This window comes from Salinimicrobium marinum, assembly GCF_014651535.1.
Taxonomy (GTDB): Bacteria; Bacteroidota; Bacteroidia; order Flavobacteriales; family Flavobacteriaceae; genus Salinimicrobium; species Salinimicrobium marinum.
This window is the reverse complement of record NZ_BMXB01000012.1, coordinates 1-57455: the sequence shown is the minus strand read 5'-3', so window position 1 is coordinate 57455 and position 57455 is coordinate 1. Positions and strand designations below refer to the sequence as shown.

At 39.0% G+C, this 57455-nt stretch carries 59 protein-coding genes (1 of these 59 running past the window's edge); 39 read left to right on the top strand and 20 right to left on the bottom strand.

Features of this window, described 5'->3' with window-relative positions:
- Positions 1 to 452 carry the 3' portion of a phosphocholine cytidylyltransferase family protein gene (locus tag IE056_RS13490; RefSeq protein ID WP_189605244.1) on the top strand. The gene continues 229 nt to the left of window position 1, outside the view, so 452 of the gene's 681 nt are visible here — the last part of the coding sequence; the start codon falls outside the window, past its left edge; its stop codon occupies positions 450 to 452.
- 3 nt (positions 453 to 455) lie between these two features.
- Complete coding sequence (locus tag IE056_RS13485; protein ID WP_189605243.1) at positions 456 to 1490, top strand: CDP-glycerol glycerophosphotransferase family protein; 1035 nt, start codon at positions 456 to 458, stop codon at positions 1488 to 1490.
- Position 1491: 1 nt separating this feature from the next.
- Here IE056_RS13485 and IE056_RS13480 read toward each other — a convergent pair whose 3' ends face one another.
- Complete coding sequence (locus IE056_RS13480; protein WP_189605242.1) at positions 1492 to 2250, bottom strand: lipopolysaccharide kinase InaA family protein; 759 nt, start codon at positions 2248 to 2250, stop codon at positions 1492 to 1494.
- A gap of 110 nt (positions 2251 to 2360) precedes the next feature.
- On the opposite strand from IE056_RS13480, the gene IE056_RS13475 reads away from it, so the two are divergent.
- Positions 2361 to 3452 (top strand): glycosyltransferase, encoded by a 1092-nt coding sequence (locus IE056_RS13475; RefSeq protein ID WP_189605241.1) that lies wholly within the window; start codon positions 2361 to 2363, stop codon positions 3450 to 3452.
- 15 nt (positions 3453 to 3467) lie between these two features.
- On the opposite strand, the gene IE056_RS13470 is transcribed toward IE056_RS13475, so the two are convergent.
- The gene (locus IE056_RS13470; RefSeq protein WP_189605240.1) at positions 3468 to 4409 is read right to left on the bottom strand and encodes a WaaS/CpsH family glycosyltransferase; all 942 of its coding nucleotides are present in this window, start codon (positions 4407 to 4409) and stop codon (positions 3468 to 3470) included.
- A 158-nt stretch (positions 4410 to 4567) separates the two neighbouring features.
- Here IE056_RS13470 and IE056_RS13465 point away from each other — a divergent pair, with 158 nt between their 5' ends.
- The 7 genes from IE056_RS13465 (at position 4568) to IE056_RS13435 (ending at position 11857) form a co-directional block, all read left to right on the top strand.
- Positions 4568 to 5650, top strand: a complete 1083-nt coding sequence (locus tag IE056_RS13465) for a glycosyltransferase family 4 protein (RefSeq protein ID WP_189605239.1) — start codon at positions 4568 to 4570, stop codon at positions 5648 to 5650.
- Positions 5651 to 5808: 158 nt separating this feature from the next.
- Complete coding sequence (locus IE056_RS13460) at positions 5809 to 6927, top strand: glycosyltransferase family 4 protein (protein ID WP_189605238.1); 1119 nt, start codon at positions 5809 to 5811, stop codon at positions 6925 to 6927.
- Entirely contained in the window at positions 6908 to 7477 is a 570-nt protein-coding gene (locus IE056_RS13455) for an L-threonylcarbamoyladenylate synthase (RefSeq protein ID WP_189605237.1), read from the top strand. Before IE056_RS13460 ends, IE056_RS13455 begins: the two co-directional genes overlap by 20 nt.
- Positions 7478 to 7590: 113 nt before the next feature.
- Complete coding sequence (locus IE056_RS13450) at positions 7591 to 9015, top strand: CCA tRNA nucleotidyltransferase (protein ID WP_189605236.1); 1425 nt, start codon at positions 7591 to 7593, stop codon at positions 9013 to 9015.
- Between the two features lie 39 nt (positions 9016 to 9054).
- Positions 9055 to 10068 carry a COX15/CtaA family protein gene (locus tag IE056_RS13445; RefSeq protein ID WP_189605235.1) on the top strand — a complete coding sequence of 338 codons (1014 nt, stop codon included), beginning with the start codon at positions 9055 to 9057 and terminating at the stop codon, positions 10066 to 10068.
- 51 nt (positions 10069 to 10119) lie between these two features.
- On the top strand, positions 10120 to 10629 hold the full coding sequence (locus IE056_RS13440; RefSeq protein ID WP_189605234.1) for an IS1096 element passenger TnpR family protein: 510 nt from the start codon (positions 10120 to 10122) through the stop codon (positions 10627 to 10629).
- 169 nt (positions 10630 to 10798) lie between these two features.
- Entirely contained in the window at positions 10799 to 11857 is a 1059-nt protein-coding gene (locus tag IE056_RS13435) for a nucleoid-associated protein (RefSeq protein WP_189605233.1), read from the top strand.
- Here the strand turns inward: IE056_RS13435 and IE056_RS13430 are convergent, their stop codons facing one another.
- Positions 11858 to 12919 (bottom strand): hypothetical protein, encoded by a 1062-nt coding sequence (locus tag IE056_RS13430; protein ID WP_189605232.1) that lies wholly within the window; start codon positions 12917 to 12919, stop codon positions 11858 to 11860.
- 96 nt (positions 12920 to 13015) lie between these two features.
- Between IE056_RS13430 and IE056_RS13425 the strand changes: the two genes are divergently transcribed.
- The 5 genes from IE056_RS13425 to IE056_RS18640 all read left to right on the top strand — a co-directional run bounded on the left by IE056_RS13425 (position 13016) and on the right by IE056_RS18640 (position 17722).
- Positions 13016 to 13918: an ABC transporter ATP-binding protein gene (locus IE056_RS13425; RefSeq protein WP_189605231.1), complete on the top strand. Its 903-nt coding sequence runs from the start codon at positions 13016 to 13018 to the stop codon at positions 13916 to 13918.
- Entirely contained in the window at positions 13918 to 14754 is an 837-nt protein-coding gene (locus IE056_RS13420; RefSeq protein ID WP_189605230.1) for an ABC transporter permease, read from the top strand. The genes IE056_RS13425 and IE056_RS13420 overlap by 1 nt, the downstream gene beginning before the upstream one ends.
- Before the next feature lie 119 nt (positions 14755 to 14873).
- Complete coding sequence (uvrB, locus tag IE056_RS13415) at positions 14874 to 16877, top strand: excinuclease ABC subunit UvrB (RefSeq protein WP_189605229.1); 2004 nt, start codon at positions 14874 to 14876, stop codon at positions 16875 to 16877.
- 458 nt (positions 16878 to 17335) lie between these two features.
- A complete protein-coding gene (locus IE056_RS13410) occupies positions 17336 to 17533 on the top strand; it encodes a hypothetical protein (RefSeq protein ID WP_189605228.1) in 198 nt (65 codons plus the stop codon).
- Between the two features lie 63 nt (positions 17534 to 17596).
- Positions 17597 to 17722: a hypothetical protein gene (locus IE056_RS18640; protein WP_262891466.1), complete on the top strand. Its 126-nt coding sequence runs from the start codon at positions 17597 to 17599 to the stop codon at positions 17720 to 17722.
- A 255-nt stretch (positions 17723 to 17977) separates the two neighbouring features.
- On the opposite strand, the gene IE056_RS13405 is transcribed toward IE056_RS18640, so the two are convergent.
- Positions 17978 to 18421 carry an Hsp20/alpha crystallin family protein gene (locus IE056_RS13405; protein WP_189605227.1) on the bottom strand — a complete coding sequence of 148 codons (444 nt, stop codon included), beginning with the start codon at positions 18419 to 18421 and terminating at the stop codon, positions 17978 to 17980.
- Positions 18422 to 18642: 221 nt separating this feature from the next.
- Here IE056_RS13405 and IE056_RS13400 point away from each other — a divergent pair, with 221 nt between their 5' ends.
- Together IE056_RS13400 and IE056_RS13395 are read left to right on the top strand one after the other, a co-directional pair.
- Complete coding sequence (locus IE056_RS13400) at positions 18643 to 18885, top strand: DUF1456 family protein (protein WP_189605226.1); 243 nt, start codon at positions 18643 to 18645, stop codon at positions 18883 to 18885.
- A gap of 11 nt (positions 18886 to 18896) precedes the next feature.
- A complete protein-coding gene (locus IE056_RS13395) occupies positions 18897 to 19586 on the top strand; it encodes a phosphoadenylyl-sulfate reductase (RefSeq protein WP_189605225.1) in 690 nt (229 codons plus the stop codon).
- Between the two features lie 71 nt (positions 19587 to 19657).
- Here IE056_RS13395 and IE056_RS13390 read toward each other — a convergent pair whose 3' ends face one another.
- The 3 genes from IE056_RS13390 to IE056_RS13380 form a co-directional block, all read right to left on the bottom strand.
- The gene (locus IE056_RS13390) at positions 19658 to 20002 is read right to left on the bottom strand and encodes a hypothetical protein (protein ID WP_189605224.1); all 345 of its coding nucleotides are present in this window, start codon (positions 20000 to 20002) and stop codon (positions 19658 to 19660) included.
- A 161-nt stretch (positions 20003 to 20163) separates the two neighbouring features.
- The gene (gene sucC / locus IE056_RS13385; protein ID WP_189605223.1) at positions 20164 to 21357 is read right to left on the bottom strand and encodes an ADP-forming succinate--CoA ligase subunit beta; all 1194 of its coding nucleotides are present in this window, start codon (positions 21355 to 21357) and stop codon (positions 20164 to 20166) included.
- Between the two features lie 109 nt (positions 21358 to 21466).
- On the bottom strand, positions 21467 to 22117 hold the full coding sequence (locus tag IE056_RS13380) for an LON peptidase substrate-binding domain-containing protein (RefSeq protein ID WP_189605222.1): 651 nt from the start codon (positions 22115 to 22117) through the stop codon (positions 21467 to 21469).
- 127 nt (positions 22118 to 22244) lie between these two features.
- Between IE056_RS13380 and IE056_RS13375 the strand changes: the two genes are divergently transcribed.
- From IE056_RS13375 to IE056_RS13365, 3 genes are all read left to right on the top strand, one after another.
- A complete protein-coding gene (locus IE056_RS13375; protein WP_189605221.1) occupies positions 22245 to 23414 on the top strand; it encodes an MFS transporter in 1170 nt (389 codons plus the stop codon).
- 187 nt (positions 23415 to 23601) lie between these two features.
- Positions 23602 to 24828, top strand: a complete 1227-nt coding sequence (lysA, locus tag IE056_RS13370; RefSeq protein WP_189605220.1) for a diaminopimelate decarboxylase — start codon at positions 23602 to 23604, stop codon at positions 24826 to 24828.
- 269 nt (positions 24829 to 25097) lie between these two features.
- The gene (locus IE056_RS13365; protein ID WP_189605219.1) at positions 25098 to 25574 is read left to right on the top strand and encodes a DUF4168 domain-containing protein; all 477 of its coding nucleotides are present in this window, start codon (positions 25098 to 25100) and stop codon (positions 25572 to 25574) included.
- 255 nt (positions 25575 to 25829) lie between these two features.
- On the opposite strand, the gene IE056_RS13360 is transcribed toward IE056_RS13365, so the two are convergent.
- Positions 25830 to 26810 (bottom strand): ion channel, encoded by a 981-nt coding sequence (locus IE056_RS13360; protein WP_189605218.1) that lies wholly within the window; start codon positions 26808 to 26810, stop codon positions 25830 to 25832.
- A gap of 142 nt (positions 26811 to 26952) precedes the next feature.
- Between IE056_RS13360 and IE056_RS13355 the strand changes: the two genes are divergently transcribed.
- Positions 26953 to 28266 carry an erythromycin esterase family protein gene (locus IE056_RS13355; protein WP_189605217.1) on the top strand — a complete coding sequence of 438 codons (1314 nt, stop codon included), beginning with the start codon at positions 26953 to 26955 and terminating at the stop codon, positions 28264 to 28266.
- Between the two features lie 11 nt (positions 28267 to 28277).
- Complete coding sequence (locus tag IE056_RS13350) at positions 28278 to 28964, top strand: MBL fold metallo-hydrolase (protein WP_189605216.1); 687 nt, start codon at positions 28278 to 28280, stop codon at positions 28962 to 28964.
- A gap of 211 nt (positions 28965 to 29175) precedes the next feature.
- Here the strand turns inward: IE056_RS13350 and IE056_RS13345 are convergent, their stop codons facing one another.
- Together IE056_RS13345 and IE056_RS13340 are read right to left on the bottom strand one after the other, a co-directional pair.
- Positions 29176 to 29895 carry a DUF72 domain-containing protein gene (locus tag IE056_RS13345; protein WP_189605215.1) on the bottom strand — a complete coding sequence of 240 codons (720 nt, stop codon included), beginning with the start codon at positions 29893 to 29895 and terminating at the stop codon, positions 29176 to 29178.
- Positions 29892 to 30677, bottom strand: a complete 786-nt coding sequence (locus tag IE056_RS13340) for an Fpg/Nei family DNA glycosylase (RefSeq protein ID WP_189605214.1) — start codon at positions 30675 to 30677, stop codon at positions 29892 to 29894. The genes IE056_RS13345 and IE056_RS13340 overlap by 4 nt, the downstream gene beginning before the upstream one ends.
- 224 nt (positions 30678 to 30901) lie before the next feature.
- Here IE056_RS13340 and IE056_RS13335 point away from each other — a divergent pair, with 224 nt between their 5' ends.
- Together IE056_RS13335 and IE056_RS13330 are read left to right on the top strand one after the other, a co-directional pair.
- On the top strand, positions 30902 to 31528 hold the full coding sequence (locus tag IE056_RS13335; RefSeq protein WP_189605213.1) for a hypothetical protein: 627 nt from the start codon (positions 30902 to 30904) through the stop codon (positions 31526 to 31528).
- Between the two features lie 253 nt (positions 31529 to 31781).
- Positions 31782 to 32450: a hypothetical protein gene (locus tag IE056_RS13330; RefSeq protein ID WP_229793767.1), complete on the top strand. Its 669-nt coding sequence runs from the start codon at positions 31782 to 31784 to the stop codon at positions 32448 to 32450.
- A 63-nt stretch (positions 32451 to 32513) separates the two neighbouring features.
- Here IE056_RS13330 and IE056_RS13325 read toward each other — a convergent pair whose 3' ends face one another.
- A complete protein-coding gene (locus IE056_RS13325; RefSeq protein WP_189605212.1) occupies positions 32514 to 34043 on the bottom strand; it encodes a GH3 family acyl-acid amido synthetase in 1530 nt (509 codons plus the stop codon).
- A 228-nt stretch (positions 34044 to 34271) separates the two neighbouring features.
- On the opposite strand from IE056_RS13325, the gene IE056_RS13320 reads away from it, so the two are divergent.
- The 6 genes from IE056_RS13320 to yidC all read left to right on the top strand — a co-directional run bounded on the left by IE056_RS13320 (position 34272) and on the right by yidC (position 40168).
- Positions 34272 to 34859 (top strand): carboxymuconolactone decarboxylase family protein, encoded by a 588-nt coding sequence (locus IE056_RS13320; RefSeq protein WP_229793766.1) that lies wholly within the window; start codon positions 34272 to 34274, stop codon positions 34857 to 34859.
- 24 nt (positions 34860 to 34883) lie between these two features.
- Entirely contained in the window at positions 34884 to 35744 is an 861-nt protein-coding gene (locus IE056_RS13315; RefSeq protein ID WP_189605211.1) for a coiled-coil domain-containing protein, read from the top strand.
- Positions 35741 to 36118 (top strand): response regulator, encoded by a 378-nt coding sequence (locus tag IE056_RS13310; RefSeq protein WP_189605210.1) that lies wholly within the window; start codon positions 35741 to 35743, stop codon positions 36116 to 36118. Before IE056_RS13315 ends, IE056_RS13310 begins: the two co-directional genes overlap by 4 nt.
- 135 nt (positions 36119 to 36253) lie before the next feature.
- Positions 36254 to 36487 carry a DUF3820 family protein gene (locus IE056_RS13305; protein WP_189605209.1) on the top strand — a complete coding sequence of 78 codons (234 nt, stop codon included), beginning with the start codon at positions 36254 to 36256 and terminating at the stop codon, positions 36485 to 36487.
- Between the two features lie 118 nt (positions 36488 to 36605).
- Complete coding sequence (pyrG, locus tag IE056_RS13300; RefSeq protein WP_189605208.1) at positions 36606 to 38249, top strand: CTP synthase; 1644 nt, start codon at positions 36606 to 36608, stop codon at positions 38247 to 38249.
- 65 nt (positions 38250 to 38314) lie between these two features.
- Complete coding sequence (yidC, locus tag IE056_RS13295; RefSeq protein ID WP_189605207.1) at positions 38315 to 40168, top strand: membrane protein insertase YidC; 1854 nt, start codon at positions 38315 to 38317, stop codon at positions 40166 to 40168.
- Between the two features lie 80 nt (positions 40169 to 40248).
- Here yidC and IE056_RS13290 read toward each other — a convergent pair whose 3' ends face one another.
- Positions 40249 to 41226: a fasciclin domain-containing protein gene (locus IE056_RS13290; RefSeq protein WP_189605206.1), complete on the bottom strand. Its 978-nt coding sequence runs from the start codon at positions 41224 to 41226 to the stop codon at positions 40249 to 40251.
- 194 nt (positions 41227 to 41420) lie between these two features.
- On the opposite strand from IE056_RS13290, the gene IE056_RS13285 reads away from it, so the two are divergent.
- The 4 genes from IE056_RS13285 (at position 41421) to IE056_RS13270 (ending at position 44888) form a co-directional block, all read left to right on the top strand.
- Positions 41421 to 42095, top strand: a complete 675-nt coding sequence (locus tag IE056_RS13285; protein ID WP_189605205.1) for a toxin-antitoxin system YwqK family antitoxin — start codon at positions 41421 to 41423, stop codon at positions 42093 to 42095.
- A 46-nt stretch (positions 42096 to 42141) separates the two neighbouring features.
- Positions 42142 to 42543 (top strand): lipocalin family protein, encoded by a 402-nt coding sequence (locus IE056_RS13280; protein WP_189605204.1) that lies wholly within the window; start codon positions 42142 to 42144, stop codon positions 42541 to 42543.
- 194 nt (positions 42544 to 42737) lie between these two features.
- Positions 42738 to 43925 carry a tRNA 2-thiouridine(34) synthase MnmA gene (gene mnmA / locus IE056_RS13275; RefSeq protein ID WP_189605203.1) on the top strand — a complete coding sequence of 396 codons (1188 nt, stop codon included), beginning with the start codon at positions 42738 to 42740 and terminating at the stop codon, positions 43923 to 43925.
- 21 nt (positions 43926 to 43946) lie between these two features.
- A complete protein-coding gene (locus IE056_RS13270; RefSeq protein ID WP_189605202.1) occupies positions 43947 to 44888 on the top strand; it encodes an NAD(P)H-dependent flavin oxidoreductase in 942 nt (313 codons plus the stop codon).
- Positions 44889 to 45002: 114 nt separating this feature from the next.
- On the opposite strand, the gene IE056_RS13265 is transcribed toward IE056_RS13270, so the two are convergent.
- The 4 genes from IE056_RS13265 to guaA form a co-directional block, all read right to left on the bottom strand.
- Positions 45003 to 45545 (bottom strand): DUF922 domain-containing protein, encoded by a 543-nt coding sequence (locus IE056_RS13265; RefSeq protein WP_189605201.1) that lies wholly within the window; start codon positions 45543 to 45545, stop codon positions 45003 to 45005.
- A gap of 79 nt (positions 45546 to 45624) precedes the next feature.
- Positions 45625 to 46029: an OsmC family protein gene (locus IE056_RS13260; RefSeq protein WP_189605200.1), complete on the bottom strand. Its 405-nt coding sequence runs from the start codon at positions 46027 to 46029 to the stop codon at positions 45625 to 45627.
- A complete protein-coding gene (locus IE056_RS13255) occupies positions 46029 to 47975 on the bottom strand; it encodes a LysM peptidoglycan-binding domain-containing protein (protein ID WP_189605199.1) in 1947 nt (648 codons plus the stop codon). The genes IE056_RS13260 and IE056_RS13255 overlap by 1 nt, the downstream gene beginning before the upstream one ends.
- 10 nt (positions 47976 to 47985) lie before the next feature.
- Positions 47986 to 49515 (bottom strand): glutamine-hydrolyzing GMP synthase, encoded by a 1530-nt coding sequence (gene guaA / locus IE056_RS13250; RefSeq protein WP_189605303.1) that lies wholly within the window; start codon positions 49513 to 49515, stop codon positions 47986 to 47988.
- Positions 49516 to 49663: 148 nt separating this feature from the next.
- Here guaA and IE056_RS13245 point away from each other — a divergent pair, with 148 nt between their 5' ends.
- Positions 49664 to 51169 (top strand): tyrosine-type recombinase/integrase, encoded by a 1506-nt coding sequence (locus IE056_RS13245; protein WP_189605198.1) that lies wholly within the window; start codon positions 49664 to 49666, stop codon positions 51167 to 51169.
- A 99-nt stretch (positions 51170 to 51268) separates the two neighbouring features.
- Here IE056_RS13245 and IE056_RS13240 read toward each other — a convergent pair whose 3' ends face one another.
- Positions 51269 to 51532 carry a hypothetical protein gene (locus IE056_RS13240; protein ID WP_189605197.1) on the bottom strand — a complete coding sequence of 88 codons (264 nt, stop codon included), beginning with the start codon at positions 51530 to 51532 and terminating at the stop codon, positions 51269 to 51271.
- A 140-nt stretch (positions 51533 to 51672) separates the two neighbouring features.
- Between IE056_RS13240 and IE056_RS13235 the strand changes: the two genes are divergently transcribed.
- From IE056_RS13235 to IE056_RS13225, 3 genes are all read left to right on the top strand, one after another.
- Entirely contained in the window at positions 51673 to 52101 is a 429-nt protein-coding gene (locus IE056_RS13235) for a hypothetical protein (RefSeq protein ID WP_189605196.1), read from the top strand.
- A gap of 89 nt (positions 52102 to 52190) precedes the next feature.
- Complete coding sequence (locus IE056_RS13230; protein ID WP_189605195.1) at positions 52191 to 52862, top strand: hypothetical protein; 672 nt, start codon at positions 52191 to 52193, stop codon at positions 52860 to 52862.
- Positions 52863 to 53023: 161 nt separating this feature from the next.
- On the top strand, positions 53024 to 53497 hold the full coding sequence (locus IE056_RS13225; RefSeq protein ID WP_189605194.1) for a hypothetical protein: 474 nt from the start codon (positions 53024 to 53026) through the stop codon (positions 53495 to 53497).
- A 104-nt stretch (positions 53498 to 53601) separates the two neighbouring features.
- Here IE056_RS13225 and IE056_RS13220 read toward each other — a convergent pair whose 3' ends face one another.
- The 3 genes from IE056_RS13220 to IE056_RS13210 form a co-directional block, all read right to left on the bottom strand.
- Complete coding sequence (locus IE056_RS13220; protein ID WP_189605193.1) at positions 53602 to 54198, bottom strand: recombinase family protein; 597 nt, start codon at positions 54196 to 54198, stop codon at positions 53602 to 53604.
- Positions 54199 to 54237: 39 nt separating this feature from the next.
- Positions 54238 to 54555: a hypothetical protein gene (locus IE056_RS13215; protein WP_189605192.1), complete on the bottom strand. Its 318-nt coding sequence runs from the start codon at positions 54553 to 54555 to the stop codon at positions 54238 to 54240.
- 134 nt (positions 54556 to 54689) lie between these two features.
- The gene (locus tag IE056_RS13210; protein ID WP_229793765.1) at positions 54690 to 55187 is read right to left on the bottom strand and encodes a hypothetical protein; all 498 of its coding nucleotides are present in this window, start codon (positions 55185 to 55187) and stop codon (positions 54690 to 54692) included.
- A gap of 1578 nt (positions 55188 to 56765) precedes the next feature.
- Between IE056_RS13210 and IE056_RS18540 the strand changes: the two genes are divergently transcribed.
- Positions 56766 to 57149 (top strand): hypothetical protein, encoded by a 384-nt coding sequence (locus IE056_RS18540; protein WP_229793764.1) that lies wholly within the window; start codon positions 56766 to 56768, stop codon positions 57147 to 57149.
- Positions 57150 to 57455: the final 306 nt, after the last annotated feature.

The following is a 57455-nucleotide window of genomic DNA, read 5'->3' as shown; positions in this document are numbered from 1 at the left end:
CCAATACTTCCAAAAGCTTATTGAAAGCACTAAAAAAACATAGAAATGAAGATGTTTTATGGCTTAATGGAGATGTCATTTTTGATGATGCACTACTGCCGGTCCTAAAAGAGGAAATTAAACATCAGAATTCTTTTGTTTCTGTAAACCATTCCAGGGTGGCTGAAGAAGAGGTGAAATACACCTTGAAAAATGGCTTTATTTCCGAACTTTCTAAATCAGTAGAAAACGGATTGGGAGAAGCGGTTGGCATAAATTATATTTCGGAAGATGATATGTCAGCCTTTATAGAGCAGCTTGAACTTTGTGATGAAAACGATTATTTCGAAAAGGGAATCGAGCTGGCAATTCAGCATAATGAATTGCGCATCAAAGCTGTAGACATTTCAGAATTTAGATGTATGGAAATAGATTTTAAAGAAGACCTTGAGGAGGCAAATAACTTATTCTAAATCATGAAATTTATCCTTTTTTGCCAGAATCCCTATGCATTTGGAATTTTAGAACCTATTATGCAGGTGCTAAAGGAGAAAAAGCATGAATATCTTTGGTTTATTACTAATAATTTATCTTCTAAATTCCCATACACTGCCGAACCTCATACCTCCAACATTGAAGATTTAAAAACATATCGCAGTGATGCCATTCTTTGCCCCGGAAATGAAGTTCCGTATTATTTACGCGGACTTAAAGTTCAGATCTTCCATGGCCTGGCCGGGGAGAAAAAAGGACATTTCAGGATAAGGCATTATTTTGATTTATATCTTACACAAGGACCTTACTTTACTAAGAAATTCCGTCAACTTCAGCAGAAATATAAAGACTTTGAAGTGATCGAAACAGGTTGGTCAAAATTGGATATTTACGGAAAAAATCTTCGTGAATATGAAAAAGAAAAGGAAGATCTACTTCAAGAGAAAAGCGCATCAAAAATAATATTATACGCTCCTACTTTTTCACCATCTCTTACCTCTGCCCCATTTCTCTTAGAAGAAATAAAGGGTCTTGCTGAAAATAAGGAATTTCTTATCCTGATTAAATTTCATGATTTGATGAATACCAAAGTCGTAGAAACTTATAGAACTCTGGCGAAAAATGTTGAAAATGTTGTAGTTGAAGAAGAGCCAAATATCGTTAAGTTTTTAATTATGGCAGATATTATGATCAGCGATACTTCTTCTGTGGTTTATGAATTCCTTCTGCTGGATAAACCTGTATTAACTTTTAGAAGCAGTTCTCAAACTATTCGATGGGATAATTCCCGGGAATATAAAGACCTTAAACAAAAAGTAGCAGAAAATCTAGAGCACGATCCCTATGCCGAACAACGTAGGGAAATAATTGCAGATTATCACCCATACAACGACGGCAAATCTTCTTTAAGAATGGTCAATGCAATTGAGGATTATATAGAAACGCATGGCGTACCAGAAAAAAGGAAGCTTTCGTTCCTTAGGAGGAGGAAAATAAATCGCTTGTTTAAGGAATAATTTAATTTTTCTTCCAGAACTTTAATTTCTTTTTAAGAATTTTTTTTCGTTGAAACCGGGCCTGAAAATCAGTAGTATAAAACCATAATTTTTCAAATACTTCAGCTTCCGGCTTTTTAAATAATTTCGCGTACTCATTTGCGATAATTACTATCATTTCTTTTTTGGGAGTAAGCCTGGAAAGGTTCTTCATTCGGGTATCAAAATCGAGAGACCTAAAATTCATTCGGTTGAGATCAACCAGGGAAAAAAGATAACCTTCGCCTTTTTTTTTAATTAAGGTATTTCCCGGGGAATGATCCAGAAATTCAACTTCTTTTTCATGAAGCATAAAACTGAATCTTGTAAACGCTCGCAGAATCTTCTCGTGGTCCGGAAAATCCGGCTGGTGGACCAATTCCCGAAATGTGAGATCACAGGTCATATGTTCACTGATATAATAACTTCTTCGGAATATAATCCCGCTCTTTTCTTCTGCGTAAGCAATGGGATAAGGAGTCCCTATACCCTTCAACAGTAAACGATGAGCATATTCGAATGATCGCTCCGCCTTGGATTTCCGAAGAAATCTGTAAACGATCTTATTTACCGCATTTGGAACTTTAAAGGATTTAATATTGATATCTTTTTCTTGTAGAGAAAAGATCCTTATTTGATTTCTTGTTCCTTTTCCGAACAATTGTCCTTGAGGGAAATTTTCTATAAAGGATGAGATTTCTGCTGTTGACGATTTAAATTTTTCCGATACTACTAATTTCATTAAGCAAAGCTACGATAAAGAAAGAATTTCTTCGAAAAGAGTCCTTAAAAAACTATTGCTTCAAACCACAGGATTTGAGAAAATAAATTTATTAAGCTTAATATTGCATTATGAAAATACTACATGTTTCAACTATTATTGAGTGGCGTGGTGGAGATAACCAGATGTTGACTACCTATAACATTCTTAAAAAATATCAGGACCTGCAACAGATAATTTTTTGTGCTAAAGATTCTGTTTTGGAACAAAAGTGCAGGGAACAAAAAATTTCATATTATTCGGCCTCGAGAAAATCAAAATATTCATTGAAGTTTTTGAGGGAACTAATAAATACTCTTAAAAAGGAAAAAATAGATATACTTCATGTACATGATTCAAAAGCCTTTACTCTTAGTTTACTGGCGATTAGGCTCTTTCCCAATCTAAAATTTATTTATTCACGGAAAAGGAATAATAAAGTAACTAAAAATTTTTTCAAAGTAAAGAAATACAATAGCTCCCGAATCGATAAGATTATCTGCGTATCCGAAGCGGTGAAGGATGTCTTAAAGCCTGTGCTGAAAGATCACCATAAAGTGCGGGTTATTTATGATGGGATAGATGTAGATTACCTTTCCGCTTCGAGCAATTCGGGCATATTGCACAGGGATTACAACATTCCGGAAGGAACAAAACTGATTGGCAATATAGCCGGTTTAACAAAACAAAAAGATCTTTTTACCTTTTTAGAAAGTGCCAGGCTTATAGAAGAAAGTTTTTCAGGAAAAATAAAATTCATCCTTGTAGGCCAGGGACCTCTCGAAAAGGAACTTAAACAACATGCAAATAAACTGGGACTGGCTAATGATATAATTTTTACTGGGTTTAGAAATGATGTGGCACAAATCTTACCAGAATTTGACCTTTTCATGATTTCTTCTGAAACAGAAGGCCTGCCCTTATCTGTTCTGGAGGCTTTTGCCTGTAAAGTGCCGGTGGTGGCAACTGCAGCGGGAGGCACAGGAGAAGCGGTGATCCATGAACATACAGGAATGATCTCTCCTGTTAAAGATGCTGCGTCTTTAGCAGAAAATGTGAAAAAGGTACTGGAAAATAATCAATTAAAGGATTTTATGGTCGCAAATGCTTTTGACCTGGTACATGAAAAATTCAGTCTGGAAGTTATGCAGAAGAATTACTACGAGCTTTATAAAAGTATTTAAAGAATTCTAACTGAATCAAATCCCCAGAACTTCCTGGATCCAGGCATCTCTCCTATATTTATCCTTTATTGATTTGGGAACAGGCACATACTCATTTCGTAAAAAACTTTTTATGACGACTGGGTTCTCCCTGTCTACAATTAGAATATTCTCAGGATTATAGAAATCATAATTCCTCACATCCTCATTTGTAGTAATGAGTTTTTTATCAAAACCCAGAGCTTCAAAAACTCTAAAACTAAGTCCTTCCTGATGCTCTTTTTGAACATCAAGAATAACATCAGATCTTTTCATTAATTGTAGAACCTCTTTGCAATCTACATATTCTGTGATTACCTTCAAATATTTAGAATCCAAAGCTTTGCCAGATTTTACGACAAAATTATATGGATACTCGAACTTTTCAAGTTGTCGCGCTACATCTACTATGATTTTTGACCGGGAATCATAGGAAGAAATATGAAATACCCCCTTTTCGTTGGCAAAATTATCGGGTTCATCTACCGGAATAAAATTAGTAATAAATTTTAATCCGAATTTTTTCACATCAGCTTTTTCAAAGCTATATACTTCATCAAAATACGCCAGAAGATTTTGTTTTTCCGGAATATTATTTATGGAGTCATAGTAATAAGAAATTACCTTCTTGGCCCTTGTTCTAAGAAAAGCTAAAACAGGTTCATCCAGCACATCGGGACGAACTACAAGAATAACATCTTGTTCAGGATTCTGTGACAGTCTATTTGAAAGAACCCGCATCCTATGTTCTCTTTTAAGATTTCGGTTCAATAAATTCTTTAAGAGAAAGTTCTTCCCTCTTTGCAGGACAGATGTATATTCGAATTTTATAGTGCTGATATCTATAAACTCTACAGTAACATTGGATCCTTCGGCAATCTTATCAACCAGAACATCAATATATCCGAATGTATATGGTGCTATTACAGTAATTTTCAAATTATCAATTTATATTAATATCGTTTTTACGCCATGATTTTTTGAAAGATAAAATAATCAACCGACTCTTACTATTTTCCAAATGATTTCCCCTTGAAATAAATATCGACAGGCATTGAATTACATTCTATTATATTTGCAGTTATATACCATGTTTTATGCCAGCTGAAAAGAGAATATTCCTAGAATCCCATAATATCAACAATTTATATTCCGGTTTCGGTCAGTTCAATTACTGGCTAATCAAAAACCTAACGGAGCATAACCAAAGTTTTCAATTTACAGCTTACGCGAAAAATAAATCTGTTTTTAAAGATTTTGGCGGAGACCTGAAATTTCAACGATATTATTCATTTAATCGCTACAAAACCTTCAGGTTAAGAAAAAAATATGATTTGTGGCATTCCCTTAATCAGAATTCGAAAATAGAACCTTATAGTAGTTCGATGCCTTACCTTATGACGCTTCATGATGTAATTTTCATGGAAAAAGATCCTATAGAAAAGGTTAGTAAAAAGAAAATTCAGCTATTAAAAGAAAAAATTAATAGATCCCAGACCATCATATTTATTTCTGAACATGCGAAAAGATCTGCCAATCATTTTTTTGAAATTTCGGAGGCAATTCCGCAGCCTGTGATCTATAATGGAAACCCCACAGTAGCACAACCCCCTGTCACCCCTCCCAAAGTAGATTTTGATCTTACAAAACCTTATCTTTTTTGTATCGGCCAATTCCTGGAAATGAAAAATTTTCATTCCTTGATTGGGATGCTTTCGCAATTGAATGATCTTCAACTTATCATTGCCGGTAACAAAGACAAACCTTACGGAGAAGTTGTTAAGCAGGAAATCAAGAAATATAAACTACAGGACCGCGTATTTCTGGCTGGAAAAATATCTGAAAAAGACAAACATTACTATTTTCAGAATTGTGAAGCGTTTGTATTTCCCTCACTTTTTGAAGGATTTGGTATGCCACCCATTGAAGCCATGGCATACGGCAAACCAGTTTTTCTTGCCAACCGAACCTCCCTTCCGGAAATTGGTGGTGAGTATGCGTTCTACTGGGATCAATTTGATGCCGATTATATGGTTGGTGTTTTCGAGGACGGAATGAATAAGTTCCAGAAAGAGAAAGATTTATATACAAACCACCTAAAGAAAAGAGCTGAAAGTTTTAACTGGGATAAGACAGCGAAGGAATATCTTCAGGTTTATGATACTTTGCTCATCAAATAGAACAGGCTATTAATTTTGGGACTCTATGAGACTTGTTCCACTTCAGTGAAATTTATTTTGGGAATTTTCTAACATCTAATGATCTTTCGTCGTAAAAATTTACCTTTACGCAATTATTAGTCAGCTTAAGCAGCCAACAAAAAACATGTTTTACCCCAATGAATATCCTTCACCTTTCTGCTGTTAAAAACTGGGGTGGTGGTGAAAATCACATCGAAAATCTTTGCCACGAGCTGGAGCAACTGTCTCCAACTGTCACAAATAATATTTTGTGCGTTAAAAATGGCCACTTCCAGAAGAAATTAAGCTCCGGAAAAATTGGAGTGGTTCCGGCAAGATTATCATTCAAATTAGACCCCCGCTATTTCCTGAAACTGATAAGGTTCTGTAAAAAAGAAAAGATCGATCTCATACATATTCATGATACCACTGCACTGGCGCTGGGAGTTATAGGAGATTATTTCTATGATCTACCTCCTTTTGTTTTCAGTAAAAAAACTTCTTTCCCCATCAAGAACAGAGAAAGCACATTACATAAATACAATTACTATAAAATAAAAAAAATTCTTTGTGTTTCTGAAGAAACTAAAAAGGTAACCTCTCTGGCCATAAAAGATTCGGCGAAGCTTGCCACTATTTATCATGGGACAAGACTTGAAAATAAATCTAAAAAAACCCCATTTTTACTAAGAGAGAAATTAGGTCTTAAACCGCAGCAAAAGATCATTGGGAATATTGCAAATCATATTCGTGCAAAAAGTCTCGAAAACTTCATTGATATTGCCCATACCATCATTAATGAGAATAAGAGGACAGATTTCACCTTTGTTCAAATAGGAAGTTTCACAAACAGGACAGAGGATCTGCAACGCAAAATTGCAAAACTAAATCTTCAGGACCATGTATTTTTACTCGGATTTCTGCCTGATGCTTCTAATTTTATTTCCCAGTTTGATATTTCTCTTGTTACTTCACAAAGTGAAGGGATCCCGGGATTTATATACGAGTCCTTTTTTCACAAAGTGCCCGTAATTAGTACAAGGGTGGGAGGCATTCCCGAAATTATCACAGATGGAGAAAATGGCTTGCTTGCTAACATGCATGACCACAAAAAATTGAGTGAACATATTCTATTTTTGTATGATAAGCCCCAGGTAATAAATCGATTTACTGATTTATCACATAAACTGCTCATCGAAAATTTCACGACTACAAAGATGGCGGAACAAACTTTACTTGAATATAAAAAAGTGCTGAATGGAAGATCTAAAAAATGAAATTGAAAATGCCCTGGCAGTTCTTAAAAAAGGAGGAGTGATCCTCTACCCTACCGATACGGTATGGGGAATTGGTTGTGACGCCACGAATGCCGAAGCAATAGACAGAGTCTACACCCTAAAGAAAAGAACCGAGGAAAAAGCATTGATCTGCCTTGTTTCGGATACAAGGATGCTGGAGCAGTTTATCGAAGAAGTACCCTCAGCAGCTTACGATATCCTTAACCATTCCAATAAACCCACCACCATAGTTTATGACAGACCAATAAGGGTAGCCGATAACCTGGTGGGTAGTGACGATACTCTTGGAGTAAGGGTTACAAAAGATAAATTCTGCGAAAAACTCATCCGAAAATTAAGGAAACCCCTCGTTTCCACCTCCGCAAATATTAGTGGTGAGGAAACACCACAATCTTTCTCTCAAATAAGTCCGGAAATTTTAAAAGGTGTGGACTATGTAGTAAATTTGCACCAGTCAAAAGTAACCGCAAAACCATCGGCCATTATTAAATTGGGGAACGATGGTACGGTAAAAATAATCCGGAAATAACGGCAGTTTTATATGGCCAATTAAACTCAAATGAGTTTTAAACCACGCAGGTTTTGAAAACCTGTGTGGTTAATGAGAGTCGCAATAGATTTCCGGAAGATAAATTAAATTAAGTGAAGAATTATAAAGAAGCCCTGAAGCATAAAATTTTTGATGTAATCTCCCTGGCCGGAAAGGACCTGGAACTGGAGAGTTATGTAATTGGAGGCTTCGTTAGGGATTTCATCCTCGATCGTGGGGAAGCAAAAGATATTGATGTTGTTGCCGTTGGCAGCGGAATTGAACTCGCCCGGCAGGTTTCAAAGAGATTATCTCATAATCCAAAAGTACAGGTTTTCAAAAATTACGGAACCGCCATGTTGCGGGCTTATGATCTTGAAATTGAATTTGTAGGAGCCCGCAGGGAAAGCTACAGCGAGGACAGTCGGAATCCGGTGGTGGAAAACGGAACTCTGGAAGATGATCAAAACCGCAGGGATTTCACGATAAATGCACTGGCTTTAAGCCTTAACAAAGAAACTTTCGGAGATCTTCTAGATCCGTTCAACGGACTCGAAGATTTACAAAACAAATTGATTCGTACACCTCTTGATCCAGATATCACCTATTCAGATGATCCGCTGCGAATGCTCAGAGCCATACGCTTTGCTTCCCAGCTGAACTTCAGGATCGAAAAGGCTTCCCTGGACGCCATCAGTAAAAATAATCACCGGATCAAGATCATATCCCGGGAGAGAATTGTGGAGGAGCTGAATAAGATCCTGCTTTCTCCAAAACCATCGATTGGTTTCAGCCTACTCCATAAAACCGGACTTTTAAAATTGATCTTACCTGAGTTGACTGCCCTGGAAGGAATTGATGAAATTGAAGGACAGCGGCATAAAGACAATTTTTGGCATACCTTGGAAGTGGTGGACAATATTTCGGAAAATACCGATGATCTATGGCTGCGATGGGCGGCCCTATTACATGATATTGGAAAGGCTCCCACGAAGAAATTCGATAAGAAAATAGGCTGGACCTTTCACGGGCATGAATTTGTAGGTGCAAAAATGGTATACAGACTTTTTAAGCGCCTTAGGATGCCACTCAATGAAAAAATGAAATTTGTTCAGAAAATGGTACTCATGAGTTCGCGGCCCATTGTGCTTTCTCAGGATATTGTAACAGATTCAGCTGTAAGAAGGCTCATTTTTGATGCGGGTGAAGACATTGAGGAGTTGATGACCTTATGTGAAGCAGATATTACCACGAAGAATCCGAGGCGATACAAAAAATACCACAACAACTTTAAGCTGGTACGCCAAAAGATGAAAGAAGTTGAGGAGCGAGACCACGTAAGGAATTTTCAGCCGCCGATTTCAGGAGAAGAGATCATGGAAACTTTTGGAATCAAACCTTCAAGGGAAATCGGGATGATAAAAGATGCCATTAAAGAAGCAATTCTGGAAGGGGAAATTCCGAATGAATATGATGCTGCCCGGGAGTTTATGCTTCAGAAGGGAAAAGAAATCGGATTAAAACCCGTTACTATATAATACAATTTACGCCACAGAAGGCTGACTTATTCTACTTCAATGAAAGACAATAAAAAGGTTGTGTACTGGCTGTTTACCGGCTGTTTCCTAATTTTTGTAATGGTTATTGTGGGCGGGATCACCCGATTAACGCATTCCGGATTATCGATCTCAGATTATAAATTGATCAGCGGAACTATTCCTCCGTTAAATGAAGAGGAATGGATCGCAGAATTTGAACATTACAAGCAATTCCCGGAGTATCAAAAATTACATTTCCATTTTGATCTTGAAGATTTCAAAGATATCTATTTCTGGGAATGGTTGCACAGGTTCATAGGGAGGTTTATTGGAATTGTTTTCATCATTCCGTTTTTGTACTTCCTGGTGACAAAGCAATTAAGCAGGTCAACAATAAAAAAATCTCTAGTGTTGCTCTTTTTAGGTGGTTTTCAGGGATTCCTGGGCTGGTACATGGTAAAAAGTGGACTCGTAGATATGCCCGCGGTTAGTCACTATCGCCTGGCGATGCACCTTACCACCGCATTTCTCACCTTTGCCTATGCTTTTTGGGTAGCCATGGACCTTATTTATCCCAGGCGAAAGGAAATCAATAAAAAATTCCGGAACATTATTGGAGTTGGTCTGGTCATCTTAATTATCCAGATCGTGTGGGGAGCATTTGTTGCCGGCCTTGATGCAGGTTGGATTCACAACACCTGGCCCACAATGAATGAAGAAAAATGGATCCATGAAACGGTTTATATTGAGCAAAATCCGGTGTGGAAGAATTTTGTAGAAGGAAAAAGTGGCGTTCAATTTGTCCACCGCTATATGGCATACATTGTAGTAGGCTTTATTTTCTACATCTGGTACAAATCCAGAAGTATGGCATTAAGGCTTCCCCAGCAAAAAGGGATCAATGCATTACTCATTTTGGTCTTTGTACAATTTATTTTAGGAGTTCTTACACTGATCTATGCCGTACCGGTTTGGCTGGGGGTCGCACACCAGGTAGGAGCATTTTTCCTGCTAACAGCGATGACATATACCTTGCACAGATTTAGCAGATAGTCCATATTTCTCATCTAAATTGGTATCTTTGCAATCCAAATTTTTACAATTATGCTTTACAGATTCAGAGTAATTCTTGATGCAGAGGAAGATGTGTTCCGGGATATAGAAATAATGTCTGATAACACCCTTGAGGATTTTCACAACACGATTTTCCAGTCGTTTGGTTTCGACGGAAATGAAATGGCTTCGTTTTACATCAGCGATGATGAATGGAACCAGGGTGAGGAAATCTCACAATTTGATATGGCCGAAGGCGGCAGCTCCATTCGCCTGATGGATGAAACTACGCTGGATGATGTAGTTTCTGAATCCCAGACCAAATTGCTCTATGTATATGATTTCCTGAGCATGTGGACCTTCATGGTGGAGTTGGCTGAAATTGCAGAGCCAGAACCAGGAATGGATTACCCTAACCTTATGTTTGTTCACGGGCAATTGCCCACCAGTGCGCCGGAAAAAGATTTCGTTGCAGAAGAAGACGAGGACCTCATTGGTTTTGATGATGATCTTGATATCGATGATTTCGATGACCTATCTTTTGACGAGAACTGGAACTAAATCCCGTCTCCACAATAGCTAAAAATGTTTATTTTTAGTTAATTACTTTTACAGCTTTTTCAATAAAACTATCCCGTAGTTTCATATAATTGCGCCTGTTCTTTTCCTGCCATTTATGAGAAGAGGAAAACAAGAACCTATATCCGAATATTAAAACCATAATCCTTATATGATCAACTTGTATAATGCCCAGATCGATTCCCTTTCCATTCACCGGGTGGGGAACAAAAGCAGAAATGAGAATATTTTTCTTTCTGCGCAACCTTTTCAGTTAAACGACGAGATCACTCCCCTCATCAAAGAATATTTCCTGAAATCTTTCAGGGAAAAAGAAGAAAACTACTTTCAGTTCACCAATGATGTAGACCTGGAATTTAATCCGCTTTACGAGATCGCCAACAAGATCTTTGACGATCCCAAAAACATTCATGAACAATCCAAAAAGATCACCACCTTGTTGTTTGAGCAGTCTGCCCATCCACACATCAAAAGTGGAGAAGTTTATGTGGTATATTTTGACAATGTAATGCTGGACAATGAAAAAACTTCTGCCATCGGCATATTTAAATCTGAATTAAAGCACGATTTCCTGCAGTTCCGGGAGAAGGAAACAATTCTGGAAATGATCGTGCAACAGGGAATAAACCTGAACAAGCTTGACAAAGGAGCGCTTATTTTCAATAAAAACCGGGCCGAAGGCTATAAGATCCTTTCAGTTGATTCCAATAAGTACGACACAAAATACTGGCTGGAAAATTTCATGGGGGTTGATGTGTTGGCCGATGAGAATTACAACACCAAGAAATATCTGAAGTTCTGCCAGAATTTCGCCAAGGACGTAGTTCTTCCTGCTGAAGATAAAAAAGAAGAGGTGATGTTCATGAACCGAAGCGTGGATTACTTCGCCAAAAATGATGATTTTGAAGAATCTGCATTTTTAAATTCAGTAATAGACAATCCGGATCTTATTCCCGAATTCCAAAACTATAAAACTGAAAAAGCACCGAAATACAAGATCGAGGACCTTACCAACTTCCCTATTTCAAATTCGGCCGTTACAGCAGCCCGTAAATCGATCAAAAACCATATAATTCTGGACACCAATATCCAGATCAAAATGGACTTCATCAACCCGGAATCTGCTGAAAAATATGTAGAGAAAGGCTGGGATGAAGAGCGCCAGATGTATTACTACCTGGTCTATTTTAATAAGGAGCAGAAGAGTTAATCACACCAACCGCTTCATGTTCACATCTTCATAATTGCGTTTTACAAAATCTAACGCGGTTCTGAGGATTTGACCCATGGAACGTGCTCTTTTAAATTTCATATCACTAGAAAACTCATAAAGCTCCTTCCGGAGCTTTTTTACATTAGCCTCGGTAGATATTTCATCGTTGAGAATACACCTCATCAATTCTTTATAACGGCTTTGGGCATTTATGATCCGTTTAGCCAGAAGAGAGCGTTCCTCTTTTCGGTACTGCTCTATGGAAGATTCCTGCAGTTTGTCGGCTACCAGTTTTACCATGGGGAAATTCTCCTTAAAAAACTGAGGCCGGTAAATCTTTAGATTACCTTCATACGATTGCTGATCAAAATCTATCGCCCGTATCTGGTACTCCACATGATCAAAATCGTGTGTTGGAATAATCACATAATTATAGGATCGCATATCTCCCAACAAACGAATAGTACAACGTTCATTAAATTTTACAAACTGCTTTGCTATCTGGGTTTTCGCCCGGTCATCACATTGCGGTAGCTCATCTTCTATAAAAACATCTCCGGGAATTCCGGCAATATGCTCTTCGATGAGAGTATCTCTGTACACAAGAAAGTTGATTCGGTGAGGGGAAAGTATATGTTCAAATTCCAATCCGTAAATACGGGAGGCATCTGCTTTTTTTACGTAAAAATAGGTGAAGCTATCATTCAGTACATTCCGGATTTTTACACGAAAAGGTTTAGAATTTCCGAAGGTACAGTAGTCAATGGCATCCACATTCAGGAATTCAAGAGAATCATCACTCCCGTCGGAATGCAGGATCGTATACACCTTTTTTAGACTTACATCTATATCATCCCTTTCATAATCGGGATAGTAACAGCGAACCCAAAAGGTATCTTCATCATGCTGATCGTATACCACAATAGATCCCGAAAATCGCAACAGATCATCATAAAAAACGGGAATTTTAATGTTTCGGTTATATTTTGCCAAATATTTATGAAACCGGTCATTGACAGGGAATGACGGTTTCTTTTTGGACATTAATTTTTCTTGCATACCCGTTGGTTTTCCTCAAAAATAACACTTCTTTTCTATTCGCCCTGTAACAAAACGTTAACTTGGGCGTCAAATGTTAAAAACCAACCTATTATTTTGGAAACAATTCTCACATTAAATAATCTCACGAAAAGATTTGGTCCTATTACAGCTGTTAAAGATCTTTCTTTCACTATTGAAAAAGGCAACGTTTATGGCATTTTAGGCCCTAACGGGAGCGGAAAATCCACTACTCTCGGTATTGTATTGAACGTGGTGAACAAAACCAGTGGAGACTTTCAATGGTTTGAGGGAAATGAATCCACTCACAATGCCTTAAAAAAAGTTGGTGCCATTATCGAGCGGCCAAATTTCTATCCATACATGACTGCGGCCCAGAACCTGAAACTGGTGTGCAAGATAAAAGATGTTTCTCCAGATAAAATTGATGAAAAACTGAAAATCGTAGGATTGCTGGATCGAAAAAACAGCAAATTCCGGACTTTTTCTCTTGGTATGAAACAGCGGCTGGCCATTGCCTCTGCCCTACTCAACGATCCTGAAATCCTCATCCTGGACGAACCCACCAACGGACTGGATCCCCAGGGCATCCACCAAATTAGAGAAATCATTACAAAAATTGCAGGTTTGGGAACTACCATCTTGCTGGCCTCACACTTACTGGATGAGGTGGAGAAGGTTTGTACCCATGTGGTGATCATCCGGAAAGGGGAAAAACTTTATAGTGGGCGTGTAGATGAAATGAATGCCAGCCACGGATTTTTCGAACTAAAAGCATCAGATATTATCAAACTTCAAGAATTGCTTAAAAAGCATCCTTCCATTGGTAAAATAGTTCCTAAAGAAAATTGCCTTACCGCATTTTTAAACGAACCCATGGAACCTGAAACTCTCAACACTTACTTGTTTGAACATGGCCTTGTCCTGTCTCAACTGGTCAAACGAAAAGAGAGTCTGGAAGAACAATTTTTACAACTAACCAACCAAATTTCTGCTTAATGTTACGATTACTCGCTATAGAATTCCATAAACTGCGCTTTAGCAGATCGGCCAAAATTTTGGTCACCACCTATTTCATTTTGATCACTTTTATTGCACTAATCGCCTCCATTGAATTCAGTTTTGGAGGAGCTACTTTTCGGGTGGCAGATCAGGGAATCTTTAATTTTCCCTACATCTGGCACTTCAACAGCTACGTTGCAGCCACTTTAAAACTATTCCTGGCAATCGTGATCGTATCCATGATGTCGAACGAGTACAGCAACAGAACCTTGAAACAGAATTTAATTGACGGAATGAGCAAAAAAGAATTCGTGCTCTCCAAATTCCTGACAGTGATCGGTTTTGCGCTGCTTTCCACCATCTTTCTTTTTATTGTTTCGCTTATTTTAGGTTTGTCCTTTTCAGATTATACCGAAATGTCCATCATTTTTTCTGACATGGAATACCTTCTCGCCTATTTCATCAAACTCTCCGGATTTTTCACTTTTTGCATGTTCTTGGGGGTTTTGGTAAAACGATCGGCATTTGCATTAGGTTTCCTGTTCATCTGGTGGATCCTGGAAAGCATAGTCAATGGATTACTTCGCTGGAAGTTCTTTAGAGGAGGGGAAACAGCAGATAATATTGTTCAGTTTTTTCCGCTGGAATCTATGGCCATTCTGGTAAGAGAACCATTTTCAAGGCTTAATGCCGTTCAAACAGCAGCAACCCAATTAGGTTCGGAATTTAGTAAAGACTACGGGATCCACTGGTATCAGCTCTTAATAGTGATCATCTGGACAGCCATTTTTGTATATCTTTCTTATGCCCTGCTGAAGAAAAGGGATCTGTAACTATCTTTTTCCTGAACTAAAATCAGATTATAATTAACCTGATTATAACTTATTTACAACTGCAGGTAGTTTGAATAGGCAAGAATAATCCTTATTTTTGCAGGCTATAGAAAAACCTCATGAAATTCAGCGTAAAATCAGATTTTAAACCTACCGGAGACCAGCCACAGGCCATAAAAAAGCTGGTGAACGGGATTGAAACCAATGAACGCTATCAAACCCTTCTGGGGGTCACTGGTTCGGGTAAAACCTTTACTGTTGCCAATGTAATCGAAGAGGTGCAGCGTCCTACCCTGGTCCTTGCCCACAACAAAACACTGGCAGCCCAGTTATATTCCGAGTTTCAGCAGTTCTTCCCCAATAATGCGGTGGAATATTTTGTGAGTTACTACGACTACTATCAGCCGGAAGCTTTTATTCCCACTTCGGGAACCTATATTGAAAAAGATCTTTCCATTAACGAGGAGATCGAAAAATTGCGTTTGAGCACCACTTCTTCCCTACTCTCCGGAAGAAGGGATATTATTGTAGTAGCATCGGTTTCCTGCCTTTACGGGATTGGGAACCCGGTGGAATTTAAAAAGAACGTCGTTTCTATTCAGAAAGATATGGAGATCTCCAGGACCAAACTGCTCCACAAGCTGGTGCAAAGTTTATATTCCCGGACTGAAGCTGAATTTAATCGTGGTAATTTCAGGATTAAAGGGGACACGGTAGATATTTTTCCGAGTTATGCCGATAATGCTTTCAGAATACATTTTTTTGGCGATGAGATCGAAGAAATTGAAGCTTTTGATCCTGCCACCAATGAAATCCTTGAAAAATACGACCGCCTGAATGTTTATCCGGCCAACATGTTTGTCACTTCGCCCGATGTTTTACAGGGTGCCATTCGGGAAATTCAGGATGACCTGGTAAAACAGGTATCCTATTTTCAGGATATCGGAAAACATCTGGAAGCAAAAAGACTGGATGAACGCACAAATTTTGACCTGGAAATGATCCGTGAGCTAGGTTATTGCTCCGGAATTGAAAATTATTCCCGCTATCTCGACGGAAGACTTCCGGGAACAAGACCTTTCTGCCTGCTGGATTATTTCCCCGACGATTATTTGATGGTGGTGGATGAAAGCCATGTTACCATTCCGCAGGTACATGCCATGTATGGTGGTGACCGTTCCAGGAAGGAAACATTGGTGGATTACGGTTTCCGGCTTCCGGCAGCCATGGATAACCGTCCGTTAAAATTTGAAGAGTTCGAGGCACTTCAGAATCAGGTAATTTACGTGAGTGCAACTCCGGCAGATTATGAACTTCAGAAAACCGAAGGTTTATACATTGAGCAGGTAATCCGGCCCACAGGATTACTGGATCCGGTGATTGAGGTACGGCCAAGTTTAAATCAGATTGATGATCTCATCGAAGAAATGCACCTGCGTATTGAAAAAGACCAACGGATCCTGGTTACTACGCTTACCAAGAGAATGGCCGAAGAGCTTACAAAATACCTCTCCCGGATCAACATAAGGTGTCGTTATATTCACAGTGACGTAGATACTCTGGAGCGTGTGGAAATTATGCAAGACCTACGGAAAGGAATTTTTGACGTGCTGGTTGGGGTGAACTTATTGAGGGAAGGACTGGATTTACCGGAAGTTTCCCTTGTAGCTATTCTTGATGCAGATAAAGAAGGATTTTTACGGAGCAACAGATCCCTCACCCAAACCATAGGACGGGCGGCACGTCACCTTGAAGGAAAAGCGATTATGTATGCCGATAAGATCACGGACAGTATGCAGAAAACGATCGATCAAACCAACTATCGCCGGGAAAAACAGTTGAATTACAATACCAAAAATGGCATTACCCCAACGGCTCTGAAAAAATCTTTTGAAAATTCGCTTGTAAAGAAAAAGGTCGAACCTTACGAAGTAGACATTGCTCCAACTCTGAAAGCTGCAGAAAAGGAAACTGCCTACTTCAGCAAAGACCAGTTAGAAAAAAGAATCAGGGAAAAGCGAAAGGCTATGGAAGCCGCTGCAAAAGATCTTGATTTTATGGTAGCTGCCAGACTTCGGGATGAGATCAAAATGCTTCAGGAAAAAGTTCAGAAGACAGATTAGAATTTTAACATTTTTTATAGTAAAATACCAACAATCAATTAAATAGTTTTTGATACTTTTATTTTGCCCTCTTAGAAATTCACTTTTGCCTCCCGCAAAGATGAACCACTGTGGTAAAAAAATTATATCTTTTTTTTACAAGCTTATTTTATATAAACCTGAACGCTCCGTTGGTATCAATAATACAGATCCAAAAGCTCAGCTGGATATAAGCAGTACCAGCGAATCTTCTCCCGAGATCACTGACGAGATCCTTATCCCCCAGGATAAGTAGTTTTCCTGCGGCAACTCCCACTGCAGATCAACATGGGATGATGGTATTTTTAAACACCTCGCTCATAGGTCATCCCGAAGGTTTTTATTACCGGGATCAGGTAATCAAAGAATGGAGACCCATCACAGCTAATGCCTTCACCAATTTTTATTAAGAAGGTAGAGTAGCTCCCTCTCAGAATATCATGGAAGGTATTTACAGATTTGGAAATACGGGTATTGGATCAGATCCTGCAAACGTAAAGCTAAAGGTTTCTATAAGTCCGCTAGAAAGCCACGACACCAAGACAAGACTGGAAGTTGATAACGCCAGCTCTGCTCCTAAAAACGTGACCTACGGAATTGTAACCACTAACAGCAGCCTTACTGCAGACAAAAAATAAGGGAATCTTTAATAGATTAGGCAAAACTTTTGGCGCCACCAAAAATCACTACGGAATTTATTCATGGGTCCCGCTGATGAAGTGACCTGGATAAGTCCCAGTGCCAGCAATTATACCTCTACAACTTCTGCTACCGGTAATTATAATTTTGGAGATGAAGTCTACACCCTTAGCATAAAAAATGCTTAAATAGGTTACCATTCCAGATGCTTCTGCCAACAAAGGAAGAGTTATTGTATTGGTGGCTTTTACCGGGGTATCTCAAAAAAACCTAATAGTGGCAGGCGCTACAGATATTTTTGATATTACATCAAACTCTACGGTCACCTCCATCAAAGGTGGGCAAAGGCTAATGACACAAAGCGCCGGAAACAGGTGGGTCGTCATTTGTGACTAAAAAAAGCGCCCCCTTTCGGGAGCGCCATTCTGTTCTGCATTTTTAAATTATGATATCTCAATCATTCTTTTTGCCTGCACCTTAGCTTCTTCTTTCTTCGGCAGGTTAATTTCAAGAACCCCATTATTATAAGCTGCTGAAATTTTTTCACCGTCTACAGATTCCGGTAAGCTAAAGGCTCTTTTAAATCTACTGTAACTAAACTCTTTTCTGGTGTACTTTCCATTGTTTTCTGAAACTTCATTTTCTTTTTTCTCTTCAGAAGAAATGGTTAGTACATCATTGTCCAGCTCGATGTTGAAATCTTCTTTTGTTTTTCCTGGCACCGCTACCGCAACCGTAAAGTTGTCATCGGTTTCATGAATGTTTACTGCAGGAATGCTGGTTCCAATGCTGTTTACATTTGTAGTTCCTCCCAACCAGTCGGTTTTAAACATATCGTCAAAGACTGATGGTAACCAATTTTCCGGATTTCTTTTTACTAAGTTCATAACTATATATTTTAGGTTTAACTTCATTTTTGATTTCAAATAGTCTCAGGCAAATTAAATACCAACCCAGAAAAATATGTCTTTATGTCATTTAAACATCATATTCAGCTGCCAATATGGCGCGTATATATAATTTCTATCCCTTATTTTTCATTTTCAGTGACACTTCTTTAGTTATTCTTAATACTTCCGTACTTTTGCCTCTCATTTTAAATCTCGATATGGCTTTATCAAATAATGATGTTTTCAAGAAACTACGGGTCGCTTTAAAGCTAAGGGATGATGATATTGTTCAAATTTGTTCCCTGGTAGATTTTAAAGTGACGAAAAGTGAAATAGGAGCCATTTTTCGCAGTGAGGACCACCCGAAATACATGGAATGCGGAGATCAATTTCTGCGGAATTTCTTAAATGGTTTAGTTATCCATATGCGAGAACCTCTTCCCAAAAAGAAAGAAAATTAAAGATCTTTCTGATGAATGTAAGTACAGAAAAAAGAATTCTCTCTAAAGCTGAAGTTCAAAGGCTGAATGAGAAATATAAAAACCTCAGCATCCACGAACGCATTGGAGAGCTTTATCAGGATTTTGACCTGTCTGAAGTTATGCTTACCAGTTCATTTGCTGCGACTTCTGCCTTTCTTCTGAAATTATTTTCAGATGTCAATAATCGACAGCAGGTACATTTTATAGATACAGGTTACCATTTCGAGGAAACTCTTAAATACCGGAAAAAATTAACTGATCTCTACGGACTTAATGTGGTCTCCATAAGTGCCATTAAAGAAGAACATGAATTTACCCGACAGGATGAAACCTGGAGGAAAAATCCTGATTTCTGCTGTTTGATAAACAAAGTTAAACCTCTGGATCTTATCAAGCAAAAATATACAGTTTGGGTATCGGGATTAATGGAATGGCAAAGTGATCACAGGGCCTCATTAAACATTTTTGAGAACCGCGGAGACATATTAAAGTTTTATCCACTTCTCGATGTAAGCAAGGAAGAAAGAGATGCTTACATCGAGGAACACCAACTTCCTTTTCATCCCCTTGTTGCAAAAGGCTATAACTCAATTGGCTGCAGTCACTGTACTGTGCCGGGAGAAGACAGGAGCGGAAGATGGAACAATAACCCTAAAACAGAATGCGGACTCCACTTGTAGGAGCTAATCTAAATAATAGAAACCCCGAGACGATTTGTTTCGGGGTTTTGTTTTTCAGGAAGTGATGAGCTTTACCTGGTTGCCTGCACCTTTATGGGTAGTTCATATAATTTTCCCTCTACCCAGGTTTTACCAAATACCTTTCGGTTCTGCAATTTCTGCATGATGAATTCGTTGATTTCTTCATTATCAGATTTGATTTTTTTCACCATAATTTCTTTGTCTTCAGAAATGGTAAAAATAACCATCAGCGTAAGATCATCCTCTACAATTAGATTGGATTTCGCTAACATTTTTTCTATTTCGTAAGGAACAGATTTGTTTCCGGCAACAGGTGCAGGATTTGTACTGGCTACTACAGCTGTTGTCATTGTCATCACAACCGCTGAAAACAAAAAAAGCTTTACTTGTCTCATAACTATTCGATTTTTGATTAATTGATGTTTACTTAAAGACCGAAAGAAATGATCATCTGTTACACAGCACTTTGCAATTTAACTTCTTCTTAACATTTAAAAAACAGCCATAAAAAAACCCCCGATTTCTCAGGGGTAAGTTTTATTTAGCTTCTAAAGTTCTAGGCCAATACCTTCTGTACTTTGTCTGCCGCTTCCTGGAACTCTACTGCACTTTCCACAGCAAGTCCGCTGTTGTCAATTAGTTCTTTTGCAACATCTGCATTTGTTCCTTGTAAACGAACAATAATAGGCACCTTGATTGCATCCCCCATATTTTTATAGGCATCTACAATTCCCTGGGCTACTCGGTCACATCGAACGATACCGCCAAAAATATTTACCAGGATAGCTTTTACTTTTTCATCTTTTAAGATAAGTCTGAAAGCCTCTTCCACTCTTTTAGCATCTGCAGTTCCTCCAACATCCAGGAAGTTCGCTGGTTCCCCACCGGCTTGCTTGATCAAATCCATCGTCGCCATCGCCAATCCGGCACCGTTAACCATACATCCAACGTTTCCGTCAAGATCCACGTAATTCAGTCCTACTTCTCTGGCTTCTACTTCCACTGGGCTTTCTTCACGGATGTCACGCATTTCTGCATAATCTTTATGACGGAAAAGTGCATTATCATCTATAGTTACTTTAGCATCAACTGCCATGATCTTATCATCACTGGTCTTTAAAACCGGATTAATCTCAAATAAAGAAGAATCAGATTTATCAAATGCTTCATATAAAGACATGACGAATTTTGTCATTTCCTTGAATGCAGTTCCACTAAGACCTAAGTTAAAAGCAATTCTTCTAGCCTGGAAAGGCATGATGCCTGTTGCAGGATCAATTTCCTCCGTGAAGATCAAATGCGGAGTTTGCTCTGCAACTGTTTCAATATCCATTCCACCTTCAGTAGAATACATGATCATGTTCTTTCCTGTACCACGGTTCAGCAACACAGACATGTAATATTCTTCGGGTTCATTATCGCCTGGATAATATACATCTTCGGCAACCAGTACCTGGTGCACTTTTTTCCCTTCCGCAGAAGTTTGCGGAGTTATCAGGTTCATTCCAATTATTTCACCGGCAATTTTTTCAACCTCCTGAAGGTTCTTGGCCAGTTTAACACCACCACCTTTTCCACGGCCACCTGCGTGAACCTGTGCTTTGATAACGTGCCAGCCGGTACCTGTTTGTTCTGTGAGTTTTTTTGCAGCTTCAACTGCTTCTTTTGCATCCTGCGCAACAATACCTCTTTGTATGCGTACGCCAAAACTGCTTAAAATCTCTTTTCCCTGATATTCGTGTATATTCATAATGAGGTTTCTTCAGTATTTAGTTATAGGTTCACAAAAGTAACAAATGTTATAGGATTGTGCCAATCTTTTTTAGTTAACACCCCGCAGCAGATATGCGGATAAATCTTTACTCCTCAATTTTGTAATCTTCAAAGTCAAGCGGATCAAATTTTTTGAAATGTCCGTTCATTTCTATCACTGTACGGGTCCTATTCAACTCCTGTACCACCGGAATAATAATACTTAGATGATTTATAAGAAATTCAAGTCGTTCCTTCTCGGTGAGGAGCTTTAACAATGTATATTCCTGTTCAAGCGAAAGCCCTATCTTATGTGAAAGTGTATAGCTATTAATGTTGTGCGAATTTTTTTTTGGAGGAGGTATTTCCAGTTGCACATACAGCTCTTTTATTAAACCCTTAAATTGATCCAGCTGCTCTGCGGTTCCATTTTCAATATTTTCAAGAAAATGCACAGTTCCACCTCCGTATTTCCTGCCTTCCTGCCTGGAAGTAAATTCCTCTATTCTAAAAACCTGCAGGCCTCTGCAAATAACATCTTTGGAGCTATCGGGATATGTTTCAACTACTTTTTCAAGCTTAACCTCTGTACCATACTCCATGGAAGAACCTATATAAGCAGGAATCCCAAAGGTCATGTCCAAAATCTCACAATCGTAGATAAGTTCCCTGTACCGCTCTTCGAAAATGTGCAGGGGAAGCATCTCGCCGGGAAATACTACCGTCTTTAGTGGAAATAAGGCTAATGCAGAAACCATAGTGACAGTTTTTTATCTGAAATTACAAAATCTCAATTCCTGATTTTAAATTTTAGGATATTTTATGCTTTTTCACCTCTCATAAACTTAAAATCTCTTCTACTTTTGCCACTTGATATTTTTTGAAATGAAAAAAGCATTAATTGCGCTGGCAATTGGAGGATTTGGTATTGGAATGACAGAATTTGTCATCATGGGAATTTTACCCGAAGTAGCAGGTGCCCTGGATATTAGCATCCCTACCGCAGGACATTTTATATCTGCCTACGCACTAGGAGTGGTAGTGGGAGCACCCGTACTTACCGGAATGGGAGGCAAATGGCCGGCTCATAAGATCCTGTTGCTTTTAATGGTATGGTTTACTGTTTTCAATACGCTCTCGGCCTTTGCCGGAAGTTACGAAATGCTATTGTTAGCACGCTTCCTTTCAGGGCTTCCGCACGGTGCTTTCTTCGGAATTGGTGCCGTTGTCGCCAGTAAATTGGCCAAACCGGGAAAATCTGCACAGGCCATTGCTATCATGTTCACTGGGCTTACCCTGGCGAACGTGATAGGGGTTCCATTAGGTACTTACGTAGGTCAGGAATTTAGCTGGAAAGTATCTTTCCTAATGGTAGGCGTCGTAGGAATTGCTGCTGTTCTAGGTATAAAATTCTGGATGCCGGTTTTGCCAAAATCTTCTTCGGAAGGATTACGGAAAGACCTGAAAGTATTTAAACGTCCGGAGCTTTGGATGGTAGTACTTTTAACCACCATCGGGACCGGCGGATTCTTTGCCTGGTACAGCTATATTGCTCCTCTTATTACCGAAGTGGCCGGCCATCCGGAAAATGTAGTTAGTTACGCTATGATTATTGCCGGTACAGGAATGGTCATTGGAAACCTGATAGGCGCAAAACTGGCCGAAAAATTCTCCCCCATCAATGCAGTGGTCATTTCTCTGGTACTTATGGTAATAGCTCTGGTAGCCAACACCTTCCTGGCACAATATCAAATCCCGGTACTGGTAATGACCTTTCTTATAGGTGTCATTGCTTTTACACTTTCCACTCCTATACAAATGGCCATGATCAATACAGCAAAAGGATCTGAGATGCTGGGTTCTTCCATGAACCAAAGTGCATTTAATATGGGAAATGCATCTGGAGCCTATTTCGCCGGACTCCCCATTGCAATGGGCTTTGGGTTCACATCTGCCACCCTTGTGGGTGCAGCCATGGCCGGACTTGGAATCATCATTGCCCTAGTCATCATCATGATGAGAAAGAAAAAAGTCGCTACAGCAGTGGTTTCCTGATATTCCACCTGATTTTTAGTTATTAATTTTCTACAGAAATTGTCGTAAAACAATTCTGAAAAGGTGTTTTATAAAAAGTAAAGTTACAGGTATAACAATTTGTTAGAATTGGTTATTTTTAGCCTGCTGTTGCAAAAGTTCAGGAAATCTCCTGTATTTTTGCCGCTTATTATTTTTACACCATACCATGAATAATCAAGATTTACTTAGAATTGCTGAAGAATTTGGAGATCCGGTTTATGTTTATGATGCCGAAAAGATCATTTTCCAGTACAACCGACTTATATCTGCTTTTAAAGATGTTGAAAACCTGCGCATCAATTATGCAGTAAAAGCCCTTTCGAACATGTCGGTGCTACGATTATTCAATCACCTGGGTGCAGGCCTGGACACAGTATCGATTCAGGAAGTGCAAATAGGTCTTGAAGCGGGAGTTGATCCTTCTAAAATAATATTCACTCCCAACGGGGTTTCTTTAGAGGAAATAGAACAGGCAGCCGAACTTGGGGTGCAAATTAATATAGACAATCTTTCAATCCTGGAGCAATTTGGAGCAAAGCATCCTGAGGTTCCGGTGTGCATCAGGATCAATCCACATGTAATGGCCGGTGGAAACACCAATATTTCCGTAGGACATATCGATTCTAAATTCGGAATTTCCATTCACCAGATTCCTCATACCTTAAGAATTGTAGAAAACACGGGAATGAATATCAACGGAATTCACATGCATACGGGAAGTGACATTTTGGATATTGATGTTTTTCTATATGCTTCAGAAATTTTGTTTGAATCTGCAAAGCAATTCAAGGATCTCGAATTCCTGGATTTTGGCAGCGGTTTCAAAGTCCCCTATAAAGAAGGTGACATCGAAACCAACATAGAAGAATTAGGCCAGAAGCTTACTAAACGTTTCAAAGATTTCTGCAAAAGTTACGGCAGGAAACTTACGCTGGCATTCGAACCGGGGAAATTTCTGGTTAGTGAAGCCGGTAAATTTCTGGTAAAAGTGAATGTAATCAAGCAAACTACTTCTACCGTATTTGCACAGGTAGACAGTGGTTTTAATCATCTCATAAGACCAATGTTTTATGGTTCCAGGCATGAGATCCACAATATTTCCAATTCTCAGGGCCGGGAGCGTTTCTATTCGGTAGTAGGATATATTTGTGAAACCGATACTTTTGCAAGTAACCGAAAAATTGAAGAGATTAAAGAAGGGGATATTTTAAGCTTTAGCAATGCCGGGGCTTATTCATTCTCGATGGCCAGCAACTACAATTCCAGGTTTCGTCCTCCCGAAGTGCTTTGGTATGAGGGCAAAGCTCACCTTATAAGGGAACGGGAAACTTTTGAAGACCTTCTGAAAGGTCAGGTGGCAGTAGATTTTGAAAAACTGGCTTCCGTAGAATAAATTTCGAGGCTGTTTATAAAGTTTTAAAGGATCATTCTGAAGTTATTCCAGAATCTTATGATTCTATTTCCGGATTCATTAGAACCTGAAATTAGTTCAGGTTGACCTAAAAATACTTTTTAGACAAGTCTATTAATTATAATACTTTTAACAATTCCTGAAGGTCCGGTTAATTCATTCTTAAAATCAGGATGAAGCTACACCCATATTTCCTTATACCCGCAATTCCTCGTATGTTTATCGCCTTAAAATCTAAAACTGAAAACATTATGAGTTTTACAACCAAAGGAATTACAGGAATTTTATTCATTTTTCTAAGCCTTGGCACCAATTCGTTTGCTCAAACTACTCCGCTGCAGCAATCGGAAGTTCAGCAGATAGAAGTAAGTGATGCGGAACTGGAAAAATTTGCACAGGCATTTCAAAGGATCAGAATGATCAATCAGGAAGCACAGCAGCAAATGATGCAGGTTGTACAGGATGAAGGAATGGATATTCAACGCTTCAATGAGATCTATCAGGCAAGCATGGATCCTGCAGTAAATGTGGAAACTACTTCTGAAGAACAGGAACAGTATTCCAATATCTCTTCAGAAATTGAAAAGATGCAGGGCTCCTTTCAATCCAGAATGGAAGAGGTGATCACAAAGCAGGATATGACCGTTCAAAGATATGAGCAAATCGCAACTCAGCTTCAAACAGATCCTCAGCTTCAGGAAAGATTAAAAGCAGTCTTTGAAGGCTAATTAAATGCATTAAAGTAATATTATTTCAGGCTGCCAAAAGAGCTTTTAGCCGGTCCTTCTGATTTAATTTCAGAATCTAATTGGACTTGATTAAAAATAATCAATAGACTGATAATCCAAAGATTTCGGAACAGTTGACGATTTTCAGGCTCTTTTGACAGTCCCATTTTATTTAGAAATTTCTACCGTGCAGAAACCTGTTTTCGATAAAAATTCTCAGAAAAAGCCAGTCAGAAAAAGTAAAACTTTCACTCCTCACCATCTATCTTCAGTCTTATATACATCTTCCCAATCCCAGCCTGCACTTTTTAAAGAGGCATTCATCTGTCGATCTTTTTTTGAATCCTGTTGATATTTTAAACCTCTGGTAGTCCAGAATTGCCTTAGCTCTGCCAGGTGATCCTCATCATTCTCAAAATCATCTTCCTCGCTTATTCCCATGCTGGTATAAGCATCTATTGCTTTGATTACTTTATTCATCTTGGCATATTCTACTGTTTTCTGCTCATACTGTGTTTGAAGTACCATCAGCACTTCATATAAGGAAGCTAACTGAACTTCGGCCGACCGGGATTTCTTCCGGGTCATAAAATGGTTCATGATGGGAAACGCCAGGAAATTACTGGCATTTTTAAGAATTAGTTGCCTAAGGTCTCCGCTCTTATCTGTTAATGCCGAAGAAGAGTCCAGTTCAAAGAAATTATACAATTCTGTGATATCTTCTCCAAGGGTAGAAATAGTGAGGGCCAGTTGCCTTTTACTCAGCACAGAATTTACTACGGAAAGTAAATACGTCAATGCGGTGGTTAGAAGAATAAATCCTGAAAAAGACAAAGCAGAGGACAATACCCTGCTGAAGTTGTGGCCGGGTGTAAAATCTCCTATCCCCAGCGTGGAGAGCAGGTAACAGGTGTAATAAAAACGCTCCAGTAGATCTGCAGGCACTTTTGTCTGCGCATTGACCACCATTTCCTCGTCACTAATAAAGATAAGATAGGTTCCAAGGATTAGTAAAATCAACCAGCAAAGGGTGGTTAACAGCAAATGAATCAATCCGGAATAATCGAAGAAGCGTTTGTTCTTATTGGCCAGGATGATTTTTGAAAGAAATTCATTCAGGTTTCCCGAAATATACCAGAACCCATTTCCAGACAAAGTGGTATGAAAAAAATCAAAAAAAGTTATTATTAAAATCAGAAATCCTAAAACGAACGTAATAATTTCAAATATCTCCATGATTCCAAGATAAAATAAAACCTCCTTAAAATTTTCTTAGCAGAACATAAAGTTTTTAAAAACCTCATCCTCAACTTAAAATTCTCTTTACAAAAAATTGTACCTTATAGGTATAACTGGGTTACTCATTAAAATAAAAAAAATGGCAACCATAACTTCAAACTTTACTTCACAACCAGACAATTTTGAGACTTCCATAAAACCTTTGGAAAATTCGGCCGATCTTGATCCTTTGGTGGATCGCATCGGGGATTCCAAATACGTTCTTCTGGGTGAAGCTACTCACGGTACACACGAATACTACACCTGGAGGGCCGAGATCTCAAGGAGACTGATTCAGGAGAAAGGGTTCTCATTTGTAGCAGTGGAAGGAGACTGGCCTGATTGTTATATGATCAACCGCTGGGTAAAAGACCTTCCGAATTCGGGAAGTTCCATTCGGGAGGTGCTTCAGAAGTTCAAACGCTGGCCTACATGGATGTGGGCTAACTGGGAAGTTGCAGCTTTTGCCGAATGGATGAAGAAGTACAACAGCCAACTCGAACCCGACAAGAAAATCGGGTTTTACGGTCTGGATGTTTACAGTCTGTGGGAATCCCTGGAAAATATTGTGAAATACCTCGAAAAAGAAGATCCTGAAACAGCAGCCCTGGCAAAACAGGCTGCAGATTGTTTTGAACCCTATAGAAAAAATGACTCTTATGTTTCGGCTTATCGCGGCATGGATCAACATTGTAGAGAGGAAGTAGTACAGCTTCTTCGGGAAGTGCGTGGTAATGTCAAAAAATATGATGATGAACGGGAATCAGGCTTAAACGCCGAAATAAATTCCCTGGTCATGAAAAATGCAGAAAAATATTACGAAGCCATGGCCACTTTCGACAATTCCTCCTGGAATGTTCGTGATACCCACATGGTAGAAACATTAAATACTTTGATGGATTTTCATGATGATGACGCCAAAGTGATCATCTGGGAACATAACACGCACATTGGCGATGCCAGGGCCACAGACATGGCCGCGCATGGAATGCACAATGTAGGCCAGCTGGTACGGGAACAACATCAGGAATCTGGCGTGGTACTGGTAGGTTTCGGTTCCTATGAAGGTTCTGTGATTGCAGGTGATTTCTGGGGAGGAAAAATGCGGAAAATGGAGCTGCCTAAAGCAATAGATGGGAGCGTGGAAAAGATCCTGCACCAACTTGGAGGCACCAACAAATTATTAATTTTTGATGATCATTCCCCGTTAAAGAAAACATTTAAGGAGAAATTGGGCCATCGTGCCGTTGGAGTGGTTTATGATCCTGAAAGGGAACGTGGAAATTATGTGCCTTCCAGGTTATCCGAACGCTATGATGCTTTCCTGTATATCGACAAAACCCGGGGATTGCATCCATTACACTTTGAACCTAATGGAAATCTTGTGCCTGAAACCTATCCCTTCGGAATTTAAACCTAAGCAATATGAAGATCGAATTTCTCGGCACCAGAGGAAAAGTGGAACCTTCTGCTCCAAAATACCGACACCACACCGGATTTTTGATCGACAAGAAAATCCTGATTGACGTGGGGGAAAAACAGTTTATGAATCGTAATCCTGAAGCCGTTGTCTTCACCCACTTTCATCCCGATCACGGATATTTTATATCGGAAGACGAAAAATTCAATCCTGGAATTCCGCACTACGGTCCTCAGGAGCATCCACTTATTCCGGATCTCCAGGTGATCACCAATAAATTCACAATAAAAGGATATACCTTCACCCCTATTCCTGTAATTCACGCCTTCAAATTAAAATCGTTGGGCTATGTTGTTGAAAAGGATGATAGAAAAATCTTTTTTACAGGAGACGTAGCCTGGATTGAGAAAGCACATTTAGCAGAAATAAAAGGACTTGACCTAATAATTACTGAAGCTACAATGATCAATAAAGGCGGAAGGATCAACAGGAAAAAAGATAAGATCTTTGGTCATACAGGAGTGCCCGATCTGGTAAGGATTTTTAGCCCGCTCACAAAAAAGATCGTTTTCACTCATTTTGGCGACTGGTTTTTTGAAGATGTTGAAAGTAGCCTTAAAAGACTCGGAGAATTTTCATCCACCGAACTGGAAATTATTCCTGCTCATGATGGTTTTCAAATATCAATTTAATCACTTTTCACTAGTTTTCAATAAAAAAAGATCCCAACAACTTTTTGTAATGAAGGAGATATCTGAGTCACCATAGCTTCCTGAAACATTTTAGAGAAAACTGTTTTTTTAAAATAGTTTTGCAAACCAAAGTCTACCTATAATTTTAAAAGAATTTTATCTCTTGTTTCTTGCAGCACGGCGATCTCTGACCCTCAATTAATATAGGAATTTATTGCTCAAAAAGCTCACGCAACTGCTTCGCATTCTCAGGAGCATTAGCGTGAATGTCATTATTGAAATAAACATAAGCTTCCTTTACACCGGATTCTTTGATCTTTTTACGCCATGCCCTCAGTTCCTTTTTAGAATATAAATAGTCATACCAGTTTTCACCTTTTCCGTGGAACCGGATGTAAGCGACATCATTGGTGGTAATCATTTCTTCAGGAAACTCGGGACTTGATATCACACAAAAACTTACATCATGCTGTCTCAGGATCTCATAAACTTTCTCGTCATACCAGGAAATGTGCCGAAACTCGATCACATTTTTATATCCTTTCTTTAAGGTTTTACAGAATTCTATCAGCTTTTCGTCGTGGCGGTGTAGATTCGGTGGTAGCTGCCAAAGAAGGCAGCTCAGTTTTTCTTCCAGCAGGTCTGCCGAAGTATAGAATTTCTCCACACTTTGCTTCACATCCTTCAGTTTCTTCATGTGAGTCACATAGCGACTCCCTTTCAGGGTGAAGTTAAAGTCTTTTGGAGCCGTTTCCTTCCAGTTCACCAAAGTGGAATCCTTCGGAAACCTGTAAAAAGTATTATTCACTTCTACCGTATCAAACACTCCGGAATAATATTCCAGCCATTCTCGCTGGGCCATTTTTTCAGGATAAAATTTCCCCCGCCACTCTTTATAGTTCCAGCCCGAACAGCCTATATATACCTTCATGATTTCTCCTTTTGGCAATCCGGACAAAAATAGGTGCTCCTGCCCGAGACTTTGATCATTTCTACTTTTCCGGAACATTTTGGACAATCTGCGCCCTCTTTCCGGTGGGGCGTGAGGTAATTCTCCGGAAGCTGAGACCGGCGACCTTCATTATTAATAGCTGTTTTTAAAACCGTTTGCGTTTCTCGGTACAAAGTTTCTCTTTCTTTCTCCGAAAGTTTTTCAGTTTTTGTTTTCGGGTGAATCTCACACTGATAAAGAATCTCATCGGCATACACATTCCCAATTCCCGAAATTACATGCTGGTCTGTTATAGCTCCTTTAATGCTGCCTTTCTTCTGCTGAAGGAGTTCCACGAATTCTTCCCTGGTAAGATCCAGGGCATCCTTTCCGAAAGATTTCTCCTCTCTAAACTCCTCTACTCCTGCAGCCAGATAAATTTTTCCAAGTTTCCTGCGGCATACAAATGCCAGGTGATAATCATTATCAAAAGAAATGATCATATGAGTATATTTTGGCGCTTCCTGATTTGAATAATACTCCAGTTTCCCGGTCATCCCAAAATGGAAGACCAGCCAGGAACCCTCTTCTATCTTCAGAAATAAATATTTCCCTAACTGCCGGGTCTCCCTAAATTTTTTTCCCATTAATGCATTGTGAAAATCTTTTTCAGGGTTATGCAGCAGACTCTTCTGGGGGAATTCCACCTTCACGATCTTGTCATGTAAGGAAGTGGAATCAATGTACTTTTTAGAGAGGGCGATCTCGGGAAGTTCGGGCATAATTTTAAAATTTTGAATGATGTTTATGAATTTAAACAAATCCCATGAAGTCGGCAAAATTAGCGGTTCCTAAATTTTATTTTTCGTTAGAAAATCAATAAATTACTAAGTATGAAGAACTGGAATAATTGATTATAAAAGGGATGCAAAGGAAAAATATCATTTTAACTTTATGCTGTACCTTATTCCTACTCCTATCTACCGGTTGTGGCCAAAATAAATATATGAAACAGGAAAATATAGTGCACCAGGAAAACAAGATCATTCCGGCACAGATAGAAAAAGAAGCAAAAAAAGCTCTTTCTTACTATCCCGAGCTTAAAGATATTGAGATAGAATTCCGGTATAAAGATGAGATCAAAAAATCTTTTATGCAGGCCCAGCCAAAATTCTCCAATCTCTTTAAAGGAAAAAATTCACGCAGTTATTATATTTTCATGAGCCGGAAACTCAACATTGAAGGAGACGAATTTTCAATGGATGAAGTCCCTTCAGATGTTATTATTGGCTGGCTTGGCCACGAACTGGGCCATATTATGGACTACAGGGAAAAATCGGCTGTGGGCCTGATGATCTTCGGAATGCGCTATGTCACCTCTTCCCGATACATCAAAGAAGCTGAAAGAGCCGCAGACACCTACGCGGTGAACCACGGAATGGGAGAATATATCCTGAAGACCAAAAATTTTATCCTGAACAATTCCGATTTGTCTGAGGCCTATAAAAAACGGATCGCAAGATTATACCTCTCGCCAGAAGAAATCGTGGTATTGGTCAATAAACTTGAAGAAGACATGGAAGATTCTGATAAAGAGAAAGATCTTGAAGAGGCTGAAAAAGAAACAAATTAGAAGCTGCTTTTGCTCATTCTTAAATTTTTCATCCCGGTAACTTTGGAAAATCTGTTTTAGCGCAGGTGCACCGAAAGATGGGAGATCACCGGAAGTTCTGGCATATATGTTGATTTGCTTCAATTCCTTTAACTTTCCAAAATGCAGCCAGATAGACCGCTCTATGAAAAATCCTAAAATATTCAACTTCTTATATCAAGATGTACAAACTTTAAAGATAAGTCGGTCAATAAAAAGGATCCTTGTCCTAATCATGATTTTCCCACTGCTCGCAGCAAATTGGAGCTGTACTGCAGGAAAAAGTGTTGCAGAAGAAAAGATCGTTTACCAGGGCAACAAGATTATTCCCGAAAATATCTTAGATGAAGCAAAAATCGCCCTCTCCTATTATCCTGAACTTGAAGATGTAGAAATCGAGTTTAGGTACAAAGATAATTTGAAGAATTCTTTTATGCAGGCACAGCCAGGGTTTTCAAACCTGTTTAAAGGGAAAAAAAATCGTAACTATTACGTTTTTATGAGCAGTGAATTCCTCATTAAAAATGAAGAATTCTCCATGGCCGATGTTCCTTCTGAAGTCCTTTTAGGCTGGCTGGGCCACGAGCTGGGGCATATTATGGACTACCGCGATAAATCGGCAGTGGAGCTGGTGAAGTTTGGAGTGCGATATATCAATTCTGAAAATTTTATAAAGCAAGCTGAACGTATTGCAGATACTTATGCCATAAACCAGGGAATGGGGAATTATATTTTTGCTACCAAGGATTTTATTCTCAACCACTCCCAGTTATCTAATTCGTACAAAGAAAGGAAAGCCCGGCTTTACCTTTCTCCCGAGGAGATCATGGTATTAGTGAATAACCTGGAGGATGAGCTTGAGACTGAACTTGAGCCAGAAGAAATTGAAGAAGTGGAAAGCTAGTGCTGCGGAATTTGTATAGTGTCTGATGTATGCTGCCTGATGAGCTTATTAATGGCTAAAAGATCATTGCCCGTTCAATGCCTGAACGAATTTTTCCCACTCCGCAAACTTTTCTTCATTCATTACTTTTTCCATTTTTACCTGTCCGCCTTTTTTCTTGTTTTTGGCATTCCATTCATGGAAAACATCTGGAGAAACCGTTACCACTTCCACTCCTTTTAATGCCTTTGAACGGGCTACTTTATAATTTTTGTTGGCTTCTTTAAGAGCCTCATCCAGAGCTAAGGCCAATTCCTCTTCATTCGCTTCCCCTTCTGTCCCGAGGTACCATTTATGGATAAATTCTCCATCTTTTTTAATGGCAGCAATGGTAAACTCCGGTATATTAACTCCAAATTTTTCTTCCAGTTCCTGTACGGCATCATTCATTTTATTGACCGAAAGCTGCGAACCCACCACATTAAGGAAGAATTTTGTTCTTCCGGTGATTTTTATCTCATGCCGCTCCACATCTGTAAATTTTACCGTATCTCCAATAAGATACCTCCACGCTCCGGAAACTGTACTTATAAGCAACACATAATCTTCGTCCTCCTTCACATTTTCCAAAGTTACTACAGGAGCATCGGGCTTTAAAGAACCATCCTCATTGATGTATTCAGGTTTAAAAGGAACAAATTCAAAATAAATTCCGTTATCCAATACCAGTTTCATGGATCTGGTTTCGGGACGGGCCTGGAATGCCATAAACCCTTCAGAAGCAAGATAGGTGTCAATCACCACTACCGGGTGGGCTAATAATTCGTTGAAACTTTTCTCATAAGGTTCAAAGGCGACTCCACCGGTAGAATACACTTCCAGGTTGGGCCATATTTCATGAATGTTGTTTACGTTGTGATGCTCAATGATCTTTTTGATCATGAGTTCTGTCCAGGAAGGAATGCCCGTAATGGCTCCAATATCCCAGTTTTTTGCATTTTTTGCAATCTCATGAACCCGTTCATCCCAATCTTCGATCTCTGCAATCTCAACCCCGGGTTTATAGAAATTCCTGAACCAGAACGGGATATTACTGGCGCTAATTCCGCTTATCTCCCCTTCTTCATGGTCTTCTATTTTTTGAAGGTCCGTGGAACTTCCCAGCATCATGATCTCTTTTTCAAAGAAATCTGACGGAAGATCGAAATTAGCCAAAGCTCCTACCTGTTTAATTCCCGTTTGCCGAATGGCCTCGACCATATCCTCTGTCACCGGAATTCGTTTGCTGGATTTTCCCGTAGTCCCGGAGCTCAGTGCAAAATATGGAGGTTTTCCGGGCCAGGTAACATCTACTTCCCCTTCGTGCATTTTATGCCACCATTCATTGTTGATTTTGTCATAATCAAAATACGGAACCTTATCGGAAAAAGCTTTCGGGATGTCATCTGCCTTCAGGATTTCTTCAAAATCATAGTGCTTTCCAAAGGCCGTATCTTTCGATTTATCCAGTAATTCCCTCAACACCTCTTCCTGAGCTTCCAGAGGATCTGCTTCAGAAACCACTTTATCTCTAAGATTGATCAATCCTTTTATTAAAGAGCCAATAACCGCCATATTTTTGATGTTTTTTAAAACAATGAAAGATACTTAAATCGGCAAAGAGCACCTTAACAGCAGGCCTCAATTATCATTAATTTAACTATCATCACTTACCAGTTCTCAGGTTTTAGACTGGCTTTATTTTCTATATTTTTCTAAAAAATAGTAATGTTTCTTTTTTTCACTTAATTTGCCTGAAAATCGGGAGGATTTATTAAAGCCCCTCCATTAGCGCTACCTACTATGACTACAGATAATGCAACTGTTCCTGCCAGATACCTTATGGTTCCTTATGAACAGGCCTCCCCGGCCGTAAAGGAAATTTACGATGACACTAAAAAAACACTTCAATTGCCATTTGTGCTCAACTGGTTTAAATGCCAGGGAGACAATGCTACGCTCTTAAAAGGAAACTGGAGTAAATTAAAGCATACGCTTATGGAAGGCGAAGTTCCCAACGTACTTAAGCAACTTATTATTTATAATGTTTCGAAAAAACGCGGTTGCCAGTACTGTTCCCATGCACATGGTATTTTTGCCGATAGCATGAGCTCCATGATTTCTGAAGAAGAAGGATTTAAAGCTACCGAAAACATCGATTCTCCCTCTATGCCTGTAAGTTACAGGACAGCTATACAGGTAGTAACAAAAGCAGCCCTGCACCATGATCAAATTAGTGATGCAGATTTTAAAGAATTAAAGGAGGCTGGATTTTCGGGTAAAGAAATACAGGAACTCATGGCGCAGGCAGATCTTGTGAACATGCTCAATACCATTGCAGACGTATCGGGGATCAAAATTGATAATGAATTACTGGAAACAGCCGAATAAACCATTCCTTCATCCGGGTTTTTCATGAACAATCAATTATCACAGCGCTACAGGATCATCTACGAGGCTTATTCCAAATTCGCTAACGGGATCAATCGTTGTGGCTCTGTGGGTGAAATTGTGGAAGACCTGCAAATGCACCTAAAATATCTGCTGAATTTTCACAGCATTAAGTTACTGCTTCCGCAGGAGGAAGGATTTTTGCTGCTTTCCGTTTTTAGCGATGATATCTCGTACAGGATTGTAGAAAAAGAGTCCCTGCTGCCCTTTGAAAAAAGTCTTTTACAGAAAAGTATCCCGGTAAGAACATCTGATATTCCCATAGAACTTTTCAGAACAGAGAGTGATTTTTTAAAGCTGAAAAATCCGGAATTATGGGGCTGGTCCTTTCAGAAAAATGACAGACAGGTATTGGTTTCCCTGATTTCAGATGAACAAAAGCCTTTTACTTTTGGAGATGTGGAAATCCTGAAACTTGTCACCGACTGTCTGGAAGCTAAACTTCAGGAAATTTTGCTTAAAAATCAACTGGCAAATAGAAACAAATCCCTTTCGGAAGCTTATAAAACGATCAAACTGCAAAATGATCAAATTCAGAAGATCGTAGAAAATCAGAAAGAAATCATCAAAGAACGGACCCGGGAGATCATGGAGAAGAACGAGAAACTTCTTCACATTTCGGCCCTGAACGCCCATAACGTAAGGGAGCCCCTATCCAGAATTCAGGGAATTTCACAGCTTTTTGAATATTACGATGAGAAAGCCATTAGAGAAGAACTTATCCCAAAGCTCAATACTTCCCTGGAAGAAATGGACTCGGTATTACAGGAAGTGATAGAAATGGCCTCCCAGGAACTTATTTCCTTAAAAGCGGAAAAGACATGACCAAAATCTTTTTAATTGACGATCAACCAATCGCCAACTTCATAGCGAAAAAACTGCTGGAAATAGAAGGCTATTCCCATAACGTGCACGATTTCACGAATCCTGTGGAAGCCTTTGAGATAGTGCAGCAGGAAAAAGAGGATGCCTTGATATTTCTTGATCTCCAAATGCCCGAAATGAACGGCTGGCAGTTTCTGGATCAAATGAGCCTGAAAGAACTGGAACATAAGGTAATCATTCTCACCTCCAGCACCAGCGAATTGGATCTTCAAAAAGCCCGAAATTATCCTTTTGTTGTGGAATATGTAATTAAACCCCTCAACAAACAAAAATTCAGTGACCTTTCCATACACTTCAACCTTATCCAGGAGTGATATTAGGCGTTCCCGAAGCACTTCTTTTTTGAATACTCTCAAATTAGCTCCCTCTGCAGCCATTTTTTCAGAAATTTTTGAAAAAGCACTTTTTCCAGTCGCTCGCAGTCTGCATTATTTCCGATATTCGCACCCATGGAACTTCAACCAGATTACAAAGAACTGCTCGACCTGGCGCACGCCAAAATGCACTTCGGAAAATACAAAGGCCGTTACCTTTCCGAATTACCCGAATTTTACCTGGTGTGGTTTCGGCAGCAAGGATTTCCGAAAGGCAAATTAGGTTCCCAGTTACAGCAGGTATTTGAAATGAAGGTGAATGGTATGGAGCAGATTCTAAGGACCATTCGCAAAAAGTACCCGCGCTAATTCTCTGCTCTTTAACCCTTAAAGTTTTCCTAACATAAACATAGATAAAAGGTTTCTTTTTCTATTCTTCTTTGTATTTTAGCGCCCTGAATATTCAACGTACAAACATCCTATTAAAATGGCCGAAACCAAGTATATTTTTGTCACTGGCGGTGTTTCCTCTTCTCTTGGAAAAGGCATTATTGCAGCATCTCTGGCAAAATTGCTTCAAGCGCGCGGATACAAAACCACTATTCAGAAGCTGGATCCATACATCAATGTAGATCCCGGAACTCTTAACCCTTACGAGCACGGAGAGTGTTTTGTAACCGAAGACGGGGCCGAAACCGACCTTGACCTTGGTCATTACGAACGTTTTTTGAACGTTAATACTTCAAAAGCAAACAACGTTACCACGGGAAGGATCTACCAAAGCGTTATCGAAAAGGAAAGACGCGGTGAATTCCTCGGAAAAACCGTTCAGGTTGTTCCGCATATTACCAATGAAATTAAAGAACGTATACAGATCTTCGGAAAAACCGGGGAATATGATATTGTGATCACCGAAATTGGTGGTACTGTGGGGGATATTGAATCCCTGCCTTATATTGAAGCTGTACGACAACTTAAGTGGGAGCTGGGTGATGAAAACGCATTGGTGATCCATCTTACACTGGTACCATATCTTTCTGCTGCCGGGGAACTTAAAACAAAACCGAGTCAGCATAGTATAAAGACCCTCATGGAAAGCGGGATCAAAGCCGATATTCTTGTGTGCAGAACAGAACATGAACTAGGCGATGACATTCGCAGGAAACTCGCTTTATTCTGTAATGTGAAACAGGAAGCTGTGATCCAGTCTATCGATGCTTCCACCATATACGATGTTCCTAATTTGATGCTGGAAGAAGGCCTGGACACCGTGACGCTGAAAAAGCTTTCGCTGCCCGATGATACTTCTCCAAACCTTACGCAATGGAATGAGTTTTTGCAAAGGCATAAAAATCCGAAGCACGAAGTAACCATTGGATTAATTGGAAAATATGTTGAGCTGCAGGATTCTTATAAATCAATTCTTGAATCTTTTATACATGCCGGTGCAAGAAATGAAGTCAAAGTGAATATTGAAAGTATTCATTCTGAATTCATCAATGACACGACCATCAAAAATAAAATTTCCCATTTAGACGGAGTCCTGGTCGCTCCCGGATTCGGAGAACGGGGAATTGAAGGAAAAATTGATGCGGTTCGTTTCGCACGGGAAAACAAGTTGCCATTTTTAGGTATTTGTCTTGGAATGCAAATGGCGGTGATAGAATTTTCCAGAAATGTGCTTAAGCTGAAAAATGCCAATTCCACAGAAATGGACCCTGATACGGTACATCCTATCATCGACCTGATGGAGGAGCAGAAAAATGTTACCGATAAAGGGGGTACCATGCGACTAGGTTCCTGGCAGTGTAACCTGAAAGAAGGTTCCCTGGCCGAAAAGGTGTACAATAAACCAACTATTAGTGAAAGGCACAGGCATAGATACGAATACAACAGCAACTATGCGCACCAGCTGGAAAGTGCCGGCATGATAAGTTCCGGAATAAATCCTGAAACAAAACTAGTTGAAATTATAGAGATCCCCGATCACCCATGGTTCATGGGAGTACAGTATCATCCTGAATATAAGAGTACCGTCGCAAGTCCGCACCCATTGTTTGTGGCCTTTGTGAAAGCGGCAAAAGAATACTCTCAGGGTAAAAAAGCTGCCAGCTTGGCACAAAACTCTTAAATGGTCACTTTATTGACTAGCATAAAAATGCGAGAATACTTCGCGATCTATATTTAAACCTTGTAATGGAAGAAAAAAAATTTGATGTTAATTCCCTGATAGGATTTCTCTTAATTGGAGGTATCCTGCTTTGGATGTTATACAACAATCAGCCTACAACTGAAGAACTGGAGGCTGAACAGCAAACAGCTACCGAACAGGTAGAGCCCGAGACTGATAGACAGATCAACAATCTATCTGACGACAGGCAGCTATCAACGCAGGAAGATTCAGCTGCAATTGCACAGGCGCAAAGCAGGCTGGGGGCATTTGGTTATTCGGCTACGTTAGCTTCAGCTACAGAGAATACCACTACAATTTCCAATGATGTTCTGGAATTGAAGATCGATAATAAAGGTGGTTATATTTCAGAAGCAAGAATTAAAGACCACAAGACGTATGATTCCATACCCGTTTATATCATTAAAGACGGCAATGCTGCATTTAATATTAATTTCAGCACAACAGACGGAAGAGTACTTGACACACAGAACCTGTATTTTGAACCAACAGTAACACAGGCCGGCGATAACACCGTGCTTACCATGAGGTTAAAAGTATCGGAAGATGAATATCTGGAATATCGATATGTCATGAAACCGGGAGAATATATGCTCGATTTCAGTATTAGATCCCAGGGATTAAATGATGTATTTAATACAGCTAATGCACTCACTCTTAACTGGGCTTTGAAAGGCTATCGCCACGCCAAGAGTATTTCTTATGAAAATCAATACACCGAACTTGTTTACGAATATGACGGTGGTAATGATGATTCTATTAAAGACGGGGACGATGAAGAGGAAAATATTTCCTATGTTGGTTATAAACAACATTTCTTCACCTCCATTCTTTTAACAGATACTCCTTTTGCAAGGGGTAAATTCGTTTCAGAAAACCTGGTGGAAGACGAAGAAATAGATACTGTCTACACGAAAGCCTTTGCCTCTACTTTTCCTTTAGAATTAAAAGGAGGCGAACTTAATTACAATATGAACTGGTACTATGGTCCCAGTGATTACCAAATATTGAATAATTACGACCGAAATCTGGATGAGATCATGCCGCTTGGCTGGGGGATTTTCGGGTGGATCAATAAATATGTTATTATTCCGTTCTTCGGATTTTTGATTGCTTACATGCCTGCCGGGATTGCCATTATTGTAATGACCATTGCGATAAAACTGCTATTGTCTCCCGTACAGTACAAACAATATCTGTCTCAGGCCAAGATGAAAGTATTACGGCCGGAGATCAATGAATTGAACGAAAAGTTCAAGGACAACCCAATGAAAAAACAGCAGGAAACCATGAAGCTGTACAGCAAAGCCGGGGCCAGTCCCATGGCGGGATGTATACCTGCTTTAATACAACTTCCTGTTTTCTATGCGTTGTTTCAGTTTTTCCCGAGTGCATTTGATTTAAGACAACAGGGATTCTTATGGGCAGATGATCTTTCCAGCTATGATAAGATCGCAGATCTTCCTTTTAATATTCCGTTCTATGGAGACCATGTGAGTTTGTTCCCTATTCTTGCGTCTATTGCGATCTTTATCTATATGATGATGACAACAGGCCAGACGATGCAGAATGCCCAACAACCGGGAATGCCTAATATGAAGTTCATCATGTACCTCTCTCCTATTTTCATGTTGTTTTTCTTCAACAACTTTGCGAGTGGACTTTCTTTATATTACCTGACATCTAACCTGATTACGATCTTTTTAGTCTTGATCATCAAAAACTTCATTATTGATGAAGATAAGATTCACGCCAAGATCCAGGAGAACAAGAAGAAGCCTAAAAAACAAGGAAAGTTTGCCAGGAAGATGCAGGAGATGATGGAGCAGGCAGAGCAACAAAAAAATGCGAAGAAATAAATCTTACGCATTTCTATAATTAAATAAGAGCCCGGTATTAACCGGGCTCTTTCGATTTAAAATAACCTAACTGCTATTTCTTACATAGCAGGTAAAAGAACCATATCCAGCACATGGATCACTCCATTGTTTGCCTGAACATCGGTTGCTACAACAGTAGAAGTTCTACCGCTGGAGTCTGTAAGAGTAACAGTATCACCAACATTTACAGTAATACTATCCTCGTTTAACATTGTTACTACCATTCCGTCTGAAAGATCCCCAGATCGTACATTTGCTCCGGCAACCACGTGATAGCTCAAGACAGATGCAAGAACATCACCTGAAATATCATTAAGACTTTCTGCTTCCAATTCTTCTAAAAGAGCTCCAAAAGCATCATTTGTTGGTGCGAACACGGTGAATGGTGCAGGATCTGAAGTCATCATTAAAGTCTCCACAAAGGTGTAAGAATCTTCACGAGTCAAAGCAGCAACTAAAGTATCGAAAGTTGGATCTGCCATCGCAAAAGTGGTAATATCAGGAAGACCAATAACAGCATCTACAGCATGGATAATTCCGTTGTCAACCTCTACATCTGCAGTAACCACATTGGAAACTCCGTTAATCATTACTCCGTCAGAAGTATCAATGTACATACTTAAATTTTCTTCTGAAGCACTTCCTACAGCCATACTTTCAATATAACCGGTAGTAAGATCTCCCGAAGTAATTATTCCTGATTGTACATGGTTCATAAGCACCTGTGTCAAAACATCTGTAGGTACTTCACTTAGATCTGAAAATCCGTTGTCAGATAAAAATGCTGCGAAAGCATCATTATCTGGTGCAAACACAGTGTAATTTGCCGTTCCATCAAGGGTAGCAGTTAGCCCCGTTACCTCTAGAGCTGCCTCTAAAGAGGAATAATCATCATTAGAAGCTACAAAATCTGCTATGGTGTTTGTCTCCGGCACCACCACATCATCTACAGCGTCATCATCATCACTACAGGAAGCCAAACCAAGGGTTAAAAAAGCAACCGCAGTAAATCTTGTCAATTTTGAAATCAATTTCATATGTAATAAGTTTAAGTTATTACGTCAAAAGTAAACGATAAGAATAGTATATAATGTTTAAGTTTGGTTAATTTTATTTAAACATTTCCCAATTAAAATGATAGTGCCCCCGAACCCTCAAAAACTCCATCAGGGAATTGACCGGAAAATAATTTATTTTTACAGCCGTTATAATCTTTCAAATGCTGACTGTAATGCGAATCATATTCTGTCTATGTCTTTTTCTTTCTTTCCTCAAAGCTCCTGCACAGGAAACTCTGAACAATTTTGACGAGAACGGAGAACGTCATGGTCCATGGAAAAAATATTTTGAAGAAGATCCAGATCAGCTAAGGTTCGAAGGTGAATTTGACCATGGAAAAGAAACCGGCCTGTTTAAATTTTATCAGTTAGGGCTAAAGAAACCTGCCGCCACCAAACTTTTTTCTCCCGATTCTGATATTGCAGAAGTAAAGTTTTTATCTCAAAAAGGTAAAATCATCAGCGAAGGGAAGATGCAGGACACTACCCGGCTTGGCGAATGGAAATATTATCATAAGAATTCAGATAAGCTTTTGATGCTTGAAAACTACAAAAACGGAATCCTGCACGCAGAGAAAATCACCTACTACGAAAACGGCCAGGCTGCCGAAAAAGCTTATTATATGAATGGAGAATTACACGGAGAAGTTTTCATGTACTCCGAAAAAGGAGTTGTTCTGGAGCTCCTCACCTATGAAAACGGAGAGTTACACGGCCCTGCGAAATTCTACAACGGGAAAGGAGAGCTGGTTACAGAAGGAAATTACAAAAGGGACAAACACCACGGCATCTGGAAATATTATGAAAATGAAGAACTAAAAGAAGAAAAAGATTTTAGCCCCAAATAATAGATTTTTAATTTAATTACCTTTACCACGAACAAAAATGAACATTATGAAAAAGTATTTTTTATTGATTTTATTGGCAGGTTTTTTTACACTGACTTCCTGCAGCAGTGATGATGACGGAGACGATGATTTTGAACAGAATATAGTTGCAACCTGGCACTTAACAGCTGTTGAACCACCTCTTTTAGATTTTTCTGAATGCTCCACAAATCCCACTATTACTTTTGAGGAAGATGAGACAACTGAGTGGACATTTTACAACGCAGAAAATGATTGTAAGCCAGAAACTGATACAGGAATGTGGAACCAAAATACCGAATCAAATTACACTGTAACTATTCCTGGATTTGGTTCATTTGACGGAACTGTAGAATTTCAGAATGAAAATGAATTCATTTTCACAAGTTCATACCAGACAATTCCAGTTGTATTATATTTTGAAAAATAGTAATATATCAACAAATCAGATTAGGTGGCTTTATGCCACCTTTCTTGTTTTAGCTCCTTCCCATTCGAATCCAATTTCCCTCAAAAAAGTTGCTTTTTTTATGTAATTTTGCAGCCTCTTTTCCGTCTACTACAAATCAGGTTTTTATTATCTGAACTAGCTATATTTTACTGCGGAAAAGCAAAAACATAATAATGAAAAGAGTTGTTGTAGGTTTATCGGGTGGAGTAGATTCAAGTGTATCGGCTTATCTATTGAAAGAGCAGGGTTACGAAGTAATTGGCCTGTTCATGAAGAACTGGCACGATGATTCCGTTACCATTTCTAATGAATGCCCGTGGCTGGATGATTCAAATGATGCCATGCTGGTAGCCGAAAAACTGGGAATCCCCTTCCAGACCGTAGATCTCAGTGAACAGTATAAGGAGCGCATTGTCGACTATATGTTCAATGAATATGAGAAAGGACGCACTCCAAATCCCGATGTTTTGTGCAATCGGGAGATAAAATTTGATGTTTTCATGAAAATAGCCCTTTCATTAGGGGCCGATTTTGTGGCTACAGGACACTACTGCCGCAAAGGAGAGACCAAGGTTAACGGAGAAACCGTTTACCAGCTCCTCTCCGGAAAAGATCAAAATAAAGATCAGTCTTATTTTCTTTGTCAGTTGTCTCAGGAACAACTTGCAAAAACACTATTCCCAATCGGGGAACTTCAGAAATCTGAAGTCCGGAAGATTGCTTCGGAACAGGATCTTGTAACGGCAGATAAAAAAGATTCCCAGGGCTTATGCTTTATTGGGAAAGTCCGTTTACCGGAATTCCTTCAGCAGAAATTACAGCCAAAAGAGGGTGTTATTGTAGAAATAGAATCAAATACTGACATCTACGGAAATCAGCAACCGGTTTTCAGCAGCAAAAAAGAAGAACTCGAGTTTCTTTCCCGGAAATACTCCTACGCTCCTGCCGACGGAAAAGTGGTAGGCAGGCACCAGGGAGCACACTATTTCACCAAAGGCCAACGAAAAGGCCTTGCCGTGGGAGGAACTCCCGAACCTCTGTTTGTGATCGAAACAGATGTAAATGAGAATGTGATCTACACCGGGCAGGGCAAAAACCATCCGGGGATCTATCGTTCGGGCTTATTTGTTTCAAATGAAGAAGTACATTGGGTAAGGCAGGATCTTAGAATCGATGCAGACGAAGAGTTAAAGGTAAAAGCCAGGATAAGGTACCGCCAGCCGTTGCAGGATGCTACTTTGCACCAAACAGAAAACGGAATGTACATTGTTTTCGATGAGCCGCAGGCATCTATTACCGAAGGGCAATTTGTAGCCTGGTATCTTGATGACGAACTTGTAGGCTCTGGTGTAATTTCATAACTTTTCGCCAAAGAGATTTTCATGGCTAACAGAATTACAGAACTTTTTAATATAAAATATCCACTTATTCAGGCAGGAATGATCTGGGCCAGCGGCTGGAAACTTGCCAGCGCAGTGAGTAATGAAGGCGGACTCGGAATAATAGGTGCAGGTTCCATGTATCCTAAAGTCCTCCGGGAGCATATCCAAAAATGCCGAAAGGCCACAAACAAACCTTTTGCAGTAAATGTTCCCATGCTCTACCCCAATCTCGAGGAGATCATGCAGATCATTATTGAAGAAGGAGTAAAAATTGTTTTTACCTCAGCCGGAAACCCAAAAACCTGGACCTCCCATCTACAGGAAAAGGGAATTACCGTAGTACATGTGGTGAGCAGCGTAAAATTTGCCTTGAAAGCAGAACAAGCCGGAGTAGATGCCGTAGTTGCCGAAGGTTTTGAAGCAGGCGGGCACAACGGAAGGGACGAAACCACTACGTTCACCTTGATTCCCATGGTACGGGAACAAATCAATATTCCGTTAATTGCTGCCGGGGGCATTGCCACCGGAAAAGGAATGCTGGCCGCTATGGTCCTGGGAGCAGATGCGGTGCAGGTTGGTAGCCGTTTTGTTGCCAGCAATGAAGCCAGTTCTCATCAGGCATTTAAACAACGTGTGGTAGAGGCTAAAGAAGGCGACACCATCCTCACCCTTAAAGAACTTGCTCCTGTAAGATTGCTTAAAAATAAATTCTTTGAGGAAGTGACCGAACTATATGCTACAAATCCTACCAAAGAAGACCTCATCAAACTACTGGGACGCGCCAGGGCCAAAAAGGGCATGTTTGAAGGAGATCTTGAACAGGGGGAACTCGAGATTGGACAAATCGCAGGATTGATCAACGATATAAAACCTGCCGCCAAAATTGTTCAGAAAATTATAGAAGAATTTGAACAGGCAAAAGCAGAAGTAGCATCGTTTTGAGAAGTAAGCACCAGGCCTTTCCAACCAAATAAAAGTCAGAAAAAATTCTGTTTGAAATGTTCCGGAAGGAATTTCTGAAATATTCAGAAGATCAAAAAGAGGCTCCGGATACGTTTATTTAGAATAATCCTTAAACTTCTCCAGTTCAGATTTTACGAATTGTCGCCATTCCATTTCTGCTTCCCTGTTAAGGCTGTGCCCGGTTTCGGCGTCATATTTCTGCTGCATCTGGTGGCTTTGGGATTGGATTTTTTTGTAAATATTCTGAAGCTCTCTTTTATAACCCTTACCAATCTTATATTCCTGCAGCGCCTTCCGAAGTTTTCGCGCATGAAGTTCGGTAATATCAAAATGCAACTGTTCATGGCCTAACAGATACTCACTTCGCTCCCCCTCTTTCACCCAGGAATGTGCAGGAATGAAAAAGGAACGCACGTCGAAATCAAACTCAATATGTTTATCTGATTGTTTAACCGAAAAGGAATGTGAGATACCTGAATTTGTTTCTGCATGAAACGGACTCGCTAATTTAGGCTCCCCCTGAAAAAGGCTCCAGTCAAGTGGATTTTCTTCCTCCCAGGATATTTTCTCCTCTGTCTCCTGAGCAAATCCAACTGCATTAATAAAAAGAAAAGCCCCAACAATGAATCTATACATATATTTCTTGGAATGTTACACACCATTTAAAGCAAAACGCAGGCCAATTCCGGAAATCAGTAAAAGAAAAAACGCACAATTAACCGGAGTATTTAAACCTGATATCAAGTTCAATATCGGGGTGTAAACTGTATAAAACCGGGCATGTTTTTGCAGATCTCTCAATTAACTTCGTCGCCTTCTCATCATAAGAAGCAGGAAAGGAGATCACCACCTCTATTTTTGAAATCCGGCGAGGATCGGCTGCCATTGTTTTGGTCACTTCTGCATTAGTTCCGGTAATATCAAGATTATGATCCTTTGCTTTAATGCCGATAATGGTAAGCATGCAACTCGCCAAAGCGGTAGCCACCGTATCTGTAGGAGAAAAAGCTTGTCCTTTTCCGTTGTTGTCCACGGGGGCATCTGTTATGAAACCTGCATTACTTTTAAGGTGCACACACTCGGTTCTTAAATTGCCAAGGTAGGTTACTTTTGAAGTCATTATCTAATCACTTTTAATTCCAGGTTGTCATCATACGCCATTATATAAATGGCCCTGTTAAGAAATCCGCCGCTGGGAGTTTCTCCATAACTAAATTTATTCTCCACATATTCTGTGGTCAGCTCTTCCTTCATGGATTCGGCAAGGCTTTCAGCAGTAGCAAGTCTTAGAAGAATATCATAAGTGACATCAAACCCTCTCACCGCATAAGTGTTGGGAACTACATCATATTTCTTCATGTAACTGGAAATAAAATAATTTTCTCTGTCCTTACTGTATTCTTTATCTACCGATGGAAAATGAAAATGTAATTTACTCAAATGCCTGTGAGAGATATTGTCGCTTTCAAAACTATTGGTTTTATTAGTGGTGAAAAGCGTGATATCATAATCATCTGCCAGAGAGTTCAGGTATGATGTGGCATTGCTCAGCACACCAATACTACTTCCTTCTAAAATCACCCAGTTAGGTCTCCCTTTTACAAGCGCAGACGCCACTTCATTTCTATTCACCTGACTTCCGCCGGGATTCAATGCTCTTGCCCCCGGAAGAGAAGCCATTAATTTTTGTCTTTTTGCAGAAGAAGAAGCATCTGCAATGATCACGAAATTCTTTCCTGCTGAATTTTCCTTAAGGTACGAGATCATAATATCTGTCAACATCTCGTCTGTAGGCCTCGTCTGGTAGAAATTATCCATTCCACCGGCTTCCTTCTTCGTAAGAGGTGATACCACAGGTATTCCACGATCCCTTAATTTCCCGGCTGCAGCCTCGGCAGTAGACTGCAATATTGGCCCAATGACTGCATCTACTCCAGAGAAGTTATTGGTATTGATAATATGGTTTACTTCACTAACATCCTGCTTTGTATCAAACACTCTCACATTAGTAGACAATCCAAGTGTTTTTGCAGAATCAATCGCCATCATTACTCCGCTGTAGAAGTCCAGGGAGATCTGCAACACCTTATCTCTTTTGATCTGTGCCCTTGCGTTGGTGGTAGTGTCGGTACTCTGGATTTGATCCAGTTTAAACGGCAGCATCACCACAATTTCCCTGGTATCGAAATTGGAAATTCGTTGTTCCAGGTTAACGATATCTTCATCGGCAGAATAAGAAACCTCCACTCCCGTAGTTTCCAGGTTAGGGATCTTTAACACCATCCCGGCTTTCAAACCTTCAGCAAGCGCAGGATTTAATCCGATTAACGAATCTTTACTGATCCCGAGTTCCCGGGTAAGGGAAAACAAGGTTTCCTGCGGTTCAACAAGGTAATACTTGAACAAGCCACCATCCACTTCTATAACCTTCTCTGTAGCTCCATTAGATACCTTCAAGACCATCCCGGGACGAAGCTCATCCACCCCCGGATTCAGCCGGTTAAGTTCTTCTATTGTAATATTGTATTTTCTGGAAATTCCGTATTTCCCTTCTTTGGGTAAAACCACATGTTCCTTAGCTGAAAGGTTCAACGGATTTTGAGGAGATTCATCCGTTTGAAATTTTTCATTTGGAACTTCAGTTGCCACCTCGATGACCTTCTGAAGGCTTACCGGAATCCTGATCCTTTCCCCTCTTCTTAATTCTTCGGAATAAAGATGCTTATTAAAACGTTTTATATCTTCAATTTCTACATTGTACTCCTGAGACAGACTAAAAAGGGTTTCTTTTCGCTTTACCCGGTGGGTTTTGAATTCCACCTCTTTATCATTATCTACATCTTCTTTTACTGCATTTCCCAGCGGCACCACAAGTTTGCTCTGAGATCTGATCCCGTTGCGGGCATCAGGATTTAGTTTAAAGATCTCTTCTGTGGTAACATTATACTTCCTCGCTACACTTTCTACTGTTTCCCCCTGTTCTACAATATGATACTTGTACTGTTGCGCAAAAGCAGAAACAGAAAGCATCTGAAAAAATAAGAAAAGTACAATTATATGTTTCATAGATATTTTTTTATTCCCACTCAATCGTTGCGGGAGGCTTAGAGCTAATGTCATATACAACCCTATTAACGCCTTTTACTCTGTTAATTATTGTGTTGGATGTTTTTTGTAAAAAATCATATGGCAAATTCACCCAGTCTGCAGTCATTCCGTCGGTAGATTCCACCGCACGCAAGGCCACTACTTTTTCATAGGTCCTTTCATCCCCCATCACTCCTACAGAACTTACAGGCAGCAAAATAGCACCAGCCTGCCACACTTTATCATATAACATCCAGTCCTTTAATCCCTGAATAAAAATATGGTCCACCTCCTGTAAAATACGAACTTTTTCTTCAGTAATATCTCCCAGGATCCTTATTGCGAGTCCGGGGCCAGGGAAAGGATGTCTTCCCAGCAATTCACTGTCAATTTCAAGTTCGGCTCCCACTCTTCTTACCTCATCTTTAAACAACATACGAAGTGGTTCCACAATTTTCAGTTTCATAAAATCGGGCAGTCCACCCACATTGTGATGGGATTTAATGGTTGCTGAAGGTCCGTTGACAGAAATAGACTCTATAACATCGGGATAAATGGTTCCCTGCGCCAAATATGTCACATCTGTAATTTGATGAGCTTCATCATCAAAAACCTCAATGAACGAATTCCCGATGGCTTTACGTTTCTCTTCAGGATCTGATATCCCTGCAAGAGCATCCAAGAAGCGTGCCGAAGCATCTACCCCTTTTACGTTTAGCCCCATATGTTTGTACTGGTCAAGAACACTCTCAAACTCCCCTTTCCGGAGCAATCCATTGTTCACGAAAATACAGTACAGATTTTTTCCAATCGCTTTGTGCAGCAAAACAGCAGCAACCGTAGAATCCACGCCTCCGCTAAGACCCAGAACCACTTTATCATCCCCAATCTTTTCCTTTAATTCTGCCACGGTCATATCCACGAAAGCTTCGGGTGTCCAGGATTGTTCCACCCCTGCAATGTGTACGAGGAAGTTTTCTAGCAGCTGTTTTCCATCGGTTGAATGATAAACTTCAGGATGAAACTGGATTCCGTAGGTCTCTTCTCCATCAATCCGGAAAGCCGCATTCAGGACGTCGGGCGTACTTGCAAGACGAACCCCGTTTTCAGGTAGTTCTTTGATAGTATCACTATGACTCATCCACACCTGTGAATTTTCTGTGATCTTATCAAAAAGTGCTTCTTTGTCTTTTATAACAGAAAGATTTGCTCTTCCGTATTCTCTAATTTCTGAAGCTTCCACTTTTCCGCCGTTAAAATGCGCCAGATACTGGGCACCATAACACACTGCCAGAAGTGGAAGTTTCTTCCTGATTTTGGTAAGATCTGGATGCGGTGCATCTTCTCCTCTTACAGAAAACGGACTTCCCGAAAGAATAACCGCCTTGTAACTGGAAAAATCCTCAGGTAAGTTGTTGAACGGATGAATTTCGCAGTAGATATTGAGCTCTCTAACTCGTCTTGCAATTAATTGCGTGTACTGCGAACCAAAGTCTAAAATGAGTACGTTGTTTTGCATGTGCAAATCTACCGAGTTTGCATCTTGTTCTTTTTCAGTCATTTATAAATTTATTTAGTACAGTAGTCATAACTCAATACCTATAAACCTGTATTAAAATGTGATATTTTGTATGTTTGTATTGTCAATAATCAAATCACACAAAATAATGGTACTCACCCCAGTAATCAGGCCCATCCCAAAGAAAAAAGATCATAAATATGTCATGATCAGGATTCATGATGGTGGCACAACTCCCAGGTATAAAACTACAGGGTACAAAATAAAGGAAAAAGATTGGAACAAGAACGCCAAAGCTGACAGAAAAAACTGGGTCAGAACTACCGCAGATAATTATGATCTAATCAATGATAAAATTGATCAAATGCTGGGGGAACTCAAGGCTGAATTGGAAGGTACCAGTGATACAAAAATCCTTCAACAGACCAGGAACACCAGAAAAGGAAGTAAAAGAAGTTATCTCAAATACACCAAAACTTATATCTCGCTTACTAGGAACCAAGCAACCAGGATCAACCTGGAACAGGGAATCAAAAAGCTCTATAAATACCTGGAAGAAATTGACCAGCTTTACTTAACCTTTGATGATATTACCAGGAACTTCTGTAAAGGCTATTACAATTACCTTCTGGATAGCTATTCAACCGCAAGTACCAACCAATACTTTGGAGTCTTTAGAACCATTTACAATGATGCTGTGGGGGATGATTCACTCAACATTCAAATACCCATCAGCCCCTTTAAGGATTTCAAATACAGCAAAAATAAAACCACCAACACACCACTAACCCCCGATGAATTTGAAGATTTAAAATACACCCCAACACCAAAAAGAAATTGGGAAATAACCAAGAATATTTTTTTGTTCCAGTTCTCCAATGCTTTCAGGATAAATGAGGTGATGTTGCTCAAATGGGGTGATATAAATTACAGAAACAATGAATTTCTGATTGATAAACACACCAGCAAGACCACTATAAGGGTATTTCGCAACATATCATTGGAGGTGGTTGAGCTTCTGGTGCCTGGAATTGAACGGTATTTTCCAAGAGTAAGGGAAAAGCTGGAGAAGATCAATCAGAATGTGGAACAGATGAAAGAGGATTTGAAGATCAAGCAACAATGCCCACCCAAACCATTGACCCCTGAAGATATGTTATTGAAGTTATCTGAAGGTGTCACCAATGATCAGTTGAGAAAGGAACTTAATGAGGTGAAAAGTTATGAATCCACCATAAAAGATTACCAGAAGGAAATTGATAGTCATGATTTCTCAAAACGTCTCTTACTTCGAAAATATATTATTGAACTTAACCAAAACCATCCAGATAATTTTGTTTGGGACAAACCCGACTTGGAAAGTATTGATATTAATAGAATGAATGCTGATGATTATGCTGCTTATAAGCGTTGTGTGGGTAGTAATGATGGGTATCTTAAAAGATTGCAGAAGGAAGCTGGGATAAATACTAAACTCTCAAGCCATGTTGCCAGGTACACCGCATCCCAGTTCATGTTCAATTCAGGAATGGATTTCAACCAGATCAGCCAATTCCTCACCCACACCAGCCATGGAACCACAGAGAAATATGTGAACAGGCTGGGTGTAAATTCTAATGAACTCAGCAACTACCTTACAACATTCATTAAATAGGACCCTCACAACCCATTTGCAGGGCACGTGCTGCATCATATCCCGTTGAACAACAACTAATATCCGTTTGATTAATAAGCCTCTTATAGGGGGCTCATGCTATTTTGTAATATTCAGCTTTGACATCTTGTCTTCTAAAAACCTCCAAAGTTCATCAAAATCAGAGTTCATATAAATGTAATCCTCTACCTCTGAATCTTGAAGAAAGATATTAAGTTCGGTTATTTTCCTGAGGATTGAAAAGGTCTTACCTTTCTGTTCTACCGTTTCAAGTATAGAATAAAGCTCAGTAAGTTTTTCAATTATACCATACACGAAATCCTTGTGCTTTCGAGCATTCATTATTAAATCTTTACCATCCATAGAATATATATTTTACAGAATCTGAATTTAATAAATTTTACAACTTCCCCACTCTCAATACCTAAGATATTTTAAAACCTTCCACATAGGAATGATTCCATTTGTTATACCTTTGTTGGATATATTCCAGATAAAGAATTATGAGCCTGAAGCGAAGTGTTGGTAATACTATAATCCAGAACCAAAGATCTCGAATAGAAAACCCTCTTGAGGGTATAGAAATTGATTATTATTTCATGGCTTCCAGGGTTGGTGGTAGCAAAACAGAGATTTCTTTGAAGCTATGGACGATTATTGTGGATGCTCAGGGATATGTTTACGCAATGCACACAAAACACATGGGGCACTTTGAAGAGTGGGAAACCACCATCCATAATAGAATGCATGAACATCTTTTAATAGCTGGTGTTGATCCTCTCATGACCAAACGGTTATTGACAGATATCGAAATTAAAAAAGATGGTCATTTGATCAAATGGGATACCAGATGTGGGGGTGACTATATTGGGATTGATGGTAGCAACAACCTCTATATCCGTAAAAATAGATTCACGTATGTTCAATTTTAATTTAAATTTAGTTGTGTATTGAAGAGAATTTCCTTCATTATTGCGGGTCATATTATTGTAATATATTTACAAATAAACCTCCCTCAACCATGAACACTCAAGAATATAAACCTCTTTTCAAATTTATCCGTAGCCAAATACAAGATTTAAGGGCTTCAGAAGTAGAAGCAAAACTTGATGTATACAAACTAAAGAATACTTTAGAAAATTTAAGAAGTGCATTGGATTATTTAGCAGCAGATATTAAGGAATATTACGGTTATAAAAACCAGTCCTCTTTTCCATACAGTGATAAGGATGAAAAAACTTTCAAAAATTATGTGAACCAAAAGTTCCCTAATCTTGATAGGGACCACCCAGAATTGTACGAAACATTAAAAGATGTTCAACCTTTTCTACACCAAAACAACTGGTTGGAAATTCTCAATAAGAAAGTTAATTTATCCAAACATAATACTCCCAGAATTTCTGAAGCTGAAAATTACCAAGGAATTGAAATTTTAGGTATTGCTGATTTGAACAATCTTGAGAGAGATATTTTTATCGACCTAAAGAATTATGAAGGCCATGGTTCTGGAAATATTTCGGTAAAGAACGGCACCCTCAATATTACTGATGCCCACAATATTGTTATATCAGGAAAAGATAGAACTGGTTTTGTTTTTAAATCGGAAGATGTAGAAATAATACCCTTCCTTGAAGTTTGTCTTGAAAATATACAAGAACTATCAGAAGAGATTTATTACCACTTCGATGGTTAACCAATAAATATATAAAATACAATGGGCCGCGAATCACCAGGGTCCATCTTGCACAATGTGCAGCCTTTTCAGGCTAGTCAAATAATCATTAACTGTAATCACACAGCAACAATTACCAGCAAAAATAATTATTTTACATTGGCCTCAAATTCTAATATTTGATGGAAAATTGCGAAAATTATTTTAATTGGGGCTCATTGGTTGTGCCTATCCTGGTGGTTCTTATTGGTGGTGGCTTGGCCTTTTGGCAGATGAACTACAGGAACAAGCAAGAACGGATTAATAAATGGAAGGAGGAATTTAGGGGATATATGAGTGAATATATGCATACAGTACTGGATTTGAATTTTACATTAAATTTACTGGGGAAGGATATTTCTATGGACAGAAAGGTTGATCCTAGCTTAATAGATAATTCTTCAGCAGGGACTAACAAATTAATGGCAGTAATAGCTAAAATTGAAATGCTCTTGGAATACAAAACCCCTAGCCAAAATAAATTAATTGAGACCTTTCACAACCAATGGGATTTTGTGCATGAGGCTCAAAAGGGTAACACAGACAAATTCAAAGGGGACTTATTATCTGATGTAATGCTTGCAGCCAAGGATGTCCACAGGGAATATAAGGGATAACTTAAAAAAATAAAAATAAAAAGGGCCCCGAATCACCAGGGCCCAATAGTCAAATAATTATCACTTATCACAATGATAACTAAGCGACAAAGATAATAAATAATTTATTCCTTCAAATATCCTTTAACCTTTTGAACGGTCCCCAGACTAACATCACATAGTTTGGCTGTTTTACGCAATGAGGTGCCCAATTTAAGCTCTTTGATAACGTTGGGGTACTTATCCAAAAATTCATTTTTTTCTTCAGTGGTGCCCCTCTCACGCCCCCTGTATACACCCTTAGCTTTTGCCAGCGCAATCCCCTCTCTTTGCCGTTCCAACATTGTTTCCCTCTCCATTTCACTGATATTTGCCAGAACCGAAATTATTAATTTAAATGCTGGGTTGCTCTTATCTTTCACCCTGCTCTCAATCCCTAGATTATCAACCTTTACAATCACACCTGATTTATCCAAATGTTGAAGGGTGGTCAATATATCCATTAGATTCCTTCCCAATCTATCTACAGCATGAACCGCTAAATAAGACACTTTCTCCTGCTCTACAGCCTTTAAAAGCTCTGAGCCCTGTTCACGTTCTTCAAAAGGAATTGAACCGCTACAAACGTCTATAAATAGCTTTTCATCTGGATGCTCATTTATTAGTTGTCGTTCATGTTTCTGATCCGCTGTTGAAATTCTTACATATCTTGCTTTATTCATAATAGGATGTTTTAATTGGGGGCCAAGGCCCCCATTGTTTTACTTGTAATCTTCAATCTTTTCAACCCTGGTATCAATTTCATTCACCAGCATATCGAAATAAATCTCAGAGGCCGAATCCTTCACGTTGTACCTTTGATTAAGATAGTGTACTCTGTAGGTATCATTCCATTGAAGGATGATAAATACCCAACCACTGTGGTGGTGACCCTTAACTCTCAACAATAGACCTTCATTGTTGTAGTTGATGATTTCAGATACACCCCAGGACCAGAAAACAGGCCCAGAGGCTTTAAGTAGTTGAAGGGTTTCATTTGTGTTGAACTCTCGTTCAGTAAGTGTTTGTAAATGTTTCATTGTGATAAGTAATTTGATTTATTTGACTGGTGTAAAGATACAACCTACTACCTATTGCAATAAATTTAGGGTGTACTTTTTTTATGGTATAGGTAAAATAATAACCCCCACATTTCTGTGAGGGTTTCTGGTTGTTAGTTTAATTGAAAGGTTTGTTTTGTTTTAAATTCCTGGCTTCCATAAGTATCTTTTATCTGGTCCAGGCTCTTACCACTCTTACCCTTTTGTTGGTAATCTACAGGTGAAAAGTACCAGTTCTTTTTTTGCCTGGCCCATCTTGCATTGTTGTACCCCTCAATACTGATTCCTTTGATGGTTTCCTTTTGCTCATACATAGCACCATTCTTGATATCTTCCAACCAGATGAAGGAACCAACAAAACTAATTTGGATATCTGTAAGCCCTTCAAATTTCTTTATGATGTTGTAGAATTTATCAGCATTAAAATCTTGATCAGCTTCAAAGCCAGTATCAAACTTAAGTTTATTAGTAAGACTTTTAAATTCTTTGTACATAGCCACGAAGTCAGCTTGAGAATCGTACCCACTTGTATCAGGGTGCAATTTGATAGATAGTTTTCTGAAAAGGTTTTTAGCCTCGTTCAAATTGGTAATGTTGTTGAAATAATTCATTGTGATAAGTTTTAATTAATTTGACTATTCAAATATAAAAACAATATCACAACTGTACTAATTTTAGGGTAGGTTTATTTAGTACTTTAACATTTGAGTAAATACGTTGTTTTCACCCACGAAAAATGTATAACAGATAAAGCATGCCCTATTTATAGTACGCACTTAAATCTGAAGCAGTGGATTAATGAGAGGCTGATGAGGGCAATTAAGATTAACTGATGTTTTGCAAATGATCAGGGAACTAGGTGAAGATGGTTATTGATGTGCTGCTGGTTTTTTCCCATCCAATACCGAAATGGAGGGTGCTTTTATACGTATTAATGTAGAAATAAAGGAGTAGATATAAGACTAAGAGTAAATTAAACCCCTTTCAGTTAAAGAATACAATTTTTACCCGAAAATAAGTTTGAATACTGTGGATACTAAAATACCTTTAAGTAATCCTGAAGATACGTACTGTCGCTAAACATCCCCATCCTTGTCTAAATTCACTACGGATCAACTCCTTACCCCTTGTTTATCAAACGATTATCATTGTTTTATTAATTTAATTCCTCAAATTTTTTATGCCCATATGTACGCAACTACTTTTTAAGAAGTTCTCGGCTCGACCAAAAGGGTCAGAAGAACCTGAATTTATTATTAGTAAATATTTTTTTCGGAACCCCCTCCCCCTCAACAGGGTTCCATTTCCTTTTGACAAGTGAGCGGGCCCATGGATACAAAGACCTTAAATGCTCGCAGAGAGCAAGAAATTCTTACAGTCCCCGTCCAAAAATCCGCCATTCCGTTTAACACAGTGTTGGTTCAAATACCCATCTTGTGGAAAGGGCTGAAATGCTAAATCATTACCTTCATCTTTACGAAGGTGTAGCTAGGAAACTAAAAACACAAAATTCCACCGACATTTTCGCCCATGTCATTCTCAAACTTTTGTTAAAAAAAAATCCTTAGATTCGTAAGTATAAATGAGAAACAAATCTACCCAATGCATTTAGCGATACGTTGGCTACAATTTAACCAGTTCGTATTCAGTTTTAAGAACTCTATTCCAAGAGAATATATTTAATTTTTAAATCAATCCTGAAAACTAAATTCAATGCCCTTATATAAATTACAAGAAGGAGAAAAAAAAGCTTACGCAAAAAATATTTAGAAAACTTAGAATACTGGCTACGAAGAGTCATAGATCACCAACTTACTGAAGAGTACGGAGAAAATTATTTATCTCACGAAAATGAATCGAATCAGTATTTAATAAAAAAAGAGGTAAGAGATAAAATTCAGTTTAGATATAATCAATATACAGATAGATTCCATAGAAGAATTGATGCTTCACTTCTAGAGCACTTAATCTATATAATTTGTAAAGAAGATCTATATCAAAATCATTTCAGACCTTTTTTCGAAAACAACTTTAGTTTTGGAAGACTTCAGGTTAAAAAAGTTTTACAGGAACTTAGTGAAGTTAGAAATAGAGTTTACCACATAAATCCCATTTCTGTAAGACAACTAGAAAAAGTGATTTGCTATAGTAATGACATAATTGAATCAATAAAAAACCAGTATAGTCAAATGAATTTAGAAAGAAAATTTAATGTTCCAACTATTTTATCTTATTCTGACTCCTTAGGACAACACCTCCTAAGAGAAAATATTCGGTGGGCGACAAATTGTTTAATAATTGATAATAGAGGGTTCGAAACATATTGTCACGACACCATAAGTCTACAAATAGAAGTAGATCCGTCATTTCCAGAAGAAGACTATGACATAGAATGGAAGTTTAACAATCGTACTCTCGGAACTGATAAAAAAGTGGAAATCACTTTTGAAGAGGCAGATGTCAACGATTTTAGACCTGTGATTGTAAAAGTTAAATCAAAGAAAAACTGGCATAAATTAAATGACTGTGATGATTGTCTTGCAATCCAATTAACAATATTACCTCCAGAATAAACGATTAAACTGTAGCCAACACTATATAAAAAACAATGCTTGAATTAGTCTCGAATCGAAACTCCGAACTCGCTTGCTTTGCGGATGGTCCTGCGGACAATCACGCACGCCAGCTCGCACTGTTTTTATACGGGACGTTAGCAGCAAGTGAAAAAACCAACTAAGCTAAAAATGACAGACTCTTTTTTTAATATTCCAAAATACTAGTGATGCGTTGATTTTTTTAAAAAGCTTATAATTGACTGATAATAAAATACTTATACACGTTCTTTGATTTTTTGATTTGAATTGATATGTAGCTTTGCC

What these genes read in the sequence shown, in the direction of transcription:
- IE056_RS13485 (WP_189605243.1), top strand. Translation starts at nt 456, where the DNA reads ATGAAATTTATCCTTTTTTGCCAGAATCCCTATGCATTTGGAATTTTA.
- IE056_RS13480 (WP_189605242.1), bottom strand. Translation starts at nt 2,250, where the DNA reads ATGAAATTAGTAGTATCGGAAAAATTTAAATCGTCAACAGCAGAAATC.
- IE056_RS13475 (WP_189605241.1), top strand. Translation starts at nt 2,361, where the DNA reads ATGAAAATACTACATGTTTCAACTATTATTGAGTGGCGTGGTGGAGAT.
- IE056_RS13465 (WP_189605239.1), top strand. Translation starts at nt 4,568, where the DNA reads ATGCCAGCTGAAAAGAGAATATTCCTAGAATCCCATAATATCAACAAT.
- IE056_RS13460 (WP_189605238.1), top strand. Translation starts at nt 5,809, where the DNA reads ATGAATATCCTTCACCTTTCTGCTGTTAAAAACTGGGGTGGTGGTGAA.
- IE056_RS13455 (WP_189605237.1), top strand. Translation starts at nt 6,908, where the DNA reads ATGGAAGATCTAAAAAATGAAATTGAAAATGCCCTGGCAGTTCTTAAA.
- IE056_RS13445 (WP_189605235.1), top strand. Translation starts at nt 9,055, where the DNA reads ATGAAAGACAATAAAAAGGTTGTGTACTGGCTGTTTACCGGCTGTTTC.
- IE056_RS13440 (WP_189605234.1), top strand. Translation starts at nt 10,120, where the DNA reads ATGCTTTACAGATTCAGAGTAATTCTTGATGCAGAGGAAGATGTGTTC.
- IE056_RS13435 (WP_189605233.1), top strand. Translation starts at nt 10,799, where the DNA reads ATGATCAACTTGTATAATGCCCAGATCGATTCCCTTTCCATTCACCGG.
- IE056_RS13430 (WP_189605232.1), bottom strand. Translation starts at nt 12,919, where the DNA reads ATGCAAGAAAAATTAATGTCCAAAAAGAAACCGTCATTCCCTGTCAAT.
- IE056_RS13420 (WP_189605230.1), top strand. Translation starts at nt 13,918, where the DNA reads ATGTTACGATTACTCGCTATAGAATTCCATAAACTGCGCTTTAGCAGA.
- uvrB (WP_189605229.1), top strand. Translation starts at nt 14,874, where the DNA reads ATGAAATTCAGCGTAAAATCAGATTTTAAACCTACCGGAGACCAGCCA.
- IE056_RS13410 (WP_189605228.1), top strand. Translation starts at nt 17,336, where the DNA reads ATGGAAGGTATTTACAGATTTGGAAATACGGGTATTGGATCAGATCCT.
- IE056_RS18640 (WP_262891466.1), top strand. Translation starts at nt 17,597, where the DNA reads ATGGGTCCCGCTGATGAAGTGACCTGGATAAGTCCCAGTGCCAGCAAT.
- IE056_RS13405 (WP_189605227.1), bottom strand. Translation starts at nt 18,421, where the DNA reads ATGAACTTAGTAAAAAGAAATCCGGAAAATTGGTTACCATCAGTCTTT.
- IE056_RS13400 (WP_189605226.1), top strand. Translation starts at nt 18,643, where the DNA reads ATGGCTTTATCAAATAATGATGTTTTCAAGAAACTACGGGTCGCTTTA.
- IE056_RS13395 (WP_189605225.1), top strand. Translation starts at nt 18,897, where the DNA reads ATGAATGTAAGTACAGAAAAAAGAATTCTCTCTAAAGCTGAAGTTCAA.
- IE056_RS13390 (WP_189605224.1), bottom strand. Translation starts at nt 20,002, where the DNA reads ATGAGACAAGTAAAGCTTTTTTTGTTTTCAGCGGTTGTGATGACAATG.
- sucC (WP_189605223.1), bottom strand. Translation starts at nt 21,357, where the DNA reads ATGAATATACACGAATATCAGGGAAAAGAGATTTTAAGCAGTTTTGGC.
- IE056_RS13380 (WP_189605222.1), bottom strand. Translation starts at nt 22,117, where the DNA reads ATGGTTTCTGCATTAGCCTTATTTCCACTAAAGACGGTAGTATTTCCC.
- IE056_RS13375 (WP_189605221.1), top strand. Translation starts at nt 22,245, where the DNA reads ATGAAAAAAGCATTAATTGCGCTGGCAATTGGAGGATTTGGTATTGGA.
- lysA (WP_189605220.1), top strand. Translation starts at nt 23,602, where the DNA reads ATGAATAATCAAGATTTACTTAGAATTGCTGAAGAATTTGGAGATCCG.
- IE056_RS13365 (WP_189605219.1), top strand. Translation starts at nt 25,098, where the DNA reads ATGAGTTTTACAACCAAAGGAATTACAGGAATTTTATTCATTTTTCTA.
- IE056_RS13360 (WP_189605218.1), bottom strand. Translation starts at nt 26,810, where the DNA reads ATGGAGATATTTGAAATTATTACGTTCGTTTTAGGATTTCTGATTTTA.
- IE056_RS13355 (WP_189605217.1), top strand. Translation starts at nt 26,953, where the DNA reads ATGGCAACCATAACTTCAAACTTTACTTCACAACCAGACAATTTTGAG.
- IE056_RS13350 (WP_189605216.1), top strand. Translation starts at nt 28,278, where the DNA reads ATGAAGATCGAATTTCTCGGCACCAGAGGAAAAGTGGAACCTTCTGCT.
- IE056_RS13345 (WP_189605215.1), bottom strand. Translation starts at nt 29,895, where the DNA reads ATGAAGGTATATATAGGCTGTTCGGGCTGGAACTATAAAGAGTGGCGG.
- IE056_RS13340 (WP_189605214.1), bottom strand. Translation starts at nt 30,677, where the DNA reads ATGCCCGAACTTCCCGAGATCGCCCTCTCTAAAAAGTACATTGATTCC.
- IE056_RS13335 (WP_189605213.1), top strand. Translation starts at nt 30,902, where the DNA reads ATGAAACAGGAAAATATAGTGCACCAGGAAAACAAGATCATTCCGGCA.
- IE056_RS13330 (WP_229793767.1), top strand. Translation starts at nt 31,782, where the DNA reads ATGATTTTCCCACTGCTCGCAGCAAATTGGAGCTGTACTGCAGGAAAA.
- IE056_RS13325 (WP_189605212.1), bottom strand. Translation starts at nt 34,043, where the DNA reads ATGGCGGTTATTGGCTCTTTAATAAAAGGATTGATCAATCTTAGAGAT.
- IE056_RS13320 (WP_229793766.1), top strand. Translation starts at nt 34,272, where the DNA reads ATGACTACAGATAATGCAACTGTTCCTGCCAGATACCTTATGGTTCCT.
- IE056_RS13315 (WP_189605211.1), top strand. Translation starts at nt 34,884, where the DNA reads ATGAACAATCAATTATCACAGCGCTACAGGATCATCTACGAGGCTTAT.
- IE056_RS13310 (WP_189605210.1), top strand. Translation starts at nt 35,741, where the DNA reads ATGACCAAAATCTTTTTAATTGACGATCAACCAATCGCCAACTTCATA.
- IE056_RS13305 (WP_189605209.1), top strand. Translation starts at nt 36,254, where the DNA reads ATGGAACTTCAACCAGATTACAAAGAACTGCTCGACCTGGCGCACGCC.
- pyrG (WP_189605208.1), top strand. Translation starts at nt 36,606, where the DNA reads ATGGCCGAAACCAAGTATATTTTTGTCACTGGCGGTGTTTCCTCTTCT.
- yidC (WP_189605207.1), top strand. Translation starts at nt 38,315, where the DNA reads ATGGAAGAAAAAAAATTTGATGTTAATTCCCTGATAGGATTTCTCTTA.
- IE056_RS13290 (WP_189605206.1), bottom strand. Translation starts at nt 41,226, where the DNA reads ATGAAATTGATTTCAAAATTGACAAGATTTACTGCGGTTGCTTTTTTA.
- IE056_RS13285 (WP_189605205.1), top strand. Translation starts at nt 41,421, where the DNA reads ATGCGAATCATATTCTGTCTATGTCTTTTTCTTTCTTTCCTCAAAGCT.
- IE056_RS13280 (WP_189605204.1), top strand. Translation starts at nt 42,142, where the DNA reads ATGAAAAAGTATTTTTTATTGATTTTATTGGCAGGTTTTTTTACACTG.
- mnmA (WP_189605203.1), top strand. Translation starts at nt 42,738, where the DNA reads ATGAAAAGAGTTGTTGTAGGTTTATCGGGTGGAGTAGATTCAAGTGTA.
- IE056_RS13270 (WP_189605202.1), top strand. Translation starts at nt 43,947, where the DNA reads ATGGCTAACAGAATTACAGAACTTTTTAATATAAAATATCCACTTATT.
- IE056_RS13265 (WP_189605201.1), bottom strand. Translation starts at nt 45,545, where the DNA reads ATGTATAGATTCATTGTTGGGGCTTTTCTTTTTATTAATGCAGTTGGA.
- IE056_RS13260 (WP_189605200.1), bottom strand. Translation starts at nt 46,029, where the DNA reads ATGACTTCAAAAGTAACCTACCTTGGCAATTTAAGAACCGAGTGTGTG.
- IE056_RS13255 (WP_189605199.1), bottom strand. Translation starts at nt 47,975, where the DNA reads ATGAAACATATAATTGTACTTTTCTTATTTTTTCAGATGCTTTCTGTT.
- guaA (WP_189605303.1), bottom strand. Translation starts at nt 49,515, where the DNA reads ATGCAAAACAACGTACTCATTTTAGACTTTGGTTCGCAGTACACGCAA.
- IE056_RS13245 (WP_189605198.1), top strand. Translation starts at nt 49,664, where the DNA reads ATGGTACTCACCCCAGTAATCAGGCCCATCCCAAAGAAAAAAGATCAT.
- IE056_RS13240 (WP_189605197.1), bottom strand. Translation starts at nt 51,532, where the DNA reads ATGGATGGTAAAGATTTAATAATGAATGCTCGAAAGCACAAGGATTTC.
- IE056_RS13235 (WP_189605196.1), top strand. Translation starts at nt 51,673, where the DNA reads ATGAGCCTGAAGCGAAGTGTTGGTAATACTATAATCCAGAACCAAAGA.
- IE056_RS13230 (WP_189605195.1), top strand. Translation starts at nt 52,191, where the DNA reads ATGAACACTCAAGAATATAAACCTCTTTTCAAATTTATCCGTAGCCAA.
- IE056_RS13225 (WP_189605194.1), top strand. Translation starts at nt 53,024, where the DNA reads ATGGAAAATTGCGAAAATTATTTTAATTGGGGCTCATTGGTTGTGCCT.
- IE056_RS13220 (WP_189605193.1), bottom strand. Translation starts at nt 54,198, where the DNA reads ATGAATAAAGCAAGATATGTAAGAATTTCAACAGCGGATCAGAAACAT.
- IE056_RS13215 (WP_189605192.1), bottom strand. Translation starts at nt 54,555, where the DNA reads ATGAAACATTTACAAACACTTACTGAACGAGAGTTCAACACAAATGAA.
- IE056_RS13210 (WP_229793765.1), bottom strand. Translation starts at nt 55,187, where the DNA reads ATGAATTATTTCAACAACATTACCAATTTGAACGAGGCTAAAAACCTT.
- IE056_RS18540 (WP_229793764.1), top strand. Translation starts at nt 56,766, where the DNA reads ATGAATTTAGAAAGAAAATTTAATGTTCCAACTATTTTATCTTATTCT.